The 55,169-nt window shown below is 62.6% G+C and carries 55 protein-coding genes and 2 pseudogenes (1 of these 57 running past the window's edge); 31 read left to right on the top strand and 26 right to left on the bottom strand.

The genetic code is table 11. The annotated features are described in order from the left end of the window. The 5 genes from NKJ01_RS17995 to NKJ01_RS17975 all read left to right on the top strand — a co-directional run. On the top strand, positions 1-1,526 hold the 3' portion of the coding sequence (locus tag NKJ01_RS17995; RefSeq protein ID WP_352729825.1) for an LPS-assembly protein LptD. It extends 895 nt beyond the left edge of the window; only the last 1,526 of its 2,421 coding nucleotides appear in the window; its start codon lies beyond the left edge, outside the window; the stop codon is at positions 1,524-1,526. 100 nt (positions 1,527-1,626) lie between these two features. Next, a complete protein-coding gene (locus NKJ01_RS17990) occupies positions 1,627-2,553 on the top strand; it encodes a peptidylprolyl isomerase (RefSeq protein WP_352599122.1) in 927 nt (308 codons plus the stop codon). Positions 2,554-2,566: 13 nt separating this feature from the next. Then, the gene (pdxA, locus tag NKJ01_RS17985) at positions 2,567-3,583 is read left to right on the top strand and encodes a 4-hydroxythreonine-4-phosphate dehydrogenase PdxA (RefSeq protein ID WP_352599124.1); all 1,017 of its coding nucleotides are present in this window, start codon (positions 2,567-2,569) and stop codon (positions 3,581-3,583) included. Between the two features lie 10 nt (positions 3,584-3,593). Continuing rightward, positions 3,594-4,433, top strand: coding sequence for a 16S rRNA (adenine(1518)-N(6)/adenine(1519)-N(6))-dimethyltransferase RsmA (rsmA, locus tag NKJ01_RS17980; protein ID WP_352599126.1), 840 nt, complete (start codon positions 3,594-3,596; stop codon positions 4,431-4,433). A 65-nt stretch (positions 4,434-4,498) separates the two neighbouring features. Next, positions 4,499-4,792, top strand: a complete 294-nt coding sequence (locus NKJ01_RS17975; RefSeq protein ID WP_023761594.1) for a DUF1330 domain-containing protein — start codon at positions 4,499-4,501, stop codon at positions 4,790-4,792. Positions 4,793-4,798: 6 nt separating this feature from the next. On the opposite strand, the gene gmk is transcribed toward NKJ01_RS17975, so the two are convergent. The 3 genes from gmk to mltG all read right to left on the bottom strand — a co-directional run bounded on the left by gmk (position 4,799) and on the right by mltG (position 7,610). Continuing rightward, the gene (gene gmk / locus NKJ01_RS17970) at positions 4,799-5,455 is read right to left on the bottom strand and encodes a guanylate kinase (protein WP_013532512.1); all 657 of its coding nucleotides are present in this window, start codon (positions 5,453-5,455) and stop codon (positions 4,799-4,801) included. A 3-nt stretch (positions 5,456-5,458) separates the two neighbouring features. After that, positions 5,459-6,349: a YicC/YloC family endoribonuclease gene (locus NKJ01_RS17965; protein ID WP_352729822.1), complete on the bottom strand. Its 891-nt coding sequence runs from the start codon at positions 6,347-6,349 to the stop codon at positions 5,459-5,461. Positions 6,350-6,506: 157 nt separating this feature from the next. After that, positions 6,507-7,610: an endolytic transglycosylase MltG gene (gene mltG, locus NKJ01_RS17960; protein WP_502904068.1), complete on the bottom strand. Its 1,104-nt coding sequence runs from the start codon at positions 7,608-7,610 to the stop codon at positions 6,507-6,509. On the opposite strand from mltG, the gene NKJ01_RS17955 reads away from it, so the two are divergent. Then, positions 7,597-7,881 (top strand): hypothetical protein, encoded by a 285-nt coding sequence (locus NKJ01_RS17955; RefSeq protein ID WP_352729913.1) that lies wholly within the window; start codon positions 7,597-7,599, stop codon positions 7,879-7,881. The genes mltG and NKJ01_RS17955 overlap by 14 nt on opposite strands. Here NKJ01_RS17955 and fabF read toward each other — a convergent pair. Together fabF and NKJ01_RS17945 are read right to left on the bottom strand one after the other, a co-directional pair. Then, positions 7,869-9,131 carry a beta-ketoacyl-ACP synthase II gene (gene fabF, locus NKJ01_RS17950; protein ID WP_352729821.1) on the bottom strand — a complete coding sequence of 421 codons (1,263 nt, stop codon included), beginning with the start codon at positions 9,129-9,131 and terminating at the stop codon, positions 7,869-7,871. The two genes, NKJ01_RS17955 and fabF, sit on opposite strands and share 13 nt — an antisense overlap. A 34-nt stretch (positions 9,132-9,165) precedes the next feature. Beyond that, complete coding sequence (locus tag NKJ01_RS17945; RefSeq protein ID WP_023761599.1) at positions 9,166-9,402, bottom strand: acyl carrier protein; 237 nt, start codon at positions 9,400-9,402, stop codon at positions 9,166-9,168. Between the two features lie 401 nt (positions 9,403-9,803). Between NKJ01_RS17945 and NKJ01_RS17940 the strand changes: the two genes are divergently transcribed. Further along, on the top strand, positions 9,804-10,334 hold the full coding sequence (locus NKJ01_RS17940; RefSeq protein ID WP_352729820.1) for a putative pterin-binding protein: 531 nt from the start codon (positions 9,804-9,806) through the stop codon (positions 10,332-10,334). A 16-nt stretch (positions 10,335-10,350) separates the two neighbouring features. Continuing rightward, positions 10,351-12,324, top strand: coding sequence for a putative bifunctional diguanylate cyclase/phosphodiesterase (locus NKJ01_RS17935; protein WP_352729819.1), 1,974 nt, complete (start codon positions 10,351-10,353; stop codon positions 12,322-12,324). A 59-nt stretch (positions 12,325-12,383) separates the two neighbouring features. On the opposite strand, the gene fabG is transcribed toward NKJ01_RS17935, so the two are convergent. Both fabG and fabD read right to left on the bottom strand, forming a co-directional pair. Next, positions 12,384-13,121: a 3-oxoacyl-[acyl-carrier-protein] reductase gene (gene fabG / locus NKJ01_RS17930; RefSeq protein ID WP_352729817.1), complete on the bottom strand. Its 738-nt coding sequence runs from the start codon at positions 13,119-13,121 to the stop codon at positions 12,384-12,386. A 56-nt stretch (positions 13,122-13,177) separates the two neighbouring features. Next, positions 13,178-14,131 (bottom strand): ACP S-malonyltransferase, encoded by a 954-nt coding sequence (gene fabD / locus NKJ01_RS17925; RefSeq protein ID WP_352729815.1) that lies wholly within the window; start codon positions 14,129-14,131, stop codon positions 13,178-13,180. A gap of 276 nt (positions 14,132-14,407) precedes the next feature. Between fabD and NKJ01_RS17920 the strand changes: the two genes are divergently transcribed. Continuing rightward, entirely contained in the window at positions 14,408-16,336 is a 1,929-nt protein-coding gene (locus NKJ01_RS17920) for an LTA synthase family protein (protein ID WP_352729813.1), read from the top strand. 36 nt (positions 16,337-16,372) lie between these two features. Here NKJ01_RS17920 and NKJ01_RS17915 read toward each other — a convergent pair whose 3' ends face one another. Continuing rightward, positions 16,373-18,019 (bottom strand): pilus assembly protein TadG-related protein, encoded by a 1,647-nt coding sequence (locus NKJ01_RS17915; protein WP_352729811.1) that lies wholly within the window; start codon positions 18,017-18,019, stop codon positions 16,373-16,375. Positions 18,020-18,463: 444 nt separating this feature from the next. Here NKJ01_RS17915 and rpsF point away from each other — a divergent pair, with 444 nt between their 5' ends. From rpsF to NKJ01_RS17855, 12 genes are all read left to right on the top strand, one after another. Further along, positions 18,464-18,964 (top strand): 30S ribosomal protein S6, encoded by a 501-nt coding sequence (rpsF, locus tag NKJ01_RS17910; RefSeq protein ID WP_023761609.1) that lies wholly within the window; start codon positions 18,464-18,466, stop codon positions 18,962-18,964. Beyond that, the gene (rpsR, locus tag NKJ01_RS17905; protein ID WP_006203718.1) at positions 18,964-19,212 is read left to right on the top strand and encodes a 30S ribosomal protein S18; all 249 of its coding nucleotides are present in this window, start codon (positions 18,964-18,966) and stop codon (positions 19,210-19,212) included. The genes rpsF and rpsR overlap by 1 nt, the downstream gene beginning before the upstream one ends. A gap of 260 nt (positions 19,213-19,472) precedes the next feature. Beyond that, on the top strand, positions 19,473-20,057 hold the full coding sequence (rplI, locus tag NKJ01_RS17900; RefSeq protein ID WP_031260841.1) for a 50S ribosomal protein L9: 585 nt from the start codon (positions 19,473-19,475) through the stop codon (positions 20,055-20,057). 297 nt (positions 20,058-20,354) lie between these two features. Further along, complete coding sequence (locus tag NKJ01_RS17895) at positions 20,355-21,659, top strand: cyclopropane fatty acid synthase (RefSeq protein WP_352729808.1); 1,305 nt, start codon at positions 20,355-20,357, stop codon at positions 21,657-21,659. 68 nt (positions 21,660-21,727) lie between these two features. Continuing rightward, the gene (locus tag NKJ01_RS17890) at positions 21,728-22,051 is read left to right on the top strand and encodes a YnfA family protein (RefSeq protein ID WP_352599144.1); all 324 of its coding nucleotides are present in this window, start codon (positions 21,728-21,730) and stop codon (positions 22,049-22,051) included. Position 22,052: 1 nt separating this feature from the next. Next, positions 22,053-23,030 carry a small ribosomal subunit Rsm22 family protein gene (locus tag NKJ01_RS17885; protein ID WP_352729806.1) on the top strand — a complete coding sequence of 326 codons (978 nt, stop codon included), beginning with the start codon at positions 22,053-22,055 and terminating at the stop codon, positions 23,028-23,030. Positions 23,031-23,249: 219 nt separating this feature from the next. Further along, positions 23,250-24,740: a replicative DNA helicase gene (locus NKJ01_RS17880; protein WP_023761614.1), complete on the top strand. Its 1,491-nt coding sequence runs from the start codon at positions 23,250-23,252 to the stop codon at positions 24,738-24,740. Between the two features lie 222 nt (positions 24,741-24,962). After that, a complete protein-coding gene (gene radA / locus NKJ01_RS17875) occupies positions 24,963-26,366 on the top strand; it encodes a DNA repair protein RadA (RefSeq protein ID WP_352599148.1) in 1,404 nt (467 codons plus the stop codon). Positions 26,367-26,450: 84 nt separating this feature from the next. Then, the gene (locus tag NKJ01_RS17870; protein ID WP_352599150.1) at positions 26,451-27,122 is read left to right on the top strand and encodes a CvpA family protein; all 672 of its coding nucleotides are present in this window, start codon (positions 26,451-26,453) and stop codon (positions 27,120-27,122) included. Between the two features lie 105 nt (positions 27,123-27,227). After that, positions 27,228-28,697 carry an amidophosphoribosyltransferase gene (purF, locus tag NKJ01_RS17865; protein ID WP_352599152.1) on the top strand — a complete coding sequence of 490 codons (1,470 nt, stop codon included), beginning with the start codon at positions 27,228-27,230 and terminating at the stop codon, positions 28,695-28,697. A gap of 220 nt (positions 28,698-28,917) precedes the next feature. After that, entirely contained in the window at positions 28,918-29,658 is a 741-nt protein-coding gene (locus NKJ01_RS17860) for an SDR family NAD(P)-dependent oxidoreductase (protein WP_352729803.1), read from the top strand. A gap of 167 nt (positions 29,659-29,825) precedes the next feature. Continuing rightward, positions 29,826-30,044: a hypothetical protein gene (locus NKJ01_RS17855; protein WP_023761619.1), complete on the top strand. Its 219-nt coding sequence runs from the start codon at positions 29,826-29,828 to the stop codon at positions 30,042-30,044. Positions 30,045-30,047: 3 nt separating this feature from the next. Here the strand turns inward: NKJ01_RS17855 and NKJ01_RS17850 are convergent, their stop codons facing one another. Beyond that, a complete protein-coding gene (locus NKJ01_RS17850) occupies positions 30,048-30,554 on the bottom strand; it encodes an OsmC family protein (protein ID WP_352729801.1) in 507 nt (168 codons plus the stop codon). A 396-nt stretch (positions 30,555-30,950) separates the two neighbouring features. Here NKJ01_RS17850 and NKJ01_RS17845 point away from each other — a divergent pair, with 396 nt between their 5' ends. Beyond that, on the top strand, positions 30,951-32,468 hold the full coding sequence (locus tag NKJ01_RS17845) for a S10 family peptidase (RefSeq protein WP_352729799.1): 1,518 nt from the start codon (positions 30,951-30,953) through the stop codon (positions 32,466-32,468). A gap of 433 nt (positions 32,469-32,901) precedes the next feature. Here the strand turns inward: NKJ01_RS17845 and NKJ01_RS17835 are convergent, their stop codons facing one another. Then, positions 32,902-33,759 carry a LysR substrate-binding domain-containing protein gene (locus NKJ01_RS17835; protein WP_352729797.1) on the bottom strand — a complete coding sequence of 286 codons (858 nt, stop codon included), beginning with the start codon at positions 33,757-33,759 and terminating at the stop codon, positions 32,902-32,904. 114 nt (positions 33,760-33,873) lie between these two features. Here NKJ01_RS17835 and NKJ01_RS17830 point away from each other — a divergent pair, with 114 nt between their 5' ends. The 4 genes from NKJ01_RS17830 (at position 33,874) to NKJ01_RS17815 (ending at position 38,046) form a co-directional block, all read left to right on the top strand. After that, a complete protein-coding gene (locus tag NKJ01_RS17830; RefSeq protein WP_352729795.1) occupies positions 33,874-34,281 on the top strand; it encodes a tautomerase family protein in 408 nt (135 codons plus the stop codon). Positions 34,282-34,416: 135 nt separating this feature from the next. After that, positions 34,417-36,639 carry an AMP-binding protein gene (locus tag NKJ01_RS17825; protein ID WP_352729793.1) on the top strand — a complete coding sequence of 741 codons (2,223 nt, stop codon included), beginning with the start codon at positions 34,417-34,419 and terminating at the stop codon, positions 36,637-36,639. A gap of 164 nt (positions 36,640-36,803) precedes the next feature. Continuing rightward, positions 36,804-37,604 carry an SDR family oxidoreductase gene (locus tag NKJ01_RS17820; RefSeq protein ID WP_352729791.1) on the top strand — a complete coding sequence of 267 codons (801 nt, stop codon included), beginning with the start codon at positions 36,804-36,806 and terminating at the stop codon, positions 37,602-37,604. 103 nt (positions 37,605-37,707) lie between these two features. Next, positions 37,708-38,046 carry a TetR/AcrR family transcriptional regulator gene (locus tag NKJ01_RS17815; RefSeq protein WP_352729789.1) on the top strand — a complete coding sequence of 113 codons (339 nt, stop codon included), beginning with the start codon at positions 37,708-37,710 and terminating at the stop codon, positions 38,044-38,046. A 22-nt stretch (positions 38,047-38,068) separates the two neighbouring features. On the opposite strand, the gene NKJ01_RS17810 is transcribed toward NKJ01_RS17815, so the two are convergent. Next, positions 38,069-38,887 (bottom strand): CDP-alcohol phosphatidyltransferase family protein, encoded by an 819-nt coding sequence (locus NKJ01_RS17810; RefSeq protein ID WP_023761626.1) that lies wholly within the window; start codon positions 38,885-38,887, stop codon positions 38,069-38,071. A gap of 2 nt (positions 38,888-38,889) precedes the next feature. Further along, positions 38,890-39,588 (bottom strand): phosphatidylserine decarboxylase, encoded by a 699-nt coding sequence (locus NKJ01_RS17805; protein ID WP_352729787.1) that lies wholly within the window; start codon positions 39,586-39,588, stop codon positions 38,890-38,892. A 274-nt stretch (positions 39,589-39,862) separates the two neighbouring features. Here NKJ01_RS17805 and NKJ01_RS17800 point away from each other — a divergent pair, with 274 nt between their 5' ends. Further along, complete coding sequence (locus NKJ01_RS17800) at positions 39,863-40,732, top strand: SMP-30/gluconolactonase/LRE family protein (protein ID WP_352729785.1); 870 nt, start codon at positions 39,863-39,865, stop codon at positions 40,730-40,732. A 9-nt stretch (positions 40,733-40,741) separates the two neighbouring features. Here NKJ01_RS17800 and NKJ01_RS17795 read toward each other — a convergent pair whose 3' ends face one another. The 4 genes and pseudogenes from NKJ01_RS17795 to NKJ01_RS17780 form a co-directional block, all read right to left on the bottom strand. Further along, complete coding sequence (locus NKJ01_RS17795) at positions 40,742-41,089, bottom strand: antibiotic biosynthesis monooxygenase family protein (RefSeq protein ID WP_352729783.1); 348 nt, start codon at positions 41,087-41,089, stop codon at positions 40,742-40,744. Positions 41,090-41,217: 128 nt separating this feature from the next. Continuing rightward, entirely contained in the window at positions 41,218-43,098 is a 1,881-nt protein-coding gene (locus NKJ01_RS17790; protein ID WP_352599165.1) for an ABCB family ABC transporter ATP-binding protein/permease, read from the bottom strand. 77 nt (positions 43,099-43,175) lie between these two features. Next, positions 43,176-43,517 (bottom strand): ArsR/SmtB family transcription factor, encoded by a 342-nt coding sequence (locus tag NKJ01_RS17785; RefSeq protein WP_352729781.1) that lies wholly within the window; start codon positions 43,515-43,517, stop codon positions 43,176-43,178. Positions 43,518-43,584: 67 nt separating this feature from the next. Then, positions 43,585-43,719, bottom strand: a pseudogene (locus NKJ01_RS17780) (LysR family transcriptional regulator); the annotation flags it as partial. Between NKJ01_RS17780 and NKJ01_RS17775 the strand changes: the two are divergent. Beyond that, a pseudogene (locus tag NKJ01_RS17775) lies at positions 43,711-43,950 on the top strand (NAD(P)H-dependent oxidoreductase); the annotation flags it as partial. The pseudogenes NKJ01_RS17780 and NKJ01_RS17775 overlap by 9 nt on opposite strands. Before the next feature lie 29 nt (positions 43,951-43,979). Here the strand turns inward: NKJ01_RS17775 and NKJ01_RS17770 are convergent. Then, on the bottom strand, positions 43,980-45,455 hold the full coding sequence (locus NKJ01_RS17770; RefSeq protein ID WP_352729779.1) for a LysM peptidoglycan-binding domain-containing protein: 1,476 nt from the start codon (positions 45,453-45,455) through the stop codon (positions 43,980-43,982). Positions 45,456-45,598: 143 nt separating this feature from the next. On the opposite strand from NKJ01_RS17770, the gene NKJ01_RS17765 reads away from it, so the two are divergent. Beyond that, positions 45,599-46,210, top strand: coding sequence for an LOG family protein (locus NKJ01_RS17765; RefSeq protein WP_352599169.1), 612 nt, complete (start codon positions 45,599-45,601; stop codon positions 46,208-46,210). 93 nt (positions 46,211-46,303) lie between these two features. Here NKJ01_RS17765 and NKJ01_RS17760 read toward each other — a convergent pair whose 3' ends face one another. Then, complete coding sequence (locus tag NKJ01_RS17760) at positions 46,304-47,188, bottom strand: LysR substrate-binding domain-containing protein (RefSeq protein ID WP_352729777.1); 885 nt, start codon at positions 47,186-47,188, stop codon at positions 46,304-46,306. Positions 47,189-47,298: 110 nt separating this feature from the next. On the opposite strand from NKJ01_RS17760, the gene NKJ01_RS17755 reads away from it, so the two are divergent. Together NKJ01_RS17755 and NKJ01_RS17750 are read left to right on the top strand one after the other, a co-directional pair. Next, positions 47,299-47,589, top strand: coding sequence for a muconolactone Delta-isomerase family protein (locus NKJ01_RS17755; RefSeq protein WP_352729775.1), 291 nt, complete (start codon positions 47,299-47,301; stop codon positions 47,587-47,589). A 177-nt stretch (positions 47,590-47,766) separates the two neighbouring features. Beyond that, on the top strand, positions 47,767-48,765 hold the full coding sequence (locus tag NKJ01_RS17750) for a transporter (RefSeq protein WP_352729773.1): 999 nt from the start codon (positions 47,767-47,769) through the stop codon (positions 48,763-48,765). 12 nt (positions 48,766-48,777) lie between these two features. Here NKJ01_RS17750 and NKJ01_RS17745 read toward each other — a convergent pair whose 3' ends face one another. The 8 genes from NKJ01_RS17745 to NKJ01_RS17710 all read right to left on the bottom strand — a co-directional run bounded on the left by NKJ01_RS17745 (position 48,778) and on the right by NKJ01_RS17710 (position 55,006). After that, positions 48,778-49,464, bottom strand: coding sequence for a glutathione S-transferase family protein (locus tag NKJ01_RS17745; RefSeq protein WP_352729771.1), 687 nt, complete (start codon positions 49,462-49,464; stop codon positions 48,778-48,780). A 10-nt stretch (positions 49,465-49,474) separates the two neighbouring features. Beyond that, positions 49,475-50,401, bottom strand: coding sequence for an EamA family transporter RarD (gene rarD / locus NKJ01_RS17740; protein ID WP_352729769.1), 927 nt, complete (start codon positions 50,399-50,401; stop codon positions 49,475-49,477). Positions 50,402-50,484: 83 nt separating this feature from the next. Then, positions 50,485-52,101 carry a citramalate synthase gene (cimA, locus tag NKJ01_RS17735; RefSeq protein WP_352729767.1) on the bottom strand — a complete coding sequence of 539 codons (1,617 nt, stop codon included), beginning with the start codon at positions 52,099-52,101 and terminating at the stop codon, positions 50,485-50,487. 187 nt (positions 52,102-52,288) lie between these two features. Further along, a complete protein-coding gene (gene pip, locus NKJ01_RS17730; RefSeq protein WP_352729765.1) occupies positions 52,289-53,248 on the bottom strand; it encodes a prolyl aminopeptidase in 960 nt (319 codons plus the stop codon). Beyond that, positions 53,245-53,721, bottom strand: coding sequence for a GFA family protein (locus tag NKJ01_RS17725; protein ID WP_031261007.1), 477 nt, complete (start codon positions 53,719-53,721; stop codon positions 53,245-53,247). Before NKJ01_RS17725 ends, pip begins: the two co-directional genes overlap by 4 nt. After that, positions 53,718-54,209, bottom strand: coding sequence for a GFA family protein (locus NKJ01_RS17720; RefSeq protein WP_023762059.1), 492 nt, complete (start codon positions 54,207-54,209; stop codon positions 53,718-53,720). The genes NKJ01_RS17725 and NKJ01_RS17720 overlap by 4 nt, the downstream gene beginning before the upstream one ends. Before the next feature lie 6 nt (positions 54,210-54,215). Continuing rightward, positions 54,216-54,602, bottom strand: a complete 387-nt coding sequence (locus tag NKJ01_RS17715) for a VOC family protein (RefSeq protein WP_352599182.1) — start codon at positions 54,600-54,602, stop codon at positions 54,216-54,218. Further along, positions 54,599-55,006, bottom strand: a complete 408-nt coding sequence (locus NKJ01_RS17710) for an endonuclease domain-containing protein (protein WP_352729762.1) — start codon at positions 55,004-55,006, stop codon at positions 54,599-54,601. Before NKJ01_RS17710 ends, NKJ01_RS17715 begins: the two co-directional genes overlap by 4 nt. Positions 55,007-55,169: the final 163 nt, after the last annotated feature.

The following is a 55,169-nucleotide window of genomic DNA, read 5'->3' as shown; positions in this document are numbered from 1 at the left end:
TCCTCGACACGGCTGCCTTCCCCAGCACCGCCGGGCACAATGTCGATACGGGTGCGGCGGGCGATCCCAACAAATTCCGTGGCATGATGGGCACGCAGGGCCAGTTCGCTATCAATCAGCGCTGGAATTTCGGCTGGGACGTGCTGCTGCAGACCGACAAGAACTTCTCGCATACCTATAACATCGACAAGTACAATGCCTCCGTCCACCAGTCGTCGGTCTACTTGACGGGTCTCAACGGCCGCAACTATTTCGACGTGCGCGCCATGCATTTCGATGTGCAGGAGGATACGCTTAGCAGCAATGCCGCGGCGCGAAGCGGCCAGCAGCCCTGGGTGCTGCCGTCGCTCGACTACGCCTACATTCCCGACGTGTCGATGGCCGGCGGCCAGCTGTCGCTCAATGTCAACACACGGGTCATCAGCCGCGACGATCTCGACAAGACCTTCTTCGTCCCCACACAGCGTGTCCCCGGTATTGAAGGCGAATCCGGGCGCCTCACCGCCGAAGCCGAGTGGAAGCGGAGCTTCGTCACCGATGACGGACTGGTGCTGACGCCGTTGCTGGCGCTGCAGGGCGACGTGGACTACCTCAAAGCGTCGTCGGCATCGCTCGACGCCATCAACAACATGGCAACAAATTTGGGCCAGCAGGACGACATGCGCTCGTCGTTTGCCCGCTTCATGGCAACCGCAGGCCTCGAGATGCGTTGGCCGGTGCTGTTTTCCATGGCCAGCGGGTCCAGTCACGTGATCGAGCCGATGGCGCAGGTCTTCATGCGCCCGAACGAACAGTATGTAGGCGGTCTCGCCGTTCCCAACGAAGACGCCCAAAGCATGGTCTTCGACGCGACAACCTTGTTCGAACGCGACAAGTTCTCCGGTTATGACCGCGTCGAAGGCGGTTCGCGCGCCAATGTCGGCTTCCGCTATTCCGGCTCCTACAATAATGGCTGGGGCACCAATGCCATCTTCGGCCAATCCTATCAGATCGGCGGCGAGAACTCCTTCGCCGCGCCGGATCTGGTCAATGTCGGCGCCAATTCCGGCCTCGACACGACCAAGTCCGACTATGTCGGTCTGTTCGGCATCAGCAGTCCCAACGGATTCGCTGCCTCGATCAGCGGCCGTTTCGACGAACAGACCTTCGAGAACCGCCGCACCGAGGTGAAAGCCGCCTATTCCGGCCTGCCCGTGTCACTGAGCGCCAAATACGCCTTCATCCAGGCCCAGCCCCTGTACGGTTTCACGACTGATCGTCACGAGGTCACGCTTGGCGCATCAACGCATCTCGCCGAGAACTGGCGTGTCTTCGGCACCGGAACCTACGATTTGCAGGAAAACCTGTTGGTCAGGGATGGTGTCGGCTTCGCCTACAACGATTCCTGCTTCACTTATCTGATGACCTACTCGCAGTCGCGCGACCTGAACACCAGGGAAGTCTCGCAGAGCATCGGCTTCAATCTGTCGTTCCGCACCCTCGGCGATTTCGGCTCGTCGACCAACGGCGTCGACACGATCCAGTAACAGTCGGCGACATCGTTTCGCCGCATAGGGCTGGCACGGATTTCGCGCATCTGGAAAAGCTGAAATTGGGCGGAGCCGGGATAGAATTGGGATACCAACGATGAGGAAATACCTCTTTTCAGCAGGTTTCGCGTTGCTGGTGGCGGCGACGTCCCTGTCGCTTACCGTGATGACGCCACCGGCTTTCGCCAGCGAGATCAAATACGTCGTCAACGACATTCCGGTCACCACCGGCGACATCGCCCATCGTGCCGCTTTTCTGAAGCTGCAGCGTAAGAAGGGTGACGCCGGCCAGGAAATGATCGACCAGACGCTGCGCATGGCCGAAGCAAAGCGGCTCGGTATCCGCATCAGCGACGCGCAGGTCGAGGCGGCATATCAACGCTTTGCTTCGAGCAACAAGATGCAGCTCAGCCAGCTCGACGGCGTCATGGAAAAGTCAGGCGTCGGCAAGAGCCACTTCAAGGAATTCATTCGTGCCCAAATGGCCTGGAACCAGGCCTTGAGCGCGCGCTACCGTTCCGGCGATGGTACCGGTGCCGTCAGCGAACAGGACCTTGTCAGGAAGATGCTCGAAAAAGGCGGCGCCAAGCCGAGCGCTACCGAGTACATGCTGCAGCAGGTGATCTTCGTGGTGCCGGCGGCCGAACGCAGCGCAACGCTGGCTAAGCGCAAGCGCGAGGCCGACGCAATGCGTGCCCGCTTCAGCGGCTGCAACACGACCCGCGAATTCGCCAAGGGTCTGATCGACGTTACCGTTCGCGATCTGGGCCGGGTGCTGGCACCGCAGCTGCCGCCGGACTGGGCCGAGCAGATCAAGGCTACCAAGGTCGGTGGCGCCACCGTCACACGCGCGACCGAACGCGGCGTCGAATTCATCGGTATCTGCTCGTCGCGCGAAGTGTCAGACGACAAGGTCGCCCAGATGGTGTTTGAGAACGAAGGCTCCGGCGACAAGAACGCCGACGAACTCAGCAAGAAATATGTCGACGAGCTGAAGGCGAAAGCCCGCATCGTCAAGCGCTGACGTGGGCAGCCCAATGATTGCGCTCGCGTTGAGCGCCGGCGATCCGTCCGGCATCGGGCCGGAGATCGCCATCGCTGCTTTCATGGCGCGCGAGGCCGCCGCCCTGCCTCCCTTCTATCTGCTCGCCGATCCGGCGCTGATCGTGTCGCGGGCGCGCCTCCTCGGCATTTCGCTGCCGATCGTCGAAACGACACCATCACAAGCGGCGCAAGTCTTTGCCGGCGCCCTGCCGATCGTGCCGCTGACTGCCCACAGTATCGACAGCCCTGGCCGGCCCGACCCGGCCAATGCCGCAGCAACCATCGAGGCCATCGACCGTGCCGTCGCCGACTGCCTTGCCGGCGAAGCTTTGGCGGTCGTCACCTGCCCCATCGCCAAGAAGCCGCTCTACGATGCCGGCTTCCGCTTCCCCGGCCACACCGAATATCTGGCGCATCTGACGGCCCGGCACAGCGGCGTCGAGGCGATGCCGGTGATGATGCTGGCAGGCCCCGACCTGCGCACCGTCCCCGTTACCATCCACATTGCGCTGGCCGAAGTACCGAAGGCGCTGACCACCGAATTGATCGTCGCCACCGCGCGCATCACCGCCGCCGACCTCGCTCGCCGCTTCGGCATCGCAAAGCCACGGCTGGCCGTTGCCGGGCTCAATCCGCATGCCGGTGAAGGCGGCGCCATGGGCCTCGAGGACGAGCAGATCGTGCGTCCGGCAATCGAAATCCTGCGTGCCGAGGGCATCGATGCTTTCGGTCCCCTGCCCGCCGATACGTTGTTCCATGCCCGGGCGCGGGCCGGCTACGACGTCGCCCTTTGCATGTATCACGACCAGGCGCTGATCCCGGCCAAGGCGCTGGCCTTCGACGAGGCGGTCAATGTCACGCTCGGCCTGCCCTTCATCCGCACTTCGCCCGACCACGGCACCGCCTTCGACATCGCCGGCAAGGGCGTGGCGCGGCCCGACAGCCTGATGGCGGCATTGAAGCTTGCCCGGCAATTGGCCGACACGAACACGGGACCGGTTGCCGCATGAGGTCGAAGGCATGAGCGTCGACGGGCTGCCGCCGCTGCGCGAGGTGATCGAGCGTCATGGGCTGCAGGCAAGGAAGGCGCTCGGCCAGAATTTCCTGCTCGACCTGAACCTCACGGGCAAGATCGCACGCACCGCCGGCGACTTGTCCGATGCAACCGTGATCGAGGTCGGTCCCGGTCCTGGCGGGTTGACCCGCGCCTTGCTCTCCAACGGAGCGCGCCACGTCATTGCCATCGAGCGTGACGAACGCTGCCTGGCAGCGCTTGCCGAAGTGTCCGACCATTATCCCGACCGGCTTGAGATTGTGTCCGGCGATGCGCTGAAGACCGATTTCGCGGCACTAGCCAGTCGCGCGGCCGGGGGCGGTGGCCCGGTAAAGATTGTGGCCAACCTGCCCTACAATATCGGCACCGAGCTGCTGGTGCGCTGGTTGACGGTCAGCGATTGGCCGCCCTTCTATACCTCGATGACGTTGATGTTCCAGCGCGAGGTCGCCGAGCGCATCGTCGCGCCCGCCGGCAGCGACAGCTATGGCCGGCTCGGGGTTCTTGCCGGCTGGCGGACGGAGGCGAGGATCGCCTTCGACGTGCCGCCACAGGCATTCACGCCGCCGCCGAAGGTCACCTCCTCGGTGGTGCATCTGGTGCCGCGCCTGGCTCCGCTGGCCGCCGAGGTGAAAAAACTCGGCCGCGTCACCGAAGCCGCCTTCGGCCAACGCCGCAAGATGCTGCGGCAGAGCGTGAAAAGCTTGGGGGGCGAGGCGCTGCTCACCCGTGCAGGCATCGATCCGACACGCCGTGCCGAGACGCTCAGCGTCGAGGAATTCGTGCGGCTGACCAATGCGGTGTAGTGCCGGCGGGTCTGGAAGCGTTTTGCTCGAGGCATAGATAATCTGGCGAACGCCGGAGGACCAAAATGCCCGCCTATGTCATTTCCGATGTCACGATCCGCGACGAAGAGGCCATCGAGACCTACCGATCCCGCGCGGCGACTTCTATCGCCCAGCATGGCGGGCGCTATCTGGTGCGTGGCGGACGGGTAGAGACACTGGAAGGCATGTGGCATCCCGGACCGCTGATCGTCGTCGAATTTCCCGACATGGAACGGGCCAGGCGTTGGTACGCCTCCGCCGAGTACGCGTCGGCACTGGACGTGCGCGATGCAGCGCTCAGCCGCAACCTGATCCTGGTCGATGGCATAGCGCCCTGAAGCCGGTCAGCCCGTCTTCTCGTCCAACAGTCCCGAGACGAAGTCGAACAGGCCTGGCCGGCGATCGCGCCTTAGCCGCTCGGCGACGACGATGCCGCGCACTTCGGCGAAGGCGCGGTCGAGGTCGTCATTGACGATGACGAAATCATATTCCTTCCAGTGCTCGATCTCGTTGCGGGCGTTTTTCAACCGCGTCTCGATCACCGCCTCCTGGTCTTCGGCGCGGCGCTTCAGCCGCGCCTTCAATTCCTTCATCGATGGCGGCAGGATGAAGATCGAGACAATGTCGGCGCGCATCTTCTCCTTGAGTTGCTGGGCACCTTGCCAGTCGATGTCGAACAGCATGTCGCGTCCTTCAGACAGCGCCAGTTCGGCCGGCTCACGCGGGGTCGCGTAGCAATTGCCATGCACCTCGGCCCATTCCAGCAGCGCGTCGGAATCGCGCAGCCGCTCAAACTCGCGCATCGTCCGGAAATGATAGTGGACGCCCTCGATCTCGCTGCCGCGGCGCGGTCTGGTGGTGACGGAGACCGACAGTTCGAGACTGGAATCGCTTTCCAGAAGATTGCGCGCGATCGTCGACTTGCCGGCGCCAGACGGCGACGACAGGACGAGCATCAGGCCCCGGCGGCGAATACGGGACCCCAAATCCTTGGCAACCATCGGCTACTCCAGATTCTGGATCTGTTCACGAAACTGGTCGACCACCGCCTTCAGCTCCAACCCGATCGCGGTAACGGCAGCGGCATTCGACTTCGAACATAGCGTATTCGATTCGCGGTTAAATTCCTGTGCCAGAAAATCGAGCTTGCGGCCGATTGCACCGCCGCCTTCAAGCAGTGCCCGACCTGATGCGATATGCGTCTTCAGCCGGTCGATCTCTTCGCGAATATCAGCTTTGGTGGCGAGGAACGCCGCCTCCATGTACAGCCGGGTCGCGTCCAGATTGGCGGAAGCGTCCATCAGCAGCCTGACCTGCTCGGCAATGCGTTCGCGGATCACCGCCGTCTCGCGTGACGGATCCGCCTCGGCCCGCAGCGTCAGCACCTCGATTATGTCGATATGGCCCGACAACAGAAAAGCCAGCGCGGCACCCTCGCTTTGTCGTGCCTGTTCGAGCCCTTTCAGGGCCACCTCGAGCGCGGCCATGATTGCTGCATCGAGCGCAGCCCTCGCCTCTTCGGTTTCGACAGTTTCGGGAATGTCGAGGACGCCGCGCAGCGAAAGCAATCCGTCTGATGTCGCGGGAGCAAAGCCGAATTGCTCCTGCAGCCGCTTGGCGAGCCCTGCCAGATCCTTCAGGAAGGCTTCATTGACGACCGGTTGCGCCAGCGCGCCGGCGGCACGACCGATGGTCAGCGCCGCCTGGAAATTGCCGCGTGCAAAACGCTTCTGAAGTGTCTGCCTGACGGCTGGTTCCAGCCGCTCGAAGCCTGGCGGCAATCGCAGCCGTATCTCGACGCTCTTGCCGTTGACGGACTTGACCTCCCAGGCAATCGAGGTGCCTTCATGCTCGGCGACGGCACGTGCAAAACCGGTCATGCTCTGCAAATTCATATCGCCCACACGTCCCTGGCGCACACCCCGAAACCGGCTTTACGGCGACGAGCAAGTGCGGCTTGAAAATGACTGCGCCGCAGACGCCTCAAAATAGGACGCGCGGCGCTTTTGCAAATGTCAGGGCGTCGCCTGGTGGGCAAGGCCCTTCTTTATTCTACTGGGCAGCGCCCGCGTCACCGCCGTTGTCGTCGCCATCGTCAGCCGGCCCAGCGGCCCCAGCGTCAGCGGGCTTGTCGACATTGCCGTCCCCGGCGCCACTGGTGTTGATGGTCTTGGCAGCCTCATCTGCCTGCTTCTTCTGCAAGGCGCGATAGCGGGCGACATTCTCATTGTGCTCTTCCAGCGTCGCGGCAAAGACGTGCCCGCCGTTACCATCGGCGACGAAATAGAGGTCGTCCGTTTTCGACGGATTGGCTACCGCCTCCAGCGCCGCGCGACCGGGATTGGCGATCGGCGTCGGCGGCAAGCCGTTGATCAAGTAGGTGTTGTAGGGCGTCTGCTTCTGGATGTCGGACTGGTAGATCGGACGGTCCGCCGGCTTGCCCTTGCCGCCGAACAGACCATAGATGATGGTTGGATCGGATTGCAGGCGCATGCCCTTGGCAAGCCTGTTCAGGAAGACGGCGGCAACCCGTGAACGCTCGTCACCTTTGCCCGTCTCCTTCTCAACGATCGAAGCCAGGGTCACAAACTCTTCGACGTTGGCCAGCGGCAGATCCGGCGCGCGCCGCTGCCAGACATCATCAACCAGCTTCTTTTGATCGGCCAGCAGCTTGTCGATCATCTGCTGGCGTGTCGCGCCGCGCGTGAATCGCAGCGTGTCGGTGGCGAGGCTGCCCTCCGAAGGAATGGTCGCTGGCATATCGCCACTCAAGGCAGTCTCGTCGGCGATGCGCTGCAGCGCCTGCTCGACCGTCAGCCCCTCTGGAACGGTTAGCGAATACATCACCGACTTGCCGCTCTTCAAAAGCTCCATGATGTCGCGCATGGAAGCCCTGGGCTTGATCTCGTACTCGCCGGCCTTCAGCGCGGAATCATTGCCGAAGGCGCGCACGCCAAGGCGGAAGATCCGTGCGTCGCTGACCAGTCCGCGGCGTTCGAGTTGGTCGGCGATGTCCTGGACACCGGTGTTCGGCTTGACGAGGAAGGTGTCGCCATTGGCCGAGGGGCCGGGTTCGGTGAATTCCTGCTTGCCGAAATAGACCGCGACGCCGGCCGCCAGAACCATCAGCATTACCGAGGAAATGACGAAGTTCATGAACACGACGAGTTGGCTGCGTGATGCTCGCGAGCGCTTCGGCGGCGGCGTCCCGGCCTCCGGCCGCAACGCCTCGCTGGCCGTTTTCGGCACGATCGGACTGGATGTCGCGGGCCGCTGCCCCAATTCTCCGTTGCTTGCCGGATTTGTGTTCATTTCGCCCTACCGTTTGATCGCCCAACGAATCCCCAGCGGTAGAGTAGGGGCGAATATGGCAAAATTGACGGCGCGCCAAAGCGGCGCCCGTCAGCCGGACGATCAGCCATTGTAGCGCTGGAAGACAAGCGACGCGTTGGTTCCGCCAAAGCCGAAGGAATTGGACAGCGCCACGTCGATCTGGCGGGCCCGCGGCTTGTTCGGCACCAGGTCGATCGCGGTTTCGCGTTCCGGATTGTCGAGGTTGATGGTCGGCGGGGCGACATTATCTCTGATGGCAAGGATCGAAAAGATCGCTTCGGCGGCACCCGCCGCCCCAAGCAGATGGCCGATCGAAGACTTGGTCGACGACATCGAAATCTTAGACGCAGCATTGCCGACAAGCCGCTCGACAGCGCCGAGCTCAATCGTGTCGGCCATGGTCGAGGTGCCGTGCGCGTTGATGTAATCGACGTCGGCAGGTGCCAGCTTGGCCCGGTTCAGCGCCGCCGTCATGCAACGGAAGGCACCATCGCCATCCTCGGCGGGCGCGGTGATGTGATGCGCGTCGCCGGTGAGACCATAGCCCGTGACCTCGGCATAGATCTTGGCGCCGCGCGCCTTGGCATGCTCGAGCTCCTCGAGCACGACAACGCCGGCCCCCTCGCCCATGACGAAGCCGTCACGGTCGCGATCATAGGGGCGCGACGCCGTGTCCGGCGAATCATTGCGTTCCGTCGACAGCGCCCGGCACGCGGCGAAGCCGGCGATCGACAGCCGCGTCACCGGCGCTTCGGCGCCGCCTGCCAGCATCACGTCGGCATCGCCCCACATGATCAACCGGGCGGCATCGCCGATGGCGTGGGCGCCGGTGGAGCAGGCCGTGACCACGGCATGGTTAGGGCCTTTCAGCCCGTGCCGGATCGAAACCTGCCCGGAGACAAGATTGATGATCTGGCCCGGGATGAAGAAAGGGCTGATGCGGCGGGGGCCGCGTTCCCTAAGGATCATCGCGTTCTCTGCGATGCCCTCGATGCCGCCAATGCCGGAGCCGATCAGGACGCCGGTGGCGCATTGCTCGGCGTGCGTCTTCGGCTCCCAGCCGGAATCCTTCAGCGCTTCGTCGGCGGCGGCAATCCCGTACAGGATGAAGTCGCCGATCTTGCGCAATTCCTTCGGCTCGAGCACGGCCTCGGGATTGAAGGTGGCATTGCTGCCGTCGCCACGCGGAATGACGTGGGCGATCTTGCAGGCAAGATCTTCCACCTCGAACTCGGTGATGCGCTTGGCAGCGCTGCGGCCGGTCAGCAATTCCTTCCAGCCGTGCTCGAAGCCCATGCCGAACGGCGACAGCAACCCAAGGCCCGTGACGACGACACGCCTCATCGCAGGTCCTCCCCGGTGATGACTGCGGAAAGTGTCAGGCCGAAGCCTTGTCGATGTATTTCACCGCATCGCCGACGGTCAGGATGGTCTCGGCTGCGTCGTCGGGAATCTCGACGCCGAATTCTTCTTCGAACGCCATGACGAGTTCGACCGTGTCAAGGCTGTCGGCGCCCAGATCATCGATGAAGCTCGCCTGATCCGTCACTTTGTCGGCATCGACGCCAAGGTGCTCGATGACGATCTTCTTGACGCGCTCTGCGGTGTCACTCATTTGGGCATCCTCGTCTTTTGTTTGTCTGTCTTCGTTAGCGGGCAGAATGCCGCTAATCAAGCTGAAAGATGGTCCTGCCGGAAACGCAACGGCTACGGACCGGTTTTTGCCCGAACCGCCGGGTTGCGGGCCGCATTACACGAAAATCGGCTGAGGTCCAAGCCGAAATGGGCCTTCTCTGATGACTTTGAACGGGTTCCGACGCGACCCTGCTCCATCCCATCCGTCGCATATCAAAACGGGCTTCCTGGGCATGCCGACCACCCAGACGAAAATCAACATTGGCGATAGGTCGCTAACTGAAAAGTTACTCGGCCATGGTAGCGTTAATGATTCCGCCAAGAAATGGCGCCTCGGCGACGGCGGCGGCGGCTTGCGATAATAAGAAAAGGAGTGGACGCATGTCATCCTTGCTCAACAAAAGACGCCTGACGATCAAGCGCTGCCTAGTCATACTGGCGGTTTTCGCACTTGGCATTCTGCCTGCGCGGGCATTGGAATCCATAAAGCTCCCAGAACCGCCGGACACAGTTGCTTTCAATATCCAGAAGAACGGTGAATCGACTCCGATCACGTTGAGGCAGCTGGAGAAGCTCGGCCTCTATAGGATCACCACCCCAAGCCCTTTCGAAAGCGGCCAGCTTACGTTTGAAGGCGTCCTGTTCAGCGATGTGCTCAAGCTGGTTGGATTGGAGGGCAAGGATTCTGTTGTTCTGCGAGCCGTCGACGATTATGTGCAGATAATTCCGAGAGAGGACTGGACCGACGGTCCTCTCCTGCTTGCCACGCGACAGGATGGAAAGTTACTGACCCGACGCACCCAGGGTCCCACCCGGCTCGTATACCCCCTCAATGACTATCCTAGCTTCGATACGCCGATTCGCAAACCACGATGGGTCTGGCTGATCAAGGCGATCGAATCCGGCAACTAGCGCCCGCGTGACCTTGATGGCAAGGTTTGGAAAGACGGGCTGGCGAGTTCCGGTTACATACGGGACAGCTATAGCTGCGGCGGTGGCCTGTTCGGGCATCTTGATCACGATGTTGTTTCTCAGCATCAGCAAGATCGAGTCCTCGCTGCCACGGTTCGGGTTTTTCGCCATCCGCGAATTCCACATCGCCATACGCGACGTGACGCACTTGCGGGATATGGTTTCGCTCGCTCAAGCCGCGCCCACGTCCGCAGCAAGCCTCGATCAGCTATTGGCGGCAAATGATCTGGTCTATGTCCGCTTCGAGCGGGTCGACGGCAGTGGAACTAGTCGCGAAATTCCGGCCTATGCGGCGATCGTGCCGCGCGTCAACGACTCGGTAACGCGGATTGATGCGCTGATCGCGGCCGGGCTACCTCTCGATGCAGACAGATTGAAGGAAATGGGGCTTGAACTCGATCAGATCGTAGCCCGAATGAATGATGAGTATTATAAATTCGGCGAACAGGTAAACGCCGATCTCTACGCCTCGGAAATCAGCCTGAATAGATTTAATTATCAGATAGCCTTCGCATTGGCGATCTTGTCACTACTTGCAATCGGAACGGCCGTGTTGCTTATCGGCCGCCGCGAGACCATAAAGAAACTGGAATTTCTGGCTTGGCGTGACGCGACTACTGGTCTGAAGAATCGTGCCTGGATGTCGGCCAACAGAGACGATTTGCTGGATCAGGCGAAGCTAGCTGGCAAGCAACTCCATCTTTACCTGATCGACCTCGATCATTTCAAGAATGTGAACGATACGTTCGGCCATCACGTTGGCGATCTCCTGCTGAAAGCCGTCGCCGAAATCCTGCAGTTGATCGAACGTCCCGGCGATGTATTTGCTGTTCGACTGGGTGGAGACGAGTTCGCCATCATCGAGATTGGAGTGGCGCATTCGGCCGAAAAAGCTCTCGGCAATCGTCTTCGGGAGCAATTGAATGGGTTTGCCGAATTGGAAGGCCATCAAGTTCGAGTTGGCGCAAGCATCGGCATGGCCAGTTTTCCGGAGCATGGCGCGGACATTTCAACCTTGATGCGCAATGCGGATAGCGCTCTCTACGCCGCAAAAGCCCAGGGGCGAGCTGATCTGGTGACATTTTCTCCTGCAATCCTCAGCCAAATCGATGTGCAACTTGGCGAAGAGGCCGCAATCAAGCGAGCGCTTAATTGCGACGAATTTTTCCTGGTCTGGCAACCACAATTCGAGTTGGCAACCGGGCGCATGACCGGTGCCGAGGCGTTGGTCCGCTGGCGCGACCCGATCTCAGGGGCGATTCGGCCGCCGATGACGTTTATTCCAACAGCCGAACGAAGTGACCTGATATTGGAACTCGACAAATTGGTCTTGAGCAAGGCTTGCCGGCAGGCAGCGCAGTGGCTGCCCATTTGCCCGGAGGACTTTGTCTGCTCGGTGAACGTTTCAGGCAAGAGTCTTCAGAACGACGTCTACTTCACCCATCTGGTTGAAGTGTTGCGACAAACGGCACTGCCGGCGTCACGTCTGCAGCTGGAAATTACTGAAGGGGTGTTTGTCCAGAACAGCCGAAGCGCCTTGCGTATCCTGACCGCAATTCGAAACATCGGAGTCAGTTTGGCGCTCGACGATTTTGGCTCCGGCTATGCGAGTTTCGGCTATCTCGCCGATTTCAACCTGGATCAGTTGAAGATCGACCGGTCGTTCTTGAGCGATTTGGCGTCGTCCCCGAAAAAGCAGAATGTCGTGCGAGGGATCATCGCGCTGGCCAATTCGCTCAGCCTGACAGTCGTGGCCGAGGGGGTGGAAAACGAAGCGCAGCTAGATTTTCTGATCGCTGAACAATGCCACCGCGCTCAAGGGTTCTTCATGTCGAAGCCCATCGAAGAAACCGTGCTGACAAATCATATGATTGCCCGGAGCGGCAGGACGAGAAGCGCAGGAAAATTCAAGCTGAGCCTCTCCGCCTAGTCATCGTTCGAAGCCTCGTCCCGAACAAAGCGGATGCGCGGGGAAGTGCCACAGTCCGGTCAGATCATCGCCATGCCACCATTTACATGGATGGTCTGGCCCGTGACATAGGCAGCTTCGTTAGAGGCGAGATAGGCGACAGCGGACGCGACTTCAACGCTGGTGCCCATGCGGCGCGTCGGGATCGCCGCCATGATCGCCTCTTTCTGCTTGTCGTTGAGCTTGCCGGTCATCGCCGATTCGATGAAGCCCGGGGCGACGCAGTTGACGGTGATGTTGCGGGTGGCGATCTCCTGCGCCAGCGATTTGGAAAAGCCGATCATGCCGGCCTTGGAGGCGCAGTAGTTGGTCTGGCCGGGATTGCCGGTGACGCCGACGACCGAGGTGATGTTGATGATGCGCCCGTGGCGGCGGCGCATCATCGGATGGGTGAGCTCGCGGGTCAGCCTGAACACTGCGGTCAAATTGACCTCGAGCACGGTGTCCCAGTCGGCATCCGACATGCGCACGAACAGCCCGTCCTTGGTGATGCCGGCGTTGTTGACGAGGATGTCGACACCTTCGAGATCGGCCTCGGCCTTCTGGCCGAGCGCCTTGACCTCGTCACGGTTCGACAAATTGGCTGGGAACAGCCTGACCCGGTCGCCAAGCTCGGTAGCCAGCGCTTCGAGTTTCTCGACGCGGGTGCCATGCAGGCCGACGATCGCGCCTTGCGCATGCAGCACCCTGGCGATGGCCTCGCCGATGCCCCCGGATGCACCGGTTACGAGCGCCTTGCGGCCAGTCAATTCGAACATTTTTGTCTCCTGATTGAGAAGAACACCCTTTTATAGGGATGGGATCAAATGACGCTTTATGCAAGCGCGGCCAGCACCGCCTCGACCTCGGCCGCCGAGCCGACCGACGCGGTGGCGATGTCGCGGTTGATGCGCCGCGCCAATCCTGAAAGCACCTTGCCGGCGCCGATCTCATAAAGCGTGGTGACTCCGTTTGCCCCAAGCCATTCCACTGTCTCGCGCCAGCGCACGCGGGCGATCACCTGCTCGACCAGACGCCGCGCGATCTCGTCGGGGTCATTGGTCGGGGTGACGGTGACGTTGGAAACGATGGGCACCATCGGCGCGGCCTTCGCCACGCTGGCGAGTGCCTCGCGCATGATCTCGGCGGCGGGCGTCATCAGCGCGGAGTGGAAGGGCGCAGACACCTGCAGCATCAGCGCGCGCTTGGCTCCCTTTTCAGTGCACAGTTTTGCCGCCAGTTCCACCGCGGCTCTTGCACCGGAAATGACCAACTGGCCACCGCCATTGTCGTTCGCCACCTGGCAGACAGAGCCCTTCCCGGACGCTTGGGCGGCCTCGGCGCAGGCAGCTTCGACATCGGCCTGCTCCAGTCCGATGATCGCCGCCATAGCGCCCTCGCCGGCCGGCACCGCCGCCTGCATGGCGTTGCCACGGATGCGCAAGAGCCGGGCGGCATCGGCAACCGAAACGAAGCCCGCCGCCGCGAGCGCCGAATATTCGCCCAGCGAATGGCCGGCGACATAGGCGACTTTGCCTTTCAGCGACAAACCACGCGATTCCAGCGCCCGGATCGCGGCCAGCGACACCGCCATCAGCGCCGGTTGCGCATTGGCGGTCAGCGTCAACGTCTCTTCCGGTCCTTCCCAGATCAGCTTCGTCAGGTTTTCGCCGAGCGCGTCATCGACCTCCTGGAAAATCCTGCGCGCCTCCGGAAAGGCGTCGGCGAGATCCTTGCCCATGCCGACAGCCTGGCTGCCTTGTCCAGGAAAGGTGAATGCAACGGCCATGCGAGGGCTCCCAAGGGTTGGTTTTGCTTGCCTGGTAGACGAGTTTTGCTTGCCTGTGACGCAAGGCAGGCTGCCAAGTCAAGCCACTTCAACCCTTCCTGACGGCAGTGTCACCCGCCGAGTGCCTGTTCCGAAAAGCTTTTTGGCGATCACACCTGATGAAAACCGCTCACGATTCGTTTGCTGGCTCTTCTTATTTTGCTTACAGGCGCTAGCATTGCGTGACAAATCCATGACAATCGAGTGACGTGTTGTCGCTGGGTGGGGAAATCAAAAGTGGCAAAGAGTTCAAAACGCGCCGGTAAGGCCGCGCCACAGTTCCTGGAAGACGACCCCTCCACCGGCTACCTGCCGGGCAGGAGATGGCCGGTCGTGCGCTATGGTCTGGTCAGCCTGGCCATCGCTGCCATCCTGGTGTTTTCCATCGAACTGATCGTGCGCGGCGACTTTGCCGGCACGGTCTCCTTCTTCCTGCAGCCGCTCAAGCCGGGCTGGACTACCATTGTCGTGTTTGCGCTGATCCTGGTTGGCCTCGATGCGGTGCTTGGGCGCAGCCACCAGAGCCTGATGATTGTCGCGCCGCTGACGCTTTCCCTTGCTTTCGTCGGTCACCAGAAGTCTCACTATCTCGGCGATCCGCTCTATCCGACCGATTTCCTCTATGCCCGCCAGATCTTCGCGCTGTTGCCGCTGCTGGTGCGCGACCGGCCGATGACCGCGCTCGCCATGGTCGTCGGCATCGTCGCCGGCCTGTCGCTGCTCGTCTACGGCTGGCGGCTGTGGCGCCGCAAGGTGCCGGCGCTCAGCCGCAAGGGACGTCTTGCCCGGCTGACGCTGGCAGTGCCGCTGCTCGCCTTCTTCGTTTCGATCATGGATTACGCCACCTTCTCCTGGACCAGGGATCGTCTGCAGATCATACCGATCATGTGGGATCAGAAGGAGAACTATGCCTCCAACGGTTTTGCGCTGGCCTTTGCCCTCAACGTGCCGATGGCGCATGTCTCGGCGCCACCGGGCTATTCCGACAAGGCAATTGCCGCGATCGGCAGGCCTGATGTAAGCGCCTCGGTACCGGCCGAGAAGCCCGACATCATCATCGTCATGAGCGAATCCTTCTGGGATCCGACCAAGCTGCCCGGAGTCACCATCAAGCCAGATCCGATCCCCAACGTACGGGCGCTGCGCTCGGGCTCTATGTTCTCGCCGGAATTCGGCGGCATGACCGCCAACATCGAGTTCGAGGCGTTGACCGGCTTTTCGAATGCGTTCCTGCCGGCCGGAAGCATCCCCTATCAGCAGTATGTGCGCACGCCGACGCCTTCGCTGGCAACCTTCCTCAAGAGCCAGGGTTACCGGGCGCGCGCCATCCACCCCGGCACGAACTGGTTCTGGAACCGTGGCGCGGTCTATGCTGATTTCGGCTTCAACGACTTCAAATCGGAAGAGACGCTGCCGCCAATGCAAAAGCGCGGGCCGCTGGCATCGGACGCGGCGATGACCGACGAGATCATCAGCGAGGCGGACGCCAGCGACGAGCCGGTGTTCTTCTTTGCCGTCAGCCTGCAAAACCACGGCCCCTATGAGCCGAACCGCTACTACAATCCGACGCATACGGTGCAGGCGCCGATCAGCCAATGGGCGCGCGAATCGCTGCTTAGCTACGCCGAGGGCTCAGCCGACGCCGATCGTGGTCTTGAACGCCTCGTCGAGTGGGCGAAGAAGCGCTCCCGCCCGACCGTGATCGCCTTCTTCGGCGACCATCTGCCGCCGCTGGGGCCGGTCTACGTCGAAACCGGGTTCCTCAAGGACAATGTCGCACCGCGCAAGGAAGCGTCGCCCGAGGCCGCCCTCGAACATCACGAGACGCCGCTGGTCATCTGGTCGAATCGCACCGGGCCGGCTCAAGACATAGGTGCCGTCAGCCCAGCCTTCCTGCCCTATCATATCCTGAAGACGGCCGGCATCACTCATCCCTACTACACCGGCTTCCTGGGTCAGATGAGCGAACGGTATCGCGTCGTCGACCGCAACCTGTTGCTGACGCCGGCTGGCGAGGCCACGCCCGATTGGGCGCGGCAGAAAGAGATCGACCCGGCGATCCGCGATTTCCGCCTTTTGCAGTACGATATGATGTTCGGCAAACGCAATGCGGCGCCCGACTTCTTCCCCGAAACGGTCGACAAGGTTGTCGCCCATACGAGTTGAACAGATTTGTCCTTCCGGACCGGTTCGGCCGGGCCCTCAGTTCGTCAATTGCAGCTTCGTGAACTTGTTGGCGATCTGCAGGAACACATTCGGCAGCTTGGTCGGATCGTTCACGGCATAATAGTCGCTCGGGTCCGAAGCGCAGGCGCTGTAAAGCGTGCGGTTGGCGGCGGTGTCGGATTGCAGCACCATTGTGTAGATCTGCACGCCCTCGCTCTTCAATTGCGTACAAACGCTTTTGGTCCAGCCGTCGACATTGCGCGCAGCGGTCGTCTGGTTGTCCGATCCGAAACGACCACCCGCCAGATAGCCATAGGGTGTGTAGTCTGATTTTGTCGGCTGTTCGCTGGCGCCATAGACAACGTTCTCGCCATCGGTGAGCAATAGTACGATCTTGCTGATGCCAGGCGTCTTCCATGGCGCGCCACCGGTATAGGGCGCGCCAGGCGACAGCACCCGCATGCCCCATGACAAGCCTTCGGAAACATTGGTACCCGAGCCGTTCCACTCGGTCATCTCGCTTGCCGCCTTGCGAAGCTTGTCAAAATCGTTGGTGAGAGGGACGACCGGTGTGGGGCAAGAGCGGTTGGGACCAACGGTGATGCGCGACCCAGTCTCAGTGATGAGTTCCTTGGCGGGGGCAACATATTTGGCGATCTTTTCCTTGTCGGACTTGCCGGGCGTCGACACATCGCTGACGAGATCACTGAGATCGATGCCGAGAAGGTTGGTCTTCTTCTTGGCGAGCATGACCTTGTCGCTGACGTCGTCGAGATAGGAATTGTTGTAGTATCTAGCCGAATTGCCGTAGGAGCTAGACGGCATCTGGGCGTCTTCCGGATCGTCCGGCGCAAAATACGGAACGAACAGCGTGTCGGGCTTGTTCGGATCGGGCGGCGTGTCGGAAATGTTGAAGGGGCCCGGTCGCGCCTCGACGCAACCTTTCCATCCGGTACCGTTCCATCCGGGCTCCGTCCATCCAGTCTCCTTGAGCTGTTTGAAGAGCGCCATGTGATTGGGACGCTTCCCGTCGATGGTCGGAAAGTTGGCGCCGTTGGTGGACGACTTGCCGTCCATATCGATCCAGGACGGGTCGAATTCGTCACCGTCGACGTTGACGGCTGTAACAAATGGAACCAGCGACGCGCGGACCTGGCGCGTCGGCGATTTTGTCGATTCGAGCGTATCGAGCAACGATTTGGTCGCCGTCCTCAGCGCCGTCATGCGCGCGCCGGCCATCGAGCCAGTGTTGTCCAGCACCAGCACGACTTCCAGCTGGTTGTTTGATTCGACGGCGGCAGCATCGACCGCGATGTGCTTGCTGTTGCCGAACAGGAAGGCAAAGTTCAGATTGACGTCCGCCGTGGCAACCGCCTTTGTCTTGATGAAATTGATGCCCTTGTCGACGCTCAACGTCGCCTGCGCATTTCCGAGTTCGCCGTGCCCGACGATATTGGCCTGGAAATAACGGTTGAAGGCGTCATTGCGGGTGACGTCGAGATCGCCAAGATGCGAAGAGGCAAGGTTTGCCCCATCGAGGGCATTCTGAAGATCGCTCTTGGCCCGCATGAGGGTGGAGACATCGGTTGCGAAACCGACGGCTGTCAGGATGACCGGCAGGCCCAGACCCATTACAAGCGAAAAATTGGCGCTCTTCGAGCGCCAGAACTTTTTGAGAAGCATTCTTACCCCCGAAATGCCTGCCGCTTTTTGTCGCGGCTTGTCCGGTTTTTGCCCCTTCGATGATGAATCGACCGTTTACGGCGAGATTTCACCTTCCATCACGTGACTTTGTGGTTAAGGCGAAGTTGCGGAAACCACAAACTCCGGCCACGGTTGCTGCTTGATTTTGGCCTCGCGCAACTCATAGAACGTCGTCTGCCCTTGCTTTGCAGCCGGATTGCTATATAGACGCCCGCAATCTGCCGGTCCTTGCTGGGGGCTGAACGGAGGGCCGGAGGTTTTTCGAAAACCTCCGTGTGATGCCAGAAGTGCTTCCGCCTCCCGTGTCTCCGCTCTCGACCGTCTCGTCATGCTCCTTTCTTCCCCGATTTTGCGGGTCAGAGAAGTTGCAGAGGCTTTTGCCGCCGGGAACCGGGAGAGAAACGAAGAAAGGCATAAGACATAATGGCTCTTTACGAACATGTGTTTCTTGCCCGGCAGGACCTCTCGCAGCAGCAGGTCGATGCGCTTGTCGAACAGTACAAGGGTGTCATCTCCGCGAATGGCGGGTCCGTCGGCCGGGTCGAGAACTGGGGACTGAAGTCCCTCACCTACCGGGTCAACAAGAACCGGAAGGCTTACTACACGCTGATGGACCTGAATTGCCCGCCGGCCGCGCTCAACGAGATGGAGCGCCAGATGGGTCTGTCCGAAGACGTGCTGCGTTTCCTGACCATCAAGGTCGAGGCGCATGAGGAAGGCCCGTCGGCCATGATGCAGAAGCGCGAAGAGCGCTCGGAACGTGGCGGCTTCGGCGATCGCGACCGTGGCGATCGTGGTCCGCGCTCGTTCGGCGACCGTGATCGCGGCGATCGTGGCGATCGTCCGCCGCGCTCGTTCGGCGACGCCGGTGCCGATCGTGGTCCGCGCCGTCCGCGCGAAGGCTTTGAAGGAGGTGCAGAATAATGGTCGACATCAACCAGATCCCGACCCGGCGCCCGTTCCATCGCCGCCGCAAGACCTGCCCGTTCTCCGGCGCCAACGCGCCCAAGATCGACTACAAGGACGTGCGTCTCCTGCAGCGCTACATTTCCGAGCGCGGCAAGATCGTGCCGTCGCGCATCACCGCCGTCAGCCAGAAGAAGCAGCGCGAACTCGCCAAGGCGATCAAGCGCGCCCGCTTCCTCGGCCTGCTGCCCTACGTGGTTCGCTAAAACTCCTGTCTGAAAACCGGGATCCAGTTTTCGGGCTCACTATCTAGCATGCGGGCGGCTTGCCGCCCGCTCTTCTCCCACGGCGACGGGCGCCGCAGGGTTGAACAACAAATCCCGGGTTGAGGTCAAAAACCTCTAACTGCCGCGACAGGCAGGACAGCGACACCAGCGCCCCAGGCGCTCAAGCTTCCTGACCTGTTCCAATGACATTCGGCGTCGACCTCAGCGATCGAGTGGCGCCCAACCGAAGGAACAAAACCATGGAAGTCATTCTTCTCGAACGCGTTTCCCGCCTCGGCCAGATGGGCGATACCGTCAAGGTCAAGGACGGCTTTGCCCGTAACTTCCTGCTGCCGCAGGGCAAGGCGCTGCGCGCCAACGAAGCCAACAAGAAGAAGTTCGAAGGCCAGCGCGCCCAGCTCGAAGCCCGCAACCTCGAGCGCAAGTCGGAAGCCAGCCAGGTTGCCGAAAAGCTCGACGGCAAGAGCTTCATCGCCGTTCGCTCCGCTGGTGAAACCGGACAGCTTTACGGTTCCGTTTCGACCCGCGACATCGCCGATCTGCTGACGGCGGAAGGTTTCTCGGTCAACCGCAACCAGATCCTGCTCAATCAGCCGATCAAGACCATCGGTCTCACCAATGTGGCGATCGCGTTGCATCCGGAAGTCGAAGTCACGATCACGCTCAACATCGCCCGCACGGCCGACGAAGCCGAACGCCAGGCCAAGGGCGAGACACTGACCACCGCCGAAGCCATCTATGGCGACGACATCAACGACAATGCCCGGCCGGAAAACTTCTTCGACCCGAACACCGAATTCGAGGGTGGCGAAGACAACGCCTGACCATGCGCCGCAGAGGATTGGAGCTTTGCTCCGATCACGATTGGAGCTGTGCTCCGATCACTTTGTCGGCATCCAGCCATACTGGACCAACGCCCGGGCCTCGCGCCCGGGCTTTTTTGTGCCAATGGAACTTTTCGAACCCCTATATATTGTTGCAGACTATAGCGTCGCGCGTCCTTTGGTCGCGTAAATGACGTTGTGAACTTTGGCTCGGCGCAAGGCTCCGCGGAAAATCGATTCCGATTCTCGCGGTTACGCGCCAAGACAGCCTGTCTGGCCGAGAGGGGACATTTGGTCATGAATATTCTGTTGAAGCGCGTTCTCGACCGCCTGGTGCGCACCGGCAACCTTAAGGTGACCGGCCCCAAGGGCGCGACGGTGGTTTTCGGCGACGGCAGCGGCGAACCGGTGCACATGCACATCAAGACCACGCATGCCGAGCGCGCCATCACCTTCGATCCGATGCTGGCGGTTCCGGAATCCTACATGGACGGCGAACTCGACATTCTCGAAGGTGGCGTGTTGGGCGTGATGCGCATCGCCTTCCAGAATATGGGCACCGGCGGTATCGACGCCACCTGGTCGAAAGCCATAGAAGGCCTGCGCCACGCGTTCCGCCGCCTGCAGCAGATCAACACCGCTTCGCGCTCGCGCCGCAACGTCCAGCGCCACTACGATCTGTCAGGCGATCTCTACCGGCTCTTCCTCGACGACGACATGCAGTATTCCTGCGCCTATTTCGAGCAACCGGACATGACGCTCGATGAAGCGCAGGCTGCCAAGAAACGCCATATCGCCGCCAAGCTCAGGCTGAAATCCGGCCAGACGGTGCTCGACATCGGCTCCGGTTGGGGCGGGCTCGGCCTCTACCTCGCCAAGGCGTTCGACGTCGACGTGCAGGGCGTGACATTGTCGACCGAACAGCATGGCGTCGCCACCGACCGGGCACACGCGCAAGGGCTGGAAAGCCGCGTGCATTTCGAGCTCAAGGACTACCGCGAGCTCAACGAGCGTTTCGACCGCATCGTCTCGGTCGGCATGTTCGAACATGTCGGCGTCAACCATTACCGCACCTTCTTCGACAAGAGCGCGACGCTGCTCAAGCCGGATGGCGTCATGCTGTTGCATACGATCGGCCGCTCCGGCGTGCCGTGGGCGACCAGCGCCTTCATCCGCAAATACATCTTCCCGGGCGGCTACATCCCCGCGCTTTCGGAGGTCATGCCGGCGATCGAGAAGTCGGGCCTGGTCGTCACCGACGTCGAAATCCTGCGGCTGCACTATGCCGACACGCTGAAGCACTGGGGCCAGCGCTTCGCCGCCAATCGCGACAAGGCCAAGGCAATTTATGACGAACGCTTCTGCCGTATGTGGGAATTCTACCTGGCAGCGTCGGAGGCCGCCTTCCGCTGGCAGGATCTGGTCATCTTTCAGATCCAGATCACCAAGAAGAACGACACGCTTCCGATGACACGCGATTACATCGCCAAGTGCGAAAAGACGCTTGAGATGCGCGATATGGGGCATCGCGAAACGGCACCGGTCAAAAAGAGCCCTGCTGCCAAGCCAGTTCGCCGCCGCAAGGTCGCGGATCCGGAATAAGCATTGCCGCTTGCCATTGTCGGCGCCTGCACTGAAAAAGGTCCCGTGATCGTCTCGAGACCTTTTTCATGACCTACGTCCTCTATGCCGCCGCCGCTCTGGCCGAGATCGCCGGCTGCTTTTCGTTCTGGGCCTGGTGGCGATTGGAAAAGTCGCCGCTTTGGCTGCTCCCCGGTTTGGCCTCGCTCGCGCTGTTCGGCTTCCTGCTGGCGCTGGTCGACACGAATGCCGCCGGCCGCGCTTACGCCGCCTATGGCGGCATCTACATTGCGGCGTCGCTTGGCTGGTTGTGGCTGGTGGAAGGCGTGCGACCCGACCGCTGGGATTTTGCCGGAGCGGCGCTCTGCATTGCCGGCGCCTCGGTGATCCTTCTCGCCCCGCGGGGCGCGTGAGATGGAACTGCCGGCGCCGCTTCGCCAAGGTGTAGAGCGCGTGCTCGAAAATGTTCCGCTGGCGACGCTGAAGCAAGCGGCAAAAACGCTGTCGGACCGCTACCGTGCCGAGTTGCGCGACGGCCGCATGCACATGGCCGAGGATCTGGCGGTCAAGGCCTATCTGGCGACGCGGCTGCCGGCGACCTATGCCGCGATCCGCGCCAGCCTCGCCGCGCTGAGCGATGCCAAGCCCGACTTTCAACCCAGGAGCCTGCTCGACGTCGGCGCCGGCCCTGGTACGGTGCTTTGGGCCACGACCGACCAGTGGCCAGATCTCGAACAGGCGGTGCTGCTGGAAGCGAGCGCGGCGGTGCGCAAGGTGGGCGAGGTGCTGGCCGGCGACGCGATTGCCGCCCGGACCAGTTGGCTGGCCGGCGACGTCACCATCGATCTTGCCGGCCTCGAGCCAGCCGATCTGGTGACGTGCGCCTATGTGCTGGATGAAATCGTTCCGGCATCCCTGCCGAAGCTCATCGACCGGCTCTGGCAGGTCACCGGCGACACGCTGCTGATCGTCGAGCCGGGCACTCCTGGCGGATGGCAACGCATCCTTGCCGTGCGCCGACAGTTGATCGAGGCGGGCGCGCATGTGCTTGCGCCTTGCCCGCATCAGGCGCCCTGCCCGCTTGCCCAGCCCGACTGGTGCCATTTCTCCCGCCGCGTCGCCCGCTCGCGCCTGCACCGGCTGGCCAAGGACGCCGACGTGCCTTGGGAAGACGAGAAGTTCATCTATGTCGCGGCTTCCCGCGACGCGCCCACCTCGTGCCAGGCACGAGTTCTTGCGCCGCCGAAATCCGGCTCCGGCAAGGTTCTGCTCAAGCTTTGCAGGGAAGACGGCACTGCCGCCGAGCGCTTGTTCACCAAGCGTGACGGCGCCGACTTCAAGCTCGCCCGGCGGCTGGGCTGGGGCGACAGGCTGGACGAAACCGCAATATGACCAGCGTAACTGTTCTTGCTTTGTTCTGACGAGTCAGATACGAATCAACGCCCTGTCGAGTCAAACGGAATCGGGGCACGGGCATACTCTCCTGTGGACGATTGGTCGTTCCTGTGAACAACGGGCATCGAGGCTCTTTGGTCGCGCAGTGATGCAGAAAGGTCAGCATCGACTCATCTCGTTCTGATATCGAAGGTCGGGATTAAAATCGGGGACATCATGGCAGAGGCAGCGCGAAAATTCGGCGTCGCGGAAACACCACTTTATCGGGAAGCGCCAAACAACATCGAGGCCGAGCAGGCGCTGCTCGGCGCCATTCTCGTCAACAACGACGCCTTCTACCGGGTCTCGGACTTCCTCAAGGCCAGCCACTTTTACGAGCCGCTGCACCGCAAGATCTATGAGGTGGCGTCCGAATTCATCCGCATGGGCAAGGTCGCGACGCCGATAACGCTAAAAACCTTCCTGCCGGCCGACGAGAAGGTCGGCGACATGACGATGGCGCAATATGTCGTGCGGCTGGCGGTCGAGGCCGTCACCGTCGTCAACGCCACCGACTATGGACGTGCCATCTATGACCTTGCCACGCGCCGCGCGCTGATCACCGTCGGCGAGGACATGGTCAACATCGCCTATGACGCGCCGGTCGACATGGCGCCCACCGAGCAGATCGAGGATGCCGAGCGGCGGCTGTTCGAGCTGGCCGAAAACGGCCGCTACGATGGCGGTTTCGAAAGCTTTTCCGATGCCTTGAAGAATGCCGTCGACATGGCCAGCGCCGCCTATATGCGCGATGGTCACCTGTCCGGCATCGCCACCGGCCTGCGCGATCTCGACCACCGCATGGGTGGCCTGCAGCCATCCGATTTGATCATCATCGCCGGCCGTCCAGGCATGGGCAAGACGTCGCTGGCCACCAACATCGCCTATAACATTGCCGCCGCCTATGAACCCGCCCAGCAGGCGGACGGTTCGGTCAAGGCGGCCAATGGCGGCGTCGTCGGCTTCTTCTCGCTCGAAATGTCGTCGGAGCAGCTGGCCACCCGCATCATCTCCGAGCAGACCGAGATCCCGTCGTCGAAAATCAGGCGCGGCGATTTGACGGAAGCCGATTTCGGCAAGCTCGTCGCCTACACGCAAGAGAACCACAAGCGCCCGCTCTACATCGACCAGACGGGTGGTATTTCGATCGCCCAGCTCGCGGCGCGCGCCCGCCGCCTCAAGCGCCAGCGCGGGCTGGATCTGATGGTTATCGACTATATCCAACTGATGCAGGGTTCATCAGCCAAGGCGTCGCAGAACCGCGTCCAGGAAATCACCGAGATCACCACCGGGCTGAAGGCGCTCGGCAAGGAGCTTGGCGTGCCGATCATCGCGCTCTCACAGCTTTCGCGCCAGGTCGAAAGCCGCGACGACAAACATCCGCAGCTGTCGGACCTGCGCGAATCGGGCTCGATCGAGCAGGACGCCGACGTGGTGCTGTTCGTGTACCGCGAGGAATATTACATCAAGAACAAGGAGCCGGAGAAAGGCACGCCCGAGCACCTCGCCTGGGAAACGAAGATGATCGAAGTCCAGGGCAAGGCTGAAGTGATCATCGCCAAGCAGCGCCACGGACCGACCGGCACCGTCAGCCTTGCCTTCCAGGGCGAATTCACCCGCTTCTCCGACCTTGCCGAGGAGCATCACCTGCCGGAAAGGTTCGAGTGACCTATTGAGACAGGTCTCGTTTCCTAGCGCCCCCCTCTGTCCTGCCGGACATCTCCCCCTCCAGGGGGGAGATCGGATGTCATCGATTCTTTCGCCAATTTTTGGCGCTGAAAAGAAGGCGCAAGCGCTGAAGCTGCAAATCTCTCCCCTTGAGGGGGAGATGGCCGGCAGGCCAGAGGGGGGCGCTGTCCCGCTAACCTGTCACCACCCGGCACCCCACTGATGGCCAAATCGCGGGTCCAATTCATCTGCCAGAGTTGCGGATCGGTGCATCAGCGCTGGGCCGGCAAATGCGATGCCTGCGGCGAGTGGAACACGCTGGTCGAGGAAGGCACATCCGGCGGCATCGGCTCGGGCCCGGCCAACACGCGCAACGCCCGTAAAGGTCGCGCGGTGGTGCTGACCACGCTGTCGGGCGACATCGAGGACGCGCCGCGCATCAGCTCGGGCATTGGCGAGCTCGACCGCGCCACCGGCGGTGGTTTCGTGCGCGGCTCCGCGTTGCTGGTCGGGGGCGATCCCGGCATCGGCAAATCGACGCTGCTCACGCAGGCAGCCGCCGCGCTGGCGTCAAAGGGTCACCGCATCGTCTATGTCTCGGGCGAAGAGGCGGTCGCGCAGATCAGGCTGCGGGCGCAACGGCTTGGTGTCGCCTCCTCTCCGGTGGAGCTTGCCGCCGAGACCAATGTCGAAGACATCCTCGCCACGATAGCCGACGGCAAGCGGCCCGACCTCGTCATCCTCGATTCGATCCAGACACTGTGGACCGACCTCGCCGATTCGGCGCCAGGCACCGTCACCCAGGTGCGCGCCGCCGCCCAGGCGATGATCCGCTATGCGAAGTCCACGGGGGCGGCGATCGTGCTTGTCGGCCACGTCACCAAGGAAGGCCAGATCGCCGGGCCGCGCGTCGTCGAGCATATGGTCGACGCCGTGCTCTACTTCGAAGGCGAAGGCGGCCATCATTATCGCATCCTGCGTACGGTGAAAAACCGTTTTGGACCGACCGATGAAATCGGCGTCTTCGAAATGTCGGACAAGGGCCTGCGCGAGGTCGCCAACCCATCCGAGCTTTTCCTTGGCGAACGCCATGCCAAATCGCCGGGCGCGGCGGTTTTCGCCGGCATGGAGGGGACAAGGCCAGTGCTGGTCGAGATCCAGGCGCTGGTGGCGTCCTCCTCGCTCGGCACGCCGCGCCGTGCCGTGGTCGGCTGGGACGGCGCGCGGCTGTCGATGATCCTGGCGGTTCTCGAAGCCCATTGCGGCGTGCGCTTCGGCAGCCACGATGTCTATCTCAACGTCGCCGGCGGCTATCGCATTTCGGAGCCCGCGGCCGATCTGGCGGTGGCGGCGGCCCTGGTTTCCTCGCTCACCGGTCTTGCCCTTCCCGCCGATTGCGTCTATTTCGGCGAAATCAGCCTTTCGGGCGCCGTGAGGCCGGTTGCGCATGCGCAACAGCGCCTCAAGGAAGCCGAAAAGCTGGGTTTTGGAAGCGCGGTTCTGCCCTCGGGCAGCGGCGAGCTGGCTTGGGGGATCGGGGCCGGATCCTTCCAGCCGACCGAGCTTGCCGACCTGGTGGCACGCATAGCCGGCTCACGCCGAAGCCGCGTGGACGAGGAAGATTAGGGCATCGGACCCAGAAGCGGGAAACGGCTTTGGGAAACCCAATGCTCCGCGCTATAATGCGGTTCATGGAGTGGGGCGAAGGACATGCCGATTACGCTGCTTGACGGAATTCTCGTCGGCTTCACTCTGGTCTCGGCGATGCTCGCCATGGTTCGCGGCTTCTCGCGCGAGGTCCTGTCCGTCGTCTCCTGGGCGGCAGCGGCAGCGGCGGCGTTCTTCTTCTACAAGCCGGTCCTGCCCTACCTCGCGCCCTACATCGAGAATGAAAAGATCGCGATGGCGGCCTCCGCCGGCGTCGTCTTCATCATCGCGCTGATGGTCGTCTCGATCATCACAATGAAGCTTGCCGACTGGATCATCGATTCCAGGATCGGCGCGCTCGACCGCACGCTCGGCTTCCTTTACGGCGCCGCGCGCGGCATCCTGGTCGTTGCCGTCGCACTGCTGTTCTTCAACTGGCTGGCCGGCGCCAAGGCACCGGCCTGGGTCACGGAGGCCAAGTCGCGGCCATTGCTCGAGCAGATCGGCGCCAAGCTCGAGAGCCTGCTGCCTGAGGATCCCGAAAACGCGATCATGAAGAAGCTCAACCCGAATCAGCCGGCCGCAGAGACGCCCACAGCTCCGGACGCCCCGGCGGCAGATGCTCCAGCGGGCGGCGACGATGCGAACACGCCGGCGCCTGACGACAATGACACAGGAACGCCTCCGGCCGACAACGCCCCGGCCAATCCGGCGCCGGCTGCACCGGCAAACTGACGCCCGAAATGGGCGCCGGGACTTGACCATGGTGTGAACGGCTGCACGGAGCGCGTTGCTTTCGACGCCAACCGGCATTATATGGCAATTTTAGCGGAGCTTAAGATGGCAGACGCAGACGACGTGTTTTCCGCCGAGGCCGACGACCATTTCCACGACGAATGCGGCGTGTTCGGCATTTTCGGCCGGCAGGATGCTGCGGCTATCGTCACATTGGGCCTGCATGCCTTGCAGCATCGCGGCCAGGAAGCGGCCGGCATCGTTTCCTACGACGGCAGCCAGTTCCACGTCGAACACCATGTCGGCCTGATCGGCGACACCTTCACCAAGCAGCGCGTCATCGACAGCCTGCAAGGCAACCGCGCCATCGGCCATACGCGCTACGCCACCACCGGCGGCGCCGGCATGCGCAACATCCAGCCTTTCTTCGCCGAGCTCGCCGATGGCGGCTTTGCCGTCGCCCACAACGGCAATCTGACCAATGCCATGACCGTGCAGCGTGCGCTGCAGAAGCAAGGCGCGATCTTCTCCTCCACCTCCGATACCGAGACGCTTTTGCACCTTGTCGCCACCAGCAAGGAGCGCGATCTCAACTCGCGTTTCATCGATGCCGTGCGGCAGGTCGAGGGCGCCTTCTCGCTGGTGGCAATGACGGCCAAGAAGATGATCGGCTGCCGTGATCCGCTCGGAATCCGACCGCTGGTGCTCGGCGATCTCGACGGCGCCTGGATCCTGGCTTCCGAAACCTGCGCGCTCGATATTATCGGTGCGCGTTTCGTGCGTGACCTGAAGCCCGGCGAGATGGTCGTCGTCACGTCCAAGGGCATTGAAAGCCTGTTTCCCTTCGAGCCGCAGAAGACCCGCTTCTGCATCTTCGAATATGTCTATTTCGCGCGACCGGATTCGTCGGTCGAAGGCCGCAACGTCTATGAAGTGCGCAAGCGCATCGGCGCCGAGCTGGCGGTCGAAAGTCCGGTCGAGGCCGACATCGTCGTGCCGGTGCCGGATTCCGGCACGCCGGCGGCGATCGGCTTTTCTCAGGCGGCCGGCATTCCGTTCGAGCTCGGCATCATCCGCAATCACTATGTCGGCCGCACCTTCATCCAGCCCGGCGATTCGATCCGCCACATGGGCGTCAAGCTGAAGCACAACGCCAACCGTCGCATGATCGAGGGCAAGCGCGTGGTGCTGGTCGACGACAGCATCGTGCGCGGCACCACCAGCCAGAAGATCGTGCAGATGGTGCGCGACGCCGGTGCCAAGGAAGTGCATATGCGCATCGCCTCGCCGCCGACACGCGCCTCCTGCTTCTACGGCGTCGACACGCCAGAGAAGTCGAAGCTTCTGGCATCGCGCATGTCGGTGGAGGAAATGGCCGAGTTCATCCGCGTCGATTCGCTCGGCTTCCTCACCATCGACGGGCTTTATCGCGCCGTCGGCGAGGCCAGCCGCGACAACGACCAGCCGCAATTCTGCGACGCCTGCTTCACCGGCCAGTACCCGACCCGCCTGCTTGACTTCGAAGGCCACGACAATGTGCGCACGCTGTCGCTGCTGGCGACGAGCGGGACGTAGGATTGCCGGACCTTCGTTTGTTTTCGCCAGTTTGCCCCCCTCTGTCCTGCCGGACATCTCCCCCTCAAGGGGGGAGATTGGCCTTCATCGGGCTTAACGCCAGTTCTGCGCCGTTCCCAATTGGCGAAAGCATTGTGTTCGGTCGATCTCCCCCCTTGAGGGGGAGATGCCCGGCAGGGCAGAGAGGGGTGTTTCACGCCGACCTCACGGAAATTCTCGCATGACCCTCGACCTTACCGGCCGCGTTGCGGTCGTCACCGGCGCCTCGCGCGGCATCGGCTATTTCATCGCCAAGGAATTGGCTGCCGCCGGCGCGCATGTCATCGCGGTGGCGCGCACCGTCGGCGGCCTGGAAGAGCTTGACGATCAGATCAAGGCAGCCGGCGGCCAGGCGACACTGGTGCCGCTGGACCTCGCCGATATGGCCGGCATCGACCGGCTGGGCGGAGCCATCCACGAGCGCTGGGGCAAGCTCGACATTCTCGTTGCCAATGCCGGCGTGCTTGGCGTTATCTCGCCGATCGGCCATGTCGAAGCAAAAACCTTCGAGAAGGTGATGACCATCAATGTCACCTCGACGTGGCGACTGATCCGCTCGGTCGATCCGCTGCTGCGGCTGTCCGACGCCGGCCGCGCGATCATCCTGTCTTCCAATGCGGCGCACTCGGCTCGCGCCTTCTGGGCGCCCTACGCGGCCTCCAAGGCGGCGGTGGAAACGATGATGCGCTCATGGGCGCATGAGACACAAAGCCTGCCGCTGCGCGTCAACGCCGCCGATCCCGGCGCCACCCGCACCGCCATGCGTGCCCAGGCGGTGCCGGGCGAAGATCCCGAGACGCTGCCGCACCCCTCCGAGATCGCCAAGCTCATCGTGCCGCTGGCGAGCCCCGACTTGAAGGAGACCGGGCTGATCTTCCAGGCCAAGCACAACCGCTTCGTCGCCTATCGGCAGCCGGAATAGCCGCACTCGTGCAGGCGGTAGCGTGACAAACCCGCCGCCTCGTCACGCGGCTGTGATGTGACGGCTGGAGGCTGCGCCGCGGCCATGCTTTCGTCACTTCCGTGGAGTTGGTAGGATCATAGCGACTCCCACAACAAGCGCCCCACTGGCAGAACGAGGAAATCCCCATGGCAACGACCGCAGCGTTGGTCTGGTATCTGGTAATCGCCGGCCCGCAGGGCGGCATGGTCGTCCTGCCCAGCACCTTCGACAAGCGCGAACAGTGCACCGCCGCCATCGCTGAGTATCAGAAACAGCCGACACCGGCCGGCTGGTCGGTGCAATGCGTGCCGAGCGCCTCGCCCTTTACCGACGAGGGCGATGCGGAAGAACCGTCAGCGCAGTAAGCGTCAGCACCGAGCTGAAACCGTCAGCTCCGGCTTCTGGTTGATGGTCTGGAACACCACGCAATAGCGCTCGGTCAGCTTCAGCAGTGAGTCTACCCGCTCCCGCGGCTCATCGGTGTCGAGGTTGAAATTGAGCCGAATGGCGCGAAACCCGACCGGGGCATCTTTTGCCACACCGAGCGTGCCGCGAAAATCGAGGTCGCCTTCTGCTTCCACCGTGGCGGCGCCGAGCTTGAACTCGAGCGCCGTCGCCACCGCCTTCAGCGTCACCCCGGCGCAGGCCACCAACGCCTCCAGCAACATGTCGCCCGAGCAGAGCTCAAGGCCCGAACCACCTGTTGCCGGATGCAGCCCGGCGATGGCGAGCGCCCTGCCCGTCTCCACCTTGCAGGCGACCGACTGGTCGTCGATTGAGCCCTTGGCGCGAAGCGTGATCAGGGCCTGCGAAGCGTCGTCGCGATAGGCCTGCTTCAGCGGCGCCTGCATGGCCTTCAGTTCGGTCGCATCCATGCTCTCTCCCTTTCGTCGACTGTCTCGTCCAGTCGAGATTTGCGCCGATCACCACGGGAAGGCAATGTTGTTCATCGCCACTGCATACAAGCCAGCCGCCAAGACGCGGTCGGAGCCAAGCGGCCCGCTCGTCGCCGCCGAGAAGCGAGCCGACAATTCTTCGGGCGTCGCGGCCATTGCCGCGGCGGCCAAACCCGCCGCTCTCGAATGGCGACCAGGTCACGCCGGCTGTCGCCTATAGCCGGGGCGTGGCTGCCAGTCTCCTTTCCCAAGAGAGTACGGCAGGACGAAGGGAGAAGGAACGCGGCAGCGTCAGTCGTTCAACCATACGGTCATTTCCTTTGACTTCGATCATCTCGGCCATACCTATGCGGGAGTCGTTCTCGCGGAGCCATCATGCCGGTCAAGCTGAAACTGATCTTCCTTATCCTGCCGGTGCTTGCCGCCCTGGCGCAGCCCGTCCTGGCTGAAACGGCGGAGCGCCCGGCGCCCTCGGGCGGCGTGCTGTCCCTGCTGCCGCCGCCGCAGATCACCAGGCACTCGATCACCCTAGCCGGGCGCAAGCTGGATTATCAGGCAAAGGCCGCCACCCTGTCGCTGCTTTCGGGCAAGGGCGATGTCACGGCGGAGATCTTCTATGTCGCTTACACGCTGGAGCCACCGGCAAAGGCGGCCAAAGACCCGCAGCGGCCGATCACCTTCGTGTTCAATGGCGGCCCCGGAGCAGCGTCCGCCTATCTGCATATCGGAGCACTCGGTCCGCGTATTATCGCAACGGGAGCCGAAGGCGAATTCCTGCCCTCGCCGCAAAGACTCATCGACAATCCGGACAGCTGGCTCGACATGACCGATCTCGTCTTCGTCGATCCGGTCGGGACAGGATACAGCCGCGAAGCACCGGGCCAGGACACGCACGACTTCTGGGGCGTCAACCAGGATGCCAGCTCGGTCGGCGCCTTCATCCGGCTCTATCTGGCGCAGAATGGCCGCACCGGATCGCCGCTGTTCCTCGCCGGCGAAAGCTATGGCGGGTTCCGGGCGGCGCTGCTTGCCAGGACATTGCAGGAGGATATCGGCATCAGTCCGAACGGCATCGTGCTGATCTCCCCCGCGCTGGAGTTCACGCTGGTGCAGCCCGACGAATTCGAGCCGCTGCATTGGGCGCTCGAACTGCCTTCGCTGGCGGCGGTCCGCCTGCGCGCCGAAGGCGTCAGCGGCGATGCCCTGCGGGAGAAGCTGGCGGAAGTCGAACAATATGCGCTGGGAGATTACCTCACGGCGCTCACCAGCGGACTGGAGCAAGGCAGGCGGCTGGCGAGCCAACGCGTGGCTGACATCACCGGCCTGCCGCTCGAAGTCGTGCAGCGGAACTCCGCACGCATACCGACCGGCCTGTTCGCAAGGGAGTTCGCCCGTGCCAGCGGCAAAGTGCTCAGCCCATACGACGCCATGATCGGCACGGCAGACATCGCGCCCGAGAGCGCCCGCATCGCCGGCCCGGATCCCGTGCTCGACCGGAGCGTCCCGGCGTTAACGTCGGCTTTCGTCGGCTATATTAGCGACGAGTTGAATTTCCGCACCGATGTCAGCTATCGGCTGCTCAATGGCGAAATCAGCCACAATTGGGATTACGGGACCAGCGCCTCACGGCAAGGCTATGCCGGGGTGATGAATGATCTACAAAAAGCACGCTCGCTGAACCCTTCGCTCGGCGTCGTGATCGTCAACGGCTACACCGACCTGGTCACGCCTTACCTCGCCTCGCGCTACCTGGTGAACCAGATCTCGTCGCTCGCCAATGCCAAGCCTATCCATCTCGATGTCGTCGAGGGCGGGCACATGATGTATTTCAGATCCGATGGTCGGCGCGCCCTGAAAGAAGCCGCCTCGGAGCTCTATCAGGTGACGCAATAAGCTTTGTGACAGCGCAGCTCGCCATGGAACGCTGCCTCAGCACGGTTGGCGTTGCACCGACTTTCGCCCGTATAGCGCACGCAGCCGATCCTGTGGCGGAGGCCGATCCCGGCGGCCGAATCCGGATTGCTCTGCTCGGCCGAAGTGCGGTTCGCGGTCCGGTTTGCCTTTCTGTTCCTGGGCGGATTGCACCAGTCGCCAGCATGATAGGCGGCGCTATCGGGTTGTGCGCGGTGTTTGCCCATGTTGGTCAGGATTGGCTGACGGCCCGCTCGCAACGCATGACGTCAAATATTCTTAAAAAAAATTACAGAGTCGTGGAACCATTATCCGGGTCAGGCATTGTTGGTGCGACGGGCCATCCCCAAGTCCCCCAAACCCCTCGGCCCGTCCTACTCTCAGCCGACCGCAAGGTCGGCTTTTTCTTTGCCGTTCAGCCGGCCGACGAGGCAAGGTTGCCACTGAGCAGTGTCGCCAGATCACCCGCCGGACCATCGGCGCCGGCGCGCAGCCGGATCGCGAATTCAGCCGTCGGAACCTGCGGCAGGCCAAACTCGCGCGGCGCCTCGACAATGCCGGAATGGGCAAAGCGGGCCGTTCGCAGCGTCAACGCGACACCGGCGTTCACCGCCGTGCGCAGGCCGGCCAGACTGGCACTTCCGGCAGCAATGCGGTAGCGGCGGCCGGCCGCATCGAGCGCGGCAAGTGCCGCTTCGCGAAAGCCGCAATAGGGATCGAGCAGCGCCAGTGGCAGTTCCTCCTGCCGCGAGGCCAAGCCTTTTTGTGAGCATAGCCATATCATCGGCTCACGCAGAACGCCGACTTCGTCCGGCACTGCCGCCTGACGCATGACGATCGCCAGATCGAGTCCGCCGGACTGCAGCGCCTGCGCCAGTTCGGCGGAGCGGCCGACACGCAGTTCGATCCTGACGCGCGGGTGACTGACGGCGAAGGCACGCAGCAGGTCCGGCAGGCCGCTATCGGCGAAATCCTGTGTCGTGCCGATGGCGACGCGCCCGGCAGCGCGTGCCCCCTTCAGCGCCAGCCATGCCTCGCGATGGGCAGCAAGGATACGCCTGGCATGGCCGACGAGGTCCTCACCCACCGGCGTCAGGCCGCGCCCCCGCCCTTGCGGCGCCAATAGCGGCTCGCCGACCATTTGCTCCAGCCGCTGCATCTGAGCGGTAACCGCCGAGGGCGAACGGCCGACGTTTGAAGCCGCCTGGGCCAGTGAGCCGCTATCGACGAACGCTAGGAAGGTTCTGAGCAGGTCGGGATCAAGCGTTTCCATAATTCGATAGTATCGAACCTTCAGTAAAAAACAATTCGATTTTCTTGACTGAATAGGGGTGACATAGTCCCGCCCAACGGCGATGAGACGCCGCTCGAACCAAGGAGAAGAGAAATGCCCATCATCAACATCAGCGTCACCGGCAGGCCTGACGCGGGTCTTTCCACCCGCATCGCAAAGGAGGTCACCGAAATCACCGCCATGCAGCTTCGCAAGGATCCTACGATCACCGCGGTTTCCATATCCTACATCGATCCCCAGCACTGGTTCGCCGGCGGCAAGTCGCTGGCCGAGGACGGCACCCATACGTTCTGGCTTGATATCAAGGTGGTTGACGGCACCAACACCAAGCTCGAGCTGGAGGCCTATCTCAAGGCGATCTTTGCGGCCTTCGGCCGCCTGTTGGGCGCCGTGCATGAGGAAAGTTATGCCTTCGTGCACGAAGTGCCGGCGGCGGCCTATGGCTATGGCGGCAAGACGCAGGAATTCCGTTTCATTAGCGGACGGTTGAAGGCGGCGTGAATACGGACCATTTTCGCCCGGGGCGAGAAGGTAAGCTTGCCCTCATCCGCATTGACGTTGCTCCCACATGGTCTAGGTTCTTGCCGAAGCGGCCGCAAAAGAGCCGAGATGATAAAACGTTGGGAGAGACGCGGCATGATCCTGACACTGGCGCTGCTTGCAGGTCTTGCCCTTGCCTGGCTGCTGATCGGCATCGTGGAAAAATTCCGCCTCGGCCTGCGCTTCACCCAGGCGCTGCTCTATGTGCCGTTCAAGCTTGGCTACCGGATCGCCGACACCCGCATCAGGATCGCCCGCAACGCGCAGGCTCCCGTCATCTACGTCATCTCGCATCAGTCGCGTTTCGAACCGGCGCTGATGCTGTCGCTTCTGCCGGACGACACACTGCACATACTCGACGAGGTCTCGGCGCGGTCCCCTTGGCTCGAACCGTGGCGCGGGCTTGGCCGTACCATCGCCTTCAATGCGGAACACGTCTTCGTCAGCCGCCGGCTGGTGCGTGTCCTCAAAGGCAAAGGCCGGCTCGCCGTCTATCTGCCGGATGCGGTCGAGCCTGACGTCAAGACGTTTCGGCTGTTTCGTGCCGTCACCCGCATCGCCATGCAGGCGAACGCCAGCATCGTGCCGGTCTTCGTCAGCGGCGCACGAAGCCTGCCGGTGTCGTTGACGCCGGCGGACAAGGCACCACGGCACTGGTTTCCGCAACTGTCGATCAGCGTGCTGGAGCCGATGACCATCGCCGAACTGGTGGCGCGCAACCCCGACCAGGCCTCGAACACCAATGCGCTGTTCGACCGCGTCGCCGAGGCACGGCTTTTCGCCACTAACGTCGATCGCGGCCTGTTCCTGGCCATGCGCGATGCCGCCGACCGCGTCGGCGCTTCTCACCCGATCATCGAGGACGTCATCTCCGGCGCGCTGAGCTACCGCAAGATGTTCATCGGCGCCCGGGTCCTCGGTCGCCGCTTCGAGGCGGTCACGGCGCCGGGCGAAGCGGTTGGGCTGATGCTGCCGAACGCCAATGGCGTCGTGCTGTCGCTCACCGGGCTTCTGTCCGCCGGCCGGGTGGCGGCAATGATCAACTATACGGCAGGGCCGGCGAGCGTGACTGCGGCGGTGCGCACGGCGGTGATAAGGACCGTGATTTCCTCCCGCGCGTTCGTCGAGAAGGCCGACCTTGCCGATATCGTCGAGGCTGTCGAAAAGGGCGGTGCCAGGCTGCTTTGGCTGGAGGATGTGCGCGAAGGCGTCACGGCGCTGGACAAGCTTGCCGCCGCCTTGCTGTGGCGCTGGCCGCTGCAACGGCAGGATGCTGCCAAGCCGGCGGTGATCCTGTTCACCTCAGGATCGGAAGGCACGCCCAAGGCGGTCATCCTTTCGCACAAGAACCTGCTTGCCAACGCCATGCAGGCCGAGGCACGCATCACCATCTCGCCTGCCGACATCCTTCTCAACGTGCTGCCGGTGTTTCACTCGTTCGGGCTGACGGGCGGCACCATCTTGCCGCTGGTCACCGGCGTGAAGTTGTTCCTCTACCCCTCGCCTCTCCACTACAAGATCATCCCCGAGGTGGCGCGCAAGGCGAAGCCGACCATCATGTTCGGCACCGACACGTTCCTCGCAAATTATGCGCGCACCGCCAAGGATGGTGATTTTTCCAGCCTGCGCTTCGTCGTCGCCGGCGCCGAGGCAGTGAAGCCTGAAACCCGCCGCGTCTATCGCGAACGCTTCCAGGCGGAGATCATCGAAGGGTTCGGGCTGACCGAGGCCGCCCCCGTGGTTGCCGTCAACACCGCAATCCATGGCCGCGACGGCACCGTCGGCCGGCTGCTGCCGGCCATGCGCATGAAGCTGGAGCCGGTCGAGGGCATCTCCGGCGCCGGACAATTGTGGCTCGACGGACCAAACCTGATGATGGGCTACATGACCGCGGAGCGTCCCGGTGAACTGCAGCCGTTGACCGGCTGGCACGACACTGGCGACATCGTTTCGGTCGACCGCGAAGGCTTCATCACCATACGCGGCCGCGCCAAGCGCTTTGCCAAGATCGCCGGCGAAATGGTGTCGCTCGGCGCGGTCGAGATGCTGGTGCAGTCGCTATGGCCGGAAGAACGGCACGCGGCGGTGGCCGTGCCGGACAAGCGGCGGGGCGAACGCATCGTGCTGGTTACCACCGCCGACGACGCCAATCCCGACGAGTTGCGCAGATTCGGCAAACAGGCAGGTGCGGCCGAACTGATGGTGCCCAACGACATCGTCAAGGTCGAGGAAATCCCGGTGCTGGGTTCCGGCAAGACAGACTATGTGTCGACGAGAAAGCTGGCGATCGACAGGCTGGGACTCGGCGTCGCGGCGTAGGTCCGTTCCATTTCGATGGAACCGCGACGGGGCCGCTGCAAGCCCTTCTTCTGAGCCGGACCGAGAGCGTAATGCGTGCCTCGTCACATTCTCGCCTTACGCCAATTTAGTGGTGAGTGATCATTCACTCACCACTAAGGGGCGTTGCCTCAGAGAGGTCTTGAATGGCAAAAATCCTTGTTACCGGGGGAACAGGGCATCTCGGCCGCGATCTTGTGCCGGCGTTGAACGAGGCTGGGCACATTGTCCGGCTGCTCGCCAGAAAAACCGGGCAAGACAGTTCCGTTGAGTGGGCTCGAGGCGATCTCGCAACCGGCGACGGCATCGATGAAGCTCTTGTCAGCATCGACACGGTCATACACGCCGCGACGCTGTCGCCGATCGCCAGGCGCGGCATGAGGCTGATAGATTTCTTCTCAAGTCCGGCCAGCGTCGATGTCGAGGGCACGCGGCATTTGCTTGCCGCGTCGCGGCGCGCCGGCGTAAGCCACTTCATCTTCGTGTCGATCGTTGGCCTAGAATTCAGCCGCCTGCCCTATGCCCGAGTAAAACTGACAGGCGAACAGCTTGTACGAGAGTCCTCGCTCCCATGGTCGGTCATCCGCGCCACGCCGTTCTATTACCTTCTGGCCAAGATGCTCGGCGGGCTGGAATGGCTGCCGGTCTGGCCGCTTCCGACCTCGCCCTCAAATCCGGTGGATACACGCGACGTGGCCCGCTATCTCGCACAGGCTGTCACCGATGGGAAAAGGGGCATGCGTACGGAGATAGGTGGCCCGGACGTGATGCCTTTCTCGAGTTTCGCGCGGCAATACCGCGACGCGCTTGGGCTAGCACGTTTCGTCCTGCCGCTGCCTATCAGTCGAAAGATGGGTCTTAGAATGGGCTTGGCCGAAACCGCCGAGCGCTTTGGCGAAAGGACCTGGAAGAGTTGGCTTTCCGAACAACGCCGAAGCGCCCGCTAGTCGAATCCGATCTCTGCATCGCCGGCACGAGCGATCGTCGATGCTGGCAGGTATTAATGTCGATTGCGAATCCATTCATCAGGTCACTGAGCCAGGAGCAGCCATGAAGCCGCCATCAATCGGACGCGAGCGTATTGTGCGCGCGGCTATCCGCCTGTTTGGTGAACGCGGCTACGATCGGACAAGCGTTCCCGATATCCAGGAAGCAGCAGGTCTGTCGCGCGGCTCCGGCGCGCTCTACAAGCATTTCTCTTCGAAAGAGGACTTGCTTGCCGCCGCGATCGAGCAATTCGTCGGCACTGCGCGGGAAGGCCGGGCGGAACTTGGCGAGAAGGCGCTTTCCAGCGAGGAGGGCTCGCGGAGACTTGTGGGAAGCATGCTTGAAAAACTCGGCGCCAATCGCGAGGTGAACGTTTTGCCTCCGCCTGGAGTGATTTGTTAGTGCAAGGGCTCAAGCCCCCGACTTAACCTATATCCGAAGGCGGTATCTTCTCACCCTCCAGCTTGGCGCGTTTCGAATAGGCGCGCACGCTGAACGGCAGGAAGATCAGGTAGCCGGCGACCGACGCCGTCAGCGTGTACCAGGGATAGGTCATCAGCAGGAGCACATAGAGCACGACACCAAGGATAATCGGCAGCACCTTGTCGCCCGGGATTCTCAGGTTCTTGCCGGAATAGACCGGCAGCCGGCTGACCAGCAGGAAGGCGACCAGAATGGTGAAGCCGGTGGCGACGAAAGCGGCTGGACGACTGGGCTCCAGTCCGGTGCGGAGGAAATAAAGATAGAGCGGCAGCATCACCAGCACGGCGCCCGCCGGCGCCGGCACGCCGACGAAATATTCGGACTGCCATAGGGGGCGATCGGCCTTCTCGTCGTCAAGCACGTTGAACCGGGCGAGCCGCAGCCCGCAGGCGATGGCAAACAGAAGTGCGGCGATCCATCCCGGCGAGCCGGCGCGGTCGAGCAGGAAGGCATAGAGCACCAGAGCCGGTGCGACGCCGAAATTGACGATGTCGGCCAGCGAATCCATCTGCGCGCCAAATTTCGAGGTCGCCTTCAGCATCCGCGCCAGGCGGCCGTCAATGCCGTCGAGGAATGCCGCCAGCAGTACCATCACCACTGCCGGCTCGAAACGGCCTTCGAAGCCGAATCGGATGCCGGACAGACCGGCGCAGATGGCCAGCACGGTGACCAGATTGGGCAGCACCATGCGCATAGGGATTTCCCGGATGCGCGGACCGCCGCTGGCATGGGCCTCGAACTTTTTGTATTGCGTGCCCACGGTCAGGAAATCCGAACAAGAGGCGTGCCGGCCACACCGCCGAATTCGGCAAGCACGGTTTCGCCGCCGACCGCCGTCTGGCCAACGGCAACACGCGGCGTGGCGGCCAGCGGCAGGAACACATCGACGCGCGAACCGAAGCGGATCAGGCCGAAGCGCTCGCCGATGGCGATCGAGCCGCCGGCCTCGGCCCAGCAGACGATGCGCCGCGCCACCAGGCCGGCGATCTGGACGGCGGCGACCGTACCGTTGGGGCTCTCGATAACCAGGCCGTTGCGCTCGTTCTCGGTGCTCGCCTTGTCGAGTTCGGCATTGAGGAATTTTCCAGGCCGATGCTCGATCCTGGCAATACGGCCACGCACCGGGGCGCGGTTCACGTGGCAGGAGAAGACGTTCATGAACACCGAGATGCGGGTCATTTCGACATTGCCGAGGCCGAGTTCGCGAGGCGGCACGGCCGGCCCGACCGCAGAAATGATGCCGTCTGCGGGGCTGACCACGAGGTGGTCGTCGACCGGCGTGACGCGCTCGGGATCACGGAAGAAATAGACGCACCAGCCCGTCAGGATAAGGCCCATCCAGAACAGGATCGAAGAGAAATAGCCGAGGAAGAGCGTTGCCGCGCCAAAGGCCGCGATGAAGGGATAGCCTTCGCGATGGATCGGTACGAACGCGTTCTTGACCGTATCGACAAGGCTCATCGGGTACAAACGGGCTCCGTTTCAATTGCGGCCTCAATAGCCGAAAGCCCCCCTCGCCGCAACGCAACAATCGGCAAGGCATTGATTGCAGCCGCTCCTCGGCCTCAGTCGTTGTTGACAGCGCCCCGACCTGACCGGGAAAAAACCCATTGCCCGGGAAAACCCATTGCCATTGTCGGGGCGAGCCATCCTCGCCCGTCCTTGAAGAGGTGGCGCTTGCATCGATCCAGCCAAGGTAGGCGAAGCGCCCGTGAGTCGACCCGAGGAGCCAGCAATGCCGTCGAAAAAATCAGCAACCTCTCAAGCGTATCTCATCACTGCCGGCCTCGCCTTCGGGGAATCGCCGCGCTGGCACGACGGACGGCTCTGGGTCTGCAATTGGGGGACCGGCGAGATCGTCGCTGTCGATGCCGACGGCAACCGCGAGGTCACGCTCACCGTGCCAGCTGTCCTGCCCTACTCCATCGACTGGCTGCCGGATGGCCGTCTGCTTGTCATCTCCGGTCGCGACGGCTTGCTTCTGCGACAGGAAGCAGATGGAAGGCTCGTCACCCATACCGATTTGCGCAGCCTCTCGAAAAGCCCGTGGAACGAGATCGTCATCGACGGGCGCGGCAACATCTATGTCAATGGCGGCGGCCCGGCGCCGGCGCCGGGCGAGCATTTCGGTCCCGGCACGATCGTGCTGGTCACGCCGGACGGTGAGGTCCGGCAAGTAGCCGAGAATATCGCCTTTGCCAACGGTATGGCGGCCACCCCGGACAACAAGACGCTGATCGTCGCCGAATCGCATGCCAACAGGCTGACTGCCTTCGACATCGCGGCCGACGGCACTCTGTCCAACCGGCGGGTCTGGGCTGATGTGGACGGCTATCCCGACGGCATCTGCCTCGATGCCGAGGGGGCGATCTGGTATGCGGATGTTCCCAACAAGCATTGCGTGCGCGTGAGCGAAGGCGGTGAGGTCTTGCAGACGGTCGTTGTCGATCGCGGCTGCTTTGCCTGCATGCTGGGCGGCACCGACAGGAAAACGCTGTTCATTCTCGCCGCCGAATGGCGTGGCTTCGAGCACATGGTCAGCGACGCGCGCACCGGCCAGGTGCTCAGCGTGGACGCACCGGCACCCGGCGTCGGCTGGCCGTAGGAAATCCTATTACAGTCCGGGAACACGCCGATAGTTGGCGATGTCGGCCCGAACACCGAGCCGGGCGATCGTCTCCTGCGGGTTGAAGGCGATGCGCTCGTGCGCCGCCTTGACGATCGGCACGACATTGTCGACGGCCGCCTGGCTCTCCCATTCGACGATGGTGACGAGGTTGAATTCGCCCGGCCCCGAGAATTGCTCGAGCAGGAAATCCTGCACGAAGCCCTGCTGCAGGCGCAGCAATTCATGCGTTGTCCGGACCTTGGCGAGTATCTCCTCGCGAGCGGCGGCCGGGACGACGAATTTGTCCACCCTGAACACGCTGCCGCCGTTAACGTTCTGATTTCCCTTGCTCATTTCGATCATTCCGTTCTTGGATCATGTTGCTTCCGGGCTCCAAGAACGACCTACAATCTCAACTTAATTGAGGTCAAGCGGAAATTTCTTCCTTCTCATCTGGTAGGCGGCTCACCTGGTAGGCGGCATCAATTCACCTCGGATAGCCGGCGGCGAACGATGACGCCAAGTTCGTCGCCCTCGCGGGCGATGCGCAGCCGCTCCTCGGCCTCCGTTGCCTCGCGCTGGCGATCCCACATCGAGGCGTAGAGGCCATGCTTGTGCATCAGTTCGGCATGCGTTCCGCGCTCGGCGATCTGGCCGTCCTGCAGCACGATGATCTCGTCGGCCGTAATCACCGTCGACAGCCGGTGGGCGATGACGATGGTGGTGCGACCGCGGCTGACCAGGTCGAGCGCCGCCTGGATTTCCTGCTCGGTGTGGCTGTCGAGGGCCGAAGTCGCTTCGTCGAGCATCAGGATCGGCGGGGCTTTCAGGATGGTGCGGGCGATCGCCACGCGCTGCTTCTCGCCGCCCGAGAGTTTCAGCCCACGCTCACCGACCATCGATTTGTAGCCGTCTGGCAGCCGCTCGATGAAGGGGCCGATCTGGGCGAGTTCGGCAGCCTTGCGCATATCCTCCTCGCTGGCACCGATGCGGCCGTAGCGGATGTTGTAGGCGATGGTGTCGTTGAACAGCACAGTATCCTGCGGCACCATGCCGATTGCTCCGCGCAGGCTCTCCTGCGTCACGTCCCTGATATCCTGGCCGTCGATCAGCACCTGGCCGTCCTGGACATCGTAGAAGCGGAATAGAAGCCGCGAGATGGTCGACTTGCCGGCGCCCGATGGCCCGACAATGGCGACGGTCTTGCCGGCGGGCACCTCGAAGCTGACGCCCTTCAGGATCTTGCGGTTCGGGTCGTAGGAGAATTGAACGTCGCGGAACTCGACCTTGCCGGCGCTGACAGATAGTGGTTTCGCATCCGGCCTGTCGACGATCTCCTGCGGCACATCCAAAAGGTCGAACATCTGCTCGATATCGGTCAGCCCCTGGCGGATTTCGCGGTAGATGAAGCCGATGAAATTGAGCGGAACCGACAACTGCATCAGCATGGCGTTGATGAAGACAAAATCGCCGACCGTCTGCGTGCCGGCCTGCACCTCCAGCGCCGACATGCACATGACGATGACTGTGCCGAGGCCAAAGATGATGCCCTGGCCAAAATTCAGCCAGCCAAGCGAGGTCCAGATGCGCGTCGCCGATATCTCGTAGCGTGCCATGGAGCGGTCGAAGCGCTCGGCCTCCATGCCCTCATTGTTGAAATACTTGACGGTCTCGTAATTGAGCAGCGAGTCGATCGCCTTGGTGTTGGCATCGGTGTCGCTGTCGTTCATGTCGCGGCGGATCGAGATGCGCCAGTCGCTGGCGCGGACCGTGAACCAGACATAGACCCAGACAGTGACCGCGACGACCGCCACATATTTCCAGCCATAGGTGTAGGCGAAGATGCCGGTGGTCAGCGCGAATTCGAGAATGGTCGGCGCCGTGTTGAGCATGATGAAGCGCACGATCGTCTCGATGCCCTTGGTGCCGCGTTCGATGATGCGCGACAGGCCGCCGGTGCGGCGCTCGAGATGAAAGCGCAGCGACAGTTGGTGCATGTGGACGAAGGTGCGGAAGGCAAGCTGGCGCACCGCGTATTGGCCAACGCGGGCAAACAGCGCGTCGCGCAACTGATTGAAGCCAAGCTGCACCAGGCGCACGACATTGTAGGCGACGACCAGCATGACGGGCGCCAGCAGAAAGCTCGGCAGCGGCGGCACCGATTTGGCGTCACCGGCCAGCGCGTCGGTCGCCCATTTGAAAAAATAAGGACCGGCGACCAGCGTCAGCTTGGCCACAACCAACAGAAGCGTCGCCCACGTGACCCGGGCTCTTAGATCCGCACGATCCGCCGGCCACATATAGGGCCACAGGTTGAGCAGCGTCTTGAAGGTCGAGGAGTCGGAGACGGTTTTTTTGGCCATTCTTTGTGCCTTCTTCTTATGTCTTTTTGACCATGATCTCTTCCGAAAACCGGGCTCCACTTTTCGGGATCATGGTTCTAGCGGCCGGAGCAGCAGGAATTGACGAGCGCGGTCAGCGACATCGAGACGTCGGCGAGCGCGGCGTGGTCGATCGCATAGCGCGAACGCTGGCGATCAGGCTCGAAGCGGACCAGCCCGGCTTCGACCAATATCTTCAAATGCTGTGACACGGTGGACTGCGCCAGATCGAAACGATCGACGACCTCGCGGCAGCAACAGGAATTGCTGCCCGACAGGTATTTCAGGATTTCGATACGCGCAGGGTGCGAAAGCGCGGCAAGCCGGGCGGCCACGGCGCGGCTGTCAGGGGCCTCAGACCCGGAGCGAAGTGTATGGGTTTCGAAGGGGCTGTCGCTCATCGTCCATCGGCGATAAACGATGGTTGGCGCTACCGCAAGCTACTCTTCTGGGCAGACCAGATAGCGGCTAACGCTGTGAGATGGACTTCTCGATCCCCGGGATATCGGCTATCCGTTCAGCCAGAAAGTCGACCAGCAGGCGAACCCTTGCAACGCCCGCGCGCTCCGGGACGATCAGCATGTTCAACGGGACGGACGGCAGCTGCTCCCGCCATTTGTCGCCTACAGCGTCGACCGCTTCGGTGAAGCCGACTTCGAGCCCGCTGCCGAGCTCCTGCGCGAGCGAATGAGAACGCTCGCTACCGCGCTGCCCATTCCCTATCGCCGACAGAATGGCGGCGACTATTTGATTCCGAGCATGAGGCTACGCCCCGACCTGGGCGATCAGAACATGACCGGGTTCAAACTTCACCTAAGCGGCTCAACGAGCTAGCTGACTTCGACCTCTGGAAAGCCTTGTCTCTAGTTGGTCTTTGTCGTCACCTGCTTGCCCATCGCCTTGAGGTCGGCGGCTTCGCCTTCCTTGGACTTTTCCGGGACCTTGAACACCTGTCCCGGCCAGATGCGATCAGGATCGCTGATCTGATCCTGGTTGGCGAGGTAGATGGTCGAAAAGCGCATGCCATGACCGTAGACACGCCGTGAAATCCGCCAAAGCGTGTCGTGGCGGTGGATGATGACGGCGCCGTCCGCATGTTCGAGCTTGGGCGCCACAGTCTCGGGCACATCGCTTGGCGGCGTGGCTGCCACCACAACGGCCGGAGCTTCACTGGCCGCTGCTGCGGGAGCAGCCGCTTCAGCGGCCGGAGCGGCAGGCGCTTCGGTGCCAGCAGGTTCGGCAGGCTTGAGCTCCGCGGGCGCCACGGCGGCGATCGATTCACCCGGCTCGCGCTCGAACGGCACGGCGGCGCGTGCCACCACTTTCACGCCGTCGGTATCGAGACCGTCGACATGGATGGTGTAGCTGCCGACCGGAATGTCGCGCGTCGCCTCGACGAGGAAATGGCCGTTCGGCGAAGTCTGAGCGTCACCGAGCAGGATATCATTGGCATAGGCGCGCACCTTGCGGCCCGGATCTGAGAGGCCGGCAACAAATATCTTGTTGCCGTCGATCTCCACCGCCTCGACGACGATCTTGGGTTCGGACACGTCTGGCGCAGCCGGCGCCGATGGGGCTGCCGGAGCAGGTGACGCTTCAGCCACGGCCGGCGCCGGAGCCGGCGCGGCTGGTGCCGAAGCAGTTGCGGGCGCCACCGCGGGAGCAGCCGGCGCGGCGGCCTGGTCGCCGGCAGCCGGGGCGGCCGGCTTTGCCTCGGGCGCGGGAACGGTGAGCAGTTCGGCCGGCTTGCCCGGCTCCTCGACCATCGCCAGCACCTGGCCGGCCGCATTCTTGGGAACCGAGACGACTGCGGTCTGCACCGAGGGCGTCACGACATCGCCGGTGGTCGCGCGCAGGGCAATCGTATAGTCGCCAGGCTTCAACGGATCGTCGAGCACGATGACAAAGGCGCCGTCGGGACCGGCGACCGTCGAACCGAGCACGGGCGTGCCGTTGAGGATCTCGACCTTCGCGTTGGGCGCCGCGTTGCCGGCAATCACAATGGAGCCATTGCTCTCGACGCGCACGACATCGAAGGACGGTGCGATCGGACCGGCCGCAGCTGGCGCTGCCGGAACCGCTGCACCCGTTGCCGGTGCGGCCGGCGCCGCTGTCTGGGGCACCGCGGCAGGCGCGGCCGGCACAGCCGCTGGCGGCAGCCGCGCTTCCGTGCCGGGATCAGCCGGTTTCGGCGCCGCGGGCGGCGTCAAGGCCGCCACTTGCGGCGGCGGTGTCGGATTAAGATACGGGTCGAGCGCACCCGATACATAGGCGGTCCCCGCGGCCGCAACGGTCCCACCCGCTACGAACAGGAACGCCTTCAATGGATTAATCACCATATTTCGCTACCCCTTAGCCACCTAACGCCGGTCTAGCCTGTTTTGCCCATGTCGACAAGAAAGAGGGACCGACAAGAAAAAGCCCGAGCTTGTTGACCCTTGGGGCTTGACCGCGCTTTCAGACCCAATCACCAATCATCAGCATGAACACGATTCGATCCGTTTGCGTCTATTGCGGCTCGTCTCCGGGCCGCGATGAAATTTATATCAAGGCCGGGCACCTGCTCGGGCGCTCGATCGCCAAAGCGGGCCTGCGGCTAATCTATGGCGGCGGCACCAAAGGCATCATGGGCGCCGTCGCCGAAGGCGCCCTGCGCGCCGGCGGCAAGGTGACGGGCATCATTCCGCGCTTCCTGATCAACAAGGAGGCGACGGAAACCGCGCTTGATCGGCTCGACGAACTCGTGATCACCGACAACATGCATGAGCGTAAACACAAGATGTTCGAGAAATCCGACGCCTTTGTGGCGCTGCCGGGCGGCATCGGCACGGTCGAGGAGATTGTCGAGGTCATGACCTGGGCGCAGCTAGGCCATCACCGCAAGCCGATCGTCTTCGGCAATGTAGGAGGATTCTGGGACCCGATGCTGGCGTTGCTCGATCACATGGCCGCCGAGGGCTTCATCCACACCGCGCAGCGAGTCAGGCCGCTGGTGGTCGACGACCCCGAAGCGATCGTCGCCGCCATCATGGTGGCTGGGTCCTCCGTCGACGCCCCGACCGAGGGCGTGCAGTCGGTGATAGACAAGATGTGACAGAATAGGGAATAGGCAGTAGGGAATAGGCAGTAGGCAGTATGAATGCCGGGGAACGGCAACCTCTACTGCCTACTGCCTACTGCCTACTGCCTACTGCCCTACTGCCTGCCGCAGATCAGCGATCACCGCGCGGCGGTCATGACGACGCCAGGCAAGATAGATGGAAACCGTGCGCTCGAACCATGGCAGGTCGCGAAACACGATCCGCGGCGGAGCGGCGGCACGCAGGCTGGCCTGCACCGTCGCCAGGCCGAGGCCGGCGCTGACCAGACCAAGCGAGGTCAGCGGGTCCGCCGTCTCATAGGCGATGTCGGGCAGAAAACCGGCTTTGGCGCAGGCGGCAAGGAATTGCCCGCGGTTGGTGTCGTCGGGCTGGCGCACGACCGTGATCCAGGTGCGGCCGTCGAGGTGATGCGGCCCGATCTCCGATATTTGAACAAGCGGATCATCTTCGGGGATCGCCAGCACCAGCGGCTCATGCCGCAGCGCCATGGCGGCGACATCCGGGTCATCGTCGGCTGGCGGCGAATAGACAAAGCCCAGATCGAGCACCCGCTGCCGCAGCCCCTCCAGCTGCGCCGCCGAACGCAGGCTTCGCAACTGAAGGTGAAAGTCTGGCCGGTCGCGGCGGAACTGGCGCAGCATGCCTGCAACAAGCCCGGCATGCACGGCGCCTTCGACGTAGCCGATGGCAAGACGGCCGACGGCGCCGCTGGCCAGGTTGCGGCCGAACTCCTCCAGTCGTCGCGCATTGGACAGCAGCGAACGGGCCTCCGCGAGGAAGGCGCGACCCTCGGCGTTAAGATGGACCCGCTGCTTCGACCTCTCAAACAGGGAGACGCCAAGCTGCTCCTCGAGCTGCATGATCTGCCTGCTGAGCGGCGACTGCGAGATATGCAGCATCTCGGCGGCGCGACCCACATTGCCGGCTTCGGCGACGGTGACGAAATACCTGATCTGGCGCAGGTCGAACATTTTTTCTCCGAGGTTCCAAGTCCTCATAGGTCTTAACTCTAGCCTAATCAGTCTTAGACAGTCTGACCAGTGGAAGTGATACTCGGCCATCCCAACCAAAGGAGACCGACATGCAGTTCTTTGCCCTTCTCACTCGCAACACCGAAAAGTTTACCGATGCCGATTTCGCGCCGCTGCTGCCCGGTGAGGCCGAACAGCGCCGCACGCTTTACGCCGAAGGCGCGGTCCGCCAGGTATGGAACCGCGGCGATATACCAGGCAGTGGCATGATGTTCGAGGCCGGCAGCGACGCGGACGTGCGCGGCCATCTCGCCACCTTGCCCCTGATCAAGGCCGGCATGATGGATATCTCCGCAATCGTGCCGCTCAATCCTTACCCTGGGTTCGGCCCGAAGCGTTGAGAGGACGCAATCCGGTGGCGGCGAAGGCGTCACCACCGGATTGACGCAGGCGATCGGCAGGCTGTGATCGCCTGTCAAGAAACGGTCACACGAAATCGGGTTCGCACGTGCTAGAAATTGGGATCAGGCGACCGCCAAGCGGCGCCATGTTCGAAACCTGAATCTGGCGCCTCGCCCATGGATATCGCTCTCGCCCCGGAAGGCACTGACCTGTCGCCTTACCTGCCTGACGAGCACGGGTTGTTCTTCATCTATCACTTCACCGCAGAGGGCGTGCGAACCAGGGACGCAGCCGCCGCGCACTGGACATGGCGCAGCTATCAGATCACTGACCTGCACGCACGCCAGGAGATCGGCGCCGAAAGGGCTTTGCCGGGGCCGGTGCGCGACGCCTTCCTTGCCCCGAGCCATGGCTGCCACATCGACTTCGAGGATGGCTGGCTCTATGGCGATCTGCCGGATCTCAGGCACGACTTTTCGGAGGCGCGCGGACTCGTCCATTTCCGCTTCGCCTTCAACGACACGATGCTGATCGGCGCTCGCAAGCAGCCGCTGGAATCGGTCGACGCCGTCCGCAAGGCGGTGGAAAATGGATCGCGGAAATTCCGCTCGCCGGCGGAACTGATCGAGGCGGTCACGGGCCAGTCGCTCGACGGCATGTCGGCCGAGCTCCGCAAGCTGGGCGACATGCTCGACGGCATCGAGGACCGTGTCGTGCGCGATGCATGGCACAATGAACGACAAGCGCTGGTCGAGGCGCGCCGACAATTGGTGGTGATCCATCGGCAGATGGCGACGATCACCAATCTGTTCCGGCATCTCGATCATTCGCATCGCAACGAGCTGCCTGACCCGATCAACGACATGGCGGTCAGGCTCTCGCAACGGGCGCATACGCTCTATCATGACGGCGAGCAGTTGCAGGCGCGCACAAGGCTGTTGCAGGACGAGCTGATGGCCAAGCTGACCATGCAGTCGAACCAGCTCCTCTATGTTCTCTCTGTCATGACGGCGGTGCTGTTGCCGATGACCATCATCTCAGGCCTGTTCGGCATGAATGTCGGCGGGCTGCCGCTGGTCAACACGCCGATGGGTTTTTGGGTGGTGTCAGCAGTATCGCTCGTTATCGCCGCGGCTACCTATCTGTTCGTCCGACGGCTCGGCCGGGGGATGTAACGTCAGTACCTTTCACGCCGAGGCGCGAAAATCCTCGAGGACGGTGCCAGTGGCGGCGACTTCCGCTTCATGGTCGGGCTCGCGCCAGGTCTCGGCAAGGCCATCCGCATACCATTCGCGCATCGCCGGCAAGGCAAGCAATTGCGCCGGGTAGGCGGCGGCCGCCCCTTCGAAAACGAGCCCGTACGACTGAGCCCGAAATGCCACGGGCGCAAAGAAGGCGTCGACGGCGGTAAAATGAGCGCCGGCCAGAAACGGCCCGCCGAAACGGGCAAGACCATCGTTCCAGAGATCGCCGAGGCGCAAAAGATCCTGCCTCAGCGCGTCGGACATCGGAAACGGCTTTACCCGCACGCCGCAACTCATCGGGCATGAACCGCGCAGTGCGGTGAAGCTCGAATGCATTTCGGCGGCGGCCGAGCGTGCCCAGGCGCGCGCCTTGGCTTCGACGGGCCAAACGCCATGGTGGCGCTCCGCCAGATATTCGGCGATGGCGAGCGAATCCCAGACCGCCCAACCATCGTCGATCAGGCACGGCACACGGCCGCTGGGTGAAAACGACCGGTAAAGCTCCCAACTCGATCCGGTCGGGAACGGCGTCAGCCGCTCCTCGAACGGGATATCCAGCGCTCGCATCAGCACCCATGGCCGCAGCGACCACGAGGAATAGTTCTTGTTGGCGATATGCAGCAGGTACATCCGAAATCCCTTACTGTGCGAGCTTCGGCGCAGCCCTGCGCGCGGTCGTCAACATCGACCAGGAATACATCGCCAGTGCCGTCCAGATCAGAGCGAAGGCGATGGCCTGGGTGGTGCCGAAAGGCTCATCGAAGATCAGCACGGCGATCAGGAACACCATGGTCGGCGCGATGTACTGCATGATGCCGATGGTGGAGAGGCGCAGCAGCTTGGCGCCGAAGGCGAACAACAGCAGCGGCACCGATGTGACCGGACCGCAGCCCATCAGCAATGCCGTATCGGCACCGCTGCTGGATACGATGTGGTCCTGTCCGGTCGCGATCAGATAGATGATGTAGCCAAGCGCCGGCACCGACAGCAAAAGCACTTCGAGCAGAAACCCCTGGCTGGGGCCGATCGGCAGCGTCTTGCGAAAGAAGCCGTAGGCGGCGAAGGAAAACGCCAAAGCCAGCGACACCCAGGGCAGCTTGCCGCCTTCGATGGTCAGTACCGCGACGGCGACCGCCGCCAGTACCACGGCTGCGATCTGCAGACGGTCAAGCCGCTCGCCAAGCAACAGCGCGCCGACGACGACGCTGACCAGCGGATTGATGTAATAGCCGAGCGCGGTTTCGACCGTGCGGTCGACCGCGATCGCCCAGACGTAGACGCCCCAGTTGACCGAGATCAGCGCCGCCGTCAGCGCGGCCATGGCGATGGTGTGGGGTGAGCGAAGTGCTGCCTTGAAATCCGCCGTGCGGCCGGCCCAGACCAGAACGGCGGCGGCGATCGGCACCGACCAGACGATGCGGTGGGCAATGACTTCGGCGAGCGGCAGATGCGCCACGGCCTTCATGTAGAAGGGCAGCATTCCCCACAGCAAATAAGCGCCCAGTGCAAGCAGGAAGCCGCGACGGGCCTTGGAATCAGCGTCCAGGGTAATTGCTTCAGTGGCCATGGGCCAACGCTATGGCCCAGCCACTTTGCCAAGACCATCGCAAAGTTCTGATGGATCAATGGACTTTCGCTGATGGTTCAACCCTATTCGGCAGCCACCAGTCCCGCCATTTCGCGGTTCTTCATCAGCTTGTAGACGATGGAATCCATCAGCGCCTGGAACGAGGCGTCGATGATGTTTTCGGACACGCCTACCGTCCACCAGCGCGCGCCGGTGCCGTCATGCGATTCGATCAGGACGCGGGTGATCGCCTCGGTGCCGCCATTGAGGATACGCACTTTGAAGTCGGCGAGCTCCATGTCGGCGATCTCGCCCTGGAACTTGCCGAGATCCTTGCGCAACGCGATGTCGAGTGCGTTGACCGGGCCATGCCCCTCGGCCACCGACATCTTCTCCTCGCCGTCGACCATCACCTTCACGATCGCTTCGGACACCGTCTTCAACTGACCGTTGGCGTCGAAGCGGCGCTCGACCATGCAGCGGAACGAGGTGACGTTGAAGAACTCAGGCAGGCCGTGCAGCATCTTGCGCGCCAGAAGCTCGAAGCTGGCGTCGGCGCCCTCATAGGCATAGCCCTCGGCCTCGCGTTCCTTGACTACCGATATCAGCGCGTCGAGCCGGTGATCGTCCTTCGGCACGTCGATGCCGCGCCGCTTCAGTTCGGCGAGGAAATTGGCCTTGCCGCCCTGGTCCGAAACCATGACGCGGCGGCGGTTGCCGACCGTTTCCGGAGGCACATGCTCATAGGTCGCCGGCTCCTTGGCCAGCGCCGAGGCGTGGATGCCGGCCTTGGTGGCGAAGGCGGAAGCGCCGACATAGGGCGCTTGCGCTTCCGGCGCGCGGTTCAAGAGTTCGTCGAAGGCGCGCGACAGGCGCGAAATGCCGGTCAGCGCTTCAGTCGAAATGCCCGTCTCAAAACGGTCGGCGAAGGCCGACTTCAGCGCCAGCGTCGGCACGATCGAGATCAGATTGGCGTTGCCACAGCGCTCGCCGATGCCGTTGAGCGTGCCCTGGATCTGGCGCACGCCGGCCTCGACCGCAGCCAGCGAATTGGCCACGGCCTGGCCAGTGTCGTCATGGGCATGGATGCCGAGATGATCGCCTGACATACCGGACGAAATAACCTTCTCGACGATGGAGCGGACTTCCGACGGCTGGGTGCCGCCATTGGTGTCGCACAGCACCACCCAGCGCGCGCCGGCATCATAAGCGGTCCTGGCACAGGCCAGCGCATAGTCGGGGTTGGCCTTGAAGCCGTCGAAGAAATGCTCGCAGTCGACCAATGCCTCCTTGCCAGCGGCGATCGCCGCCTCGACGGAGGTCTTGATGGCGTCGAGGTTCTCCTCGTTGGTGCAGCCGAGCGCGACGCGGACGTGATAATCCCAGCTCTTGGCGACGAAGCAGATAGCGTCCGACTTAGATTGCACCAGTGAGGCAAGTCCGGGATCGTTGGACGCTGATACCCCTGCCCGCTTGGTCATGCCGAACGCGACGAATTTGGCACGGGTCGTCCGCTTCTCCTGGAAGAAGGCGGTGTCGGTCGGGTTGGCGCCGGGATAGCCACCCTCGACATAGTCGAGGCCGAAGGCGTCAAGCAGCTTGGCGATGGCGATCTTGTCCTCGACGGAAAAGTCGATGCCCGGCGTCTGCTGGCCATCGCGCAATGTGGTGTCGAAGAGATAGAGGCGTTGCTTTTTCATAGTCCTGCGGGTGCGCGAGCACCCCCCTCTGGCCTACCGGCCATCTCCCCCTCAAGGGGGGAGATCGGCAGCTCGAATGCTCCGCCATCTCTTGCTGCGCCGAATATTTGCGAAAGCCGAAATGCAAGCCAATCTCCCCCCTTGAGGGGGAGATGTCCGGCAGGACAGAGGGGGGCGAATGGCACTGTCATTTCTTCCCCGCAAAACCATCCGTCGCGCGGATCAGCCGGTCGAGGATACCCGGCTCGGAATACGCATGACCGGCACCCTCGATCAGGTGGAAATCCGCCTTCGGCCAGGCCTTGTGCAGCGCCCAGGCATAACGCGCCGGGCACGGCATGTCGTAGCGGCCGTGGACGATGGTGCCGGGAATATCCGCAAGCTTGTGCGCGTCGCGCAGCAGCTGCCCTTCCTCGAGCCAGCCGGCATGGACGAAATAGTGGTTCTCTATACGGGCGAAGGCGACGGCATAGTCGTCCTGCCCAAACGGTCCGCTGGTCTCCGGCTCCGGCAACAGCGTGATGGTTTCGCCTTCCCACAGGCTCCACGCGCGCGCTGCCTCGATCTGGGCCTTGTGGTCACTGCCGACCAGCCGCTTGCGATAGGCGGCCATCATGTCGCCACGCTCGGCCTCGGGGATCGGCGACAGGAACCGCTCCCATTTGTCCGGGAACATTTCAGAGACGCCGAACTGATAGTACCATTCGAGTTCGGCGCGCGTCAGCGTGTAGATGCCGCGCACCACCAGTTCGCTGACCCGTTCAGGGTGCGTTTCGGCATAGGCCAACGCCAGGGTCGAGCCCCAGGAGCCGCCGAACACCAGCCATTGGTCGAACCCGGCCATTTCGCGCAGCCGTTCGATATCGGCAACCAGATGCCATGTCGTATTGGCTTCGAGCGAGGCATTGGGCGTCGATTTTCCGCAGCCGCGTTGGTCGAACAGGATGACGTCGTATAGGCTCGGGTCAAACAGTCGCCGGTGTTTTGGCGAGATGGTGCCGCCCGGCCCACCATGCAGAAATACCGCCGGCTTGGCGCCCTTGGTGCCGGAACGCTCCCAGTAGACCCGATGGCCGTCACCGACATCGAGCATGCCGGAATCGAACGCCTCGATTTCGGGGTAGAGGGTACGCAATTGACAGCTCATAGTTGCAAACCTTTGATCGGCCAGTCCGCTGTTTCATGGTCGGGGTGCTGGAAGGAGATGATCTGCTCCTGCCTCGCGTAGTAGTCGGGGTCTTGGTGAACGGGCTGGTCGAAGATCGTCTCCACCCAGGGCAGCCGCGCTGCGTAATTGACCTGGATCTGCGGTGCCAGGTCCGAACGATCGTCGAAGGCGCCGATGGCGATCTCCAGTCCACCAGGCTGCCGATAGGTAAGCGGCGTCCCGCAGCGGGCGCAGAAGCCACGATCGATGTTGACCGACGACTGGAAGTAACTCGGCTCTTCATGGGTCCATTCGACGCCATCCCTGGGCACCGTCACCAGCGCACCGAAGAACGAGCCGAACTGCTTCTGGCACATGCGGCAATGGCAGATCGAGGGACGGCCGAGCGCTCCATGAATGCGGAAACGCACGGCGCCGCACTGGCAACCGCCGGTTCTTACCTGATCGGTCATGACTTCTCCTTTGGCGGCCATTGTTCGGTGTCGTGGTCTGGGTGCTGATAGGAGACGAGATCGGCCAGATAGGGGGCCGCCGACATATCGGCCATTGTCTCCTCGCCCGGCAGTTCCGGGATCGTATCGACATAGGGCAGCTTTGCCTCCGTGCCCCACTGGATCAACGGCACGATCTCCGCCGGATTGTCGAACGCACCGATCGCCAGCCCGACACCATCCGGCGCGGTGAAGGTCAGCGGCGTGCCGCAATTGGCACAAAAACCACGATCGACATGGTTGGATGAGCGAAAATATTTCGGCTCACCGCGCGTCCAGTCGAGCTTCGCCCCGCGCACTGAAACAAGCGGCGCGTAGAACGAGCCAAACGCCTTCTGGCACATGCGGCAATGGCAGATCGAAGCGTCTCCCAACGCGCCTTCGACGCGAAAGCGCACCGCGCCGCACTGGCAGCCGCCGGTATAGATCGGCCGATTGTCGAGGCTCATCGCCGCTCACTCCGTGGCATGGCAGACGGCCTCGACATTGTTGCCGTCGGGATCGAGGACAAAGGCGGCGTAGTAGTCCAGGTGATAGTGTGGTCTCAGGCCCGGCCCGCCATTGTCCTTGCCGCCGGCGGCAAGTGCCGCGGCATGGAAGGCTTCGACCTCGGCGCGGCTGCGCGCGGTGAAAGCGACGTGCTGGCGGTCCCTCGGCTTGTCCTTGCCGGTACTCAGCCAGAACACCGGGCGGTCACGGCCGTAGCCACCGACCTTGGCGCCGCCGGTGTATTCGAGCGGCACCATGTAAAGCAGCGAGGCCCCAAGCGGCGCCATCGCCTTGTCATAGAAAGCCTTCGAAGCGTCGAAATCGGCAACAGTGATGCCGAGATGGTCGATCATGAAATTGCCTCCCTTGCTCGTTCGCCCGCCGGCATTTCGGCGCCGGCAAGGCCGGCCTCGATCACGATGTGCTGGCAGACATTGTCGATATCGCGAATGACGTCGTCGTTCCAGAAGCGCAGGATGGTCCAGCCGCTACTCTTCAAATATGCGCTGCGCTCTGAATCGCGCTCGAAGTGCTCAGCGTCTGCGTGCTGGCTACCATCAACCTCAATGATCAGCTTTTTGTCCGAGCAGGCAAAATCGACGATATAAGGGCCGATTGGCACCTGCCGGCGGAAGCTTAAGCCCATTAGCCGATGCGCGCGAAGCTCGTTCCAGAGCTTCAGCTCGGCGTCGGTCATCACACGACGCATGGATTTTGCGTTCTTGCGCTGGCGTGATGGGACGAGGTCGTGACCCATCAGGCACCTTCGTACGAGAAGGGCTGCTAAACGTTGCAGAACAGGTCTACTCGGTGGAGCTGCCAATCTCCCCCCTTGCGCAGGACTGTCCGGGGAAAGTTATTCATATATGAAGGCCATCTGATTGAGGCAGGATCGGTCTCTTGGTCGGTTCGGATTGACC

The organism is Mesorhizobium sp. M0276, assembly GCF_040321755.1.
In the GTDB taxonomy this organism is placed as follows: Bacteria; Pseudomonadota; Alphaproteobacteria; order Rhizobiales; family Rhizobiaceae; genus Mesorhizobium.
This window is presented reverse-complemented; position numbering and strand designations above follow the sequence as displayed.

What these genes read in the sequence shown, in the direction of transcription:
- NKJ01_RS17990 (WP_352599122.1), top strand. Translation starts at nt 1,627, where the DNA reads ATGAGGAAATACCTCTTTTCAGCAGGTTTCGCGTTGCTGGTGGCGGCG.
- pdxA (WP_352599124.1), top strand. Translation starts at nt 2,567, where the DNA reads ATGATTGCGCTCGCGTTGAGCGCCGGCGATCCGTCCGGCATCGGGCCG.
- rsmA (WP_352599126.1), top strand. Translation starts at nt 3,594, where the DNA reads ATGAGCGTCGACGGGCTGCCGCCGCTGCGCGAGGTGATCGAGCGTCAT.
- NKJ01_RS17975 (WP_023761594.1), top strand. Translation starts at nt 4,499, where the DNA reads ATGCCCGCCTATGTCATTTCCGATGTCACGATCCGCGACGAAGAGGCC.
- gmk (WP_013532512.1), bottom strand. Translation starts at nt 5,455, where the DNA reads ATGGTTGCCAAGGATTTGGGGTCCCGTATTCGCCGCCGGGGCCTGATG.
- NKJ01_RS17965 (WP_352729822.1), bottom strand. Translation starts at nt 6,349, where the DNA reads ATGAATTTGCAGAGCATGACCGGTTTTGCACGTGCCGTCGCCGAGCAT.
- NKJ01_RS17955 (WP_352729913.1), top strand. Translation starts at nt 7,597, where the DNA reads ATGACGAAGTTCATGAACACGACGAGTTGGCTGCGTGATGCTCGCGAG.
- mltG (WP_502904068.1), bottom strand. Translation starts at nt 7,610, where the DNA reads ATGAACTTCGTCATTTCCTCGGTAATGCTGATGGTTCTGGCGGCCGGC.
- fabF (WP_352729821.1), bottom strand. Translation starts at nt 9,131, where the DNA reads ATGAGGCGTGTCGTCGTCACGGGCCTTGGGTTGCTGTCGCCGTTCGGC.
- NKJ01_RS17945 (WP_023761599.1), bottom strand. Translation starts at nt 9,402, where the DNA reads ATGAGTGACACCGCAGAGCGCGTCAAGAAGATCGTCATCGAGCACCTT.
- NKJ01_RS17940 (WP_352729820.1), top strand. Translation starts at nt 9,804, where the DNA reads ATGTCATCCTTGCTCAACAAAAGACGCCTGACGATCAAGCGCTGCCTA.
- NKJ01_RS17935 (WP_352729819.1), top strand. Translation starts at nt 10,351, where the DNA reads ATGGCAAGGTTTGGAAAGACGGGCTGGCGAGTTCCGGTTACATACGGG.
- fabG (WP_352729817.1), bottom strand. Translation starts at nt 13,121, where the DNA reads ATGTTCGAATTGACTGGCCGCAAGGCGCTCGTAACCGGTGCATCCGGG.
- fabD (WP_352729815.1), bottom strand. Translation starts at nt 14,131, where the DNA reads ATGGCCGTTGCATTCACCTTTCCTGGACAAGGCAGCCAGGCTGTCGGC.
- NKJ01_RS17915 (WP_352729811.1), bottom strand. Translation starts at nt 18,019, where the DNA reads ATGCTTCTCAAAAAGTTCTGGCGCTCGAAGAGCGCCAATTTTTCGCTT.
- rpsF (WP_023761609.1), top strand. Translation starts at nt 18,464, where the DNA reads ATGGCTCTTTACGAACATGTGTTTCTTGCCCGGCAGGACCTCTCGCAG.
- rpsR (WP_006203718.1), top strand. Translation starts at nt 18,964, where the DNA reads ATGGTCGACATCAACCAGATCCCGACCCGGCGCCCGTTCCATCGCCGC.
- rplI (WP_031260841.1), top strand. Translation starts at nt 19,473, where the DNA reads ATGGAAGTCATTCTTCTCGAACGCGTTTCCCGCCTCGGCCAGATGGGC.
- NKJ01_RS17895 (WP_352729808.1), top strand. Translation starts at nt 20,355, where the DNA reads ATGAATATTCTGTTGAAGCGCGTTCTCGACCGCCTGGTGCGCACCGGC.
- NKJ01_RS17890 (WP_352599144.1), top strand. Translation starts at nt 21,728, where the DNA reads ATGACCTACGTCCTCTATGCCGCCGCCGCTCTGGCCGAGATCGCCGGC.
- NKJ01_RS17885 (WP_352729806.1), top strand. Translation starts at nt 22,053, where the DNA reads ATGGAACTGCCGGCGCCGCTTCGCCAAGGTGTAGAGCGCGTGCTCGAA.
- NKJ01_RS17880 (WP_023761614.1), top strand. Translation starts at nt 23,250, where the DNA reads ATGGCAGAGGCAGCGCGAAAATTCGGCGTCGCGGAAACACCACTTTAT.
- radA (WP_352599148.1), top strand. Translation starts at nt 24,963, where the DNA reads ATGGCCAAATCGCGGGTCCAATTCATCTGCCAGAGTTGCGGATCGGTG.
- NKJ01_RS17870 (WP_352599150.1), top strand. Translation starts at nt 26,451, where the DNA reads ATGCCGATTACGCTGCTTGACGGAATTCTCGTCGGCTTCACTCTGGTC.
- purF (WP_352599152.1), top strand. Translation starts at nt 27,228, where the DNA reads ATGGCAGACGCAGACGACGTGTTTTCCGCCGAGGCCGACGACCATTTC.
- NKJ01_RS17860 (WP_352729803.1), top strand. Translation starts at nt 28,918, where the DNA reads ATGACCCTCGACCTTACCGGCCGCGTTGCGGTCGTCACCGGCGCCTCG.
- NKJ01_RS17855 (WP_023761619.1), top strand. Translation starts at nt 29,826, where the DNA reads ATGGCAACGACCGCAGCGTTGGTCTGGTATCTGGTAATCGCCGGCCCG.
- NKJ01_RS17850 (WP_352729801.1), bottom strand. Translation starts at nt 30,554, where the DNA reads ATGGATGCGACCGAACTGAAGGCCATGCAGGCGCCGCTGAAGCAGGCC.
- NKJ01_RS17845 (WP_352729799.1), top strand. Translation starts at nt 30,951, where the DNA reads ATGCCGGTCAAGCTGAAACTGATCTTCCTTATCCTGCCGGTGCTTGCC.
- NKJ01_RS17835 (WP_352729797.1), bottom strand. Translation starts at nt 33,759, where the DNA reads ATGGAAACGCTTGATCCCGACCTGCTCAGAACCTTCCTAGCGTTCGTC.
- NKJ01_RS17830 (WP_352729795.1), top strand. Translation starts at nt 33,874, where the DNA reads ATGCCCATCATCAACATCAGCGTCACCGGCAGGCCTGACGCGGGTCTT.
- NKJ01_RS17825 (WP_352729793.1), top strand. Translation starts at nt 34,417, where the DNA reads ATGATCCTGACACTGGCGCTGCTTGCAGGTCTTGCCCTTGCCTGGCTG.
- NKJ01_RS17820 (WP_352729791.1), top strand. Translation starts at nt 36,804, where the DNA reads ATGGCAAAAATCCTTGTTACCGGGGGAACAGGGCATCTCGGCCGCGAT.
- NKJ01_RS17815 (WP_352729789.1), top strand. Translation starts at nt 37,708, where the DNA reads ATGAAGCCGCCATCAATCGGACGCGAGCGTATTGTGCGCGCGGCTATC.
- NKJ01_RS17805 (WP_352729787.1), bottom strand. Translation starts at nt 39,588, where the DNA reads ATGAGCCTTGTCGATACGGTCAAGAACGCGTTCGTACCGATCCATCGC.
- NKJ01_RS17800 (WP_352729785.1), top strand. Translation starts at nt 39,863, where the DNA reads ATGCCGTCGAAAAAATCAGCAACCTCTCAAGCGTATCTCATCACTGCC.
- NKJ01_RS17795 (WP_352729783.1), bottom strand. Translation starts at nt 41,089, where the DNA reads ATGAGCAAGGGAAATCAGAACGTTAACGGCGGCAGCGTGTTCAGGGTG.
- NKJ01_RS17790 (WP_352599165.1), bottom strand. Translation starts at nt 43,098, where the DNA reads ATGGCCAAAAAAACCGTCTCCGACTCCTCGACCTTCAAGACGCTGCTC.
- NKJ01_RS17785 (WP_352729781.1), bottom strand. Translation starts at nt 43,517, where the DNA reads ATGAGCGACAGCCCCTTCGAAACCCATACACTTCGCTCCGGGTCTGAG.
- NKJ01_RS17770 (WP_352729779.1), bottom strand. Translation starts at nt 45,455, where the DNA reads ATGGTGATTAATCCATTGAAGGCGTTCCTGTTCGTAGCGGGTGGGACC.
- NKJ01_RS17765 (WP_352599169.1), top strand. Translation starts at nt 45,599, where the DNA reads ATGAACACGATTCGATCCGTTTGCGTCTATTGCGGCTCGTCTCCGGGC.
- NKJ01_RS17760 (WP_352729777.1), bottom strand. Translation starts at nt 47,188, where the DNA reads ATGTTCGACCTGCGCCAGATCAGGTATTTCGTCACCGTCGCCGAAGCC.
- NKJ01_RS17755 (WP_352729775.1), top strand. Translation starts at nt 47,299, where the DNA reads ATGCAGTTCTTTGCCCTTCTCACTCGCAACACCGAAAAGTTTACCGAT.
- NKJ01_RS17750 (WP_352729773.1), top strand. Translation starts at nt 47,767, where the DNA reads ATGGATATCGCTCTCGCCCCGGAAGGCACTGACCTGTCGCCTTACCTG.
- NKJ01_RS17745 (WP_352729771.1), bottom strand. Translation starts at nt 49,464, where the DNA reads ATGTACCTGCTGCATATCGCCAACAAGAACTATTCCTCGTGGTCGCTG.
- rarD (WP_352729769.1), bottom strand. Translation starts at nt 50,401, where the DNA reads ATGGCCACTGAAGCAATTACCCTGGACGCTGATTCCAAGGCCCGTCGC.
- cimA (WP_352729767.1), bottom strand. Translation starts at nt 52,101, where the DNA reads ATGAAAAAGCAACGCCTCTATCTCTTCGACACCACATTGCGCGATGGC.
- pip (WP_352729765.1), bottom strand. Translation starts at nt 53,248, where the DNA reads ATGAGCTGTCAATTGCGTACCCTCTACCCCGAAATCGAGGCGTTCGAT.
- NKJ01_RS17725 (WP_031261007.1), bottom strand. Translation starts at nt 53,721, where the DNA reads ATGACCGATCAGGTAAGAACCGGCGGTTGCCAGTGCGGCGCCGTGCGT.
- NKJ01_RS17720 (WP_023762059.1), bottom strand. Translation starts at nt 54,209, where the DNA reads ATGAGCCTCGACAATCGGCCGATCTATACCGGCGGCTGCCAGTGCGGC.
- NKJ01_RS17715 (WP_352599182.1), bottom strand. Translation starts at nt 54,602, where the DNA reads ATGATCGACCATCTCGGCATCACTGTTGCCGATTTCGACGCTTCGAAG.
- NKJ01_RS17710 (WP_352729762.1), bottom strand. Translation starts at nt 55,006, where the DNA reads ATGGGTCACGACCTCGTCCCATCACGCCAGCGCAAGAACGCAAAATCC.